The organism is Lysobacter cavernae, assembly GCF_042648505.1.
GTDB lineage: Bacteria > Pseudomonadota > Gammaproteobacteria > Xanthomonadales > Xanthomonadaceae > Lysobacter_L > Lysobacter_L cavernae.
In genome coordinates, this window is the sequence record NZ_JBHRXK010000002.1 from 170087 (window position 1) to 226165 (window position 56079).

General features: G+C 66.7%; 54 protein-coding genes (2 of these 54 only partly in view). 27 read left to right on the forward strand and 27 right to left on the reverse strand.

All coding sequences use genetic code 11. The features are described from left to right. On the reverse strand, positions 1-560 hold the 5' portion of the coding sequence (locus ACFOLC_RS05200) for an ABC transporter ATP-binding protein (protein WP_449284290.1). The gene continues 166 nt to the left of window position 1, outside the view; 560 of the gene's 726 nt are visible here — the first part of the coding sequence; the start codon lies at positions 558-560; its stop codon lies off the left edge, out of view. A 58-nt stretch (positions 561-618) separates the two neighbouring features. On the opposite strand from ACFOLC_RS05200, the gene ACFOLC_RS05205 reads away from it, so the two are divergent. Beyond that, entirely contained in the window at positions 619-1281 is a 663-nt protein-coding gene (locus tag ACFOLC_RS05205) for an arylesterase (RefSeq protein WP_386758537.1), read from the forward strand. Between the two features lie 107 nt (positions 1282-1388). On the opposite strand, the gene ACFOLC_RS05210 is transcribed toward ACFOLC_RS05205, so the two are convergent. Beyond that, the gene (locus tag ACFOLC_RS05210; RefSeq protein WP_386758173.1) at positions 1389-1829 is read right to left on the reverse strand and encodes a hypothetical protein; all 441 of its coding nucleotides are present in this window, start codon (positions 1827-1829) and stop codon (positions 1389-1391) included. After that, entirely contained in the window at positions 1826-2416 is a 591-nt protein-coding gene (locus tag ACFOLC_RS05215; RefSeq protein ID WP_386758174.1) for an RNA polymerase sigma factor, read from the reverse strand. Before ACFOLC_RS05215 ends, ACFOLC_RS05210 begins: the two co-directional genes overlap by 4 nt. A gap of 165 nt (positions 2417-2581) precedes the next feature. Between ACFOLC_RS05215 and ACFOLC_RS05220 the strand changes: the two genes are divergently transcribed. Beyond that, positions 2582-2911 (forward strand): hypothetical protein, encoded by a 330-nt coding sequence (locus ACFOLC_RS05220; protein WP_386758175.1) that lies wholly within the window; start codon positions 2582-2584, stop codon positions 2909-2911. A 75-nt stretch (positions 2912-2986) separates the two neighbouring features. Here ACFOLC_RS05220 and ACFOLC_RS05225 read toward each other — a convergent pair whose 3' ends face one another. Continuing rightward, complete coding sequence (locus ACFOLC_RS05225; protein ID WP_386758176.1) at positions 2987-4654, reverse strand: M28 family metallopeptidase; 1668 nt, start codon at positions 4652-4654, stop codon at positions 2987-2989. Positions 4655-4842: 188 nt separating this feature from the next. Here ACFOLC_RS05225 and ACFOLC_RS05230 point away from each other — a divergent pair, with 188 nt between their 5' ends. Then, the gene (locus ACFOLC_RS05230) at positions 4843-7758 is read left to right on the forward strand and encodes a DUF748 domain-containing protein (protein WP_386758177.1); all 2916 of its coding nucleotides are present in this window, start codon (positions 4843-4845) and stop codon (positions 7756-7758) included. Between the two features lie 285 nt (positions 7759-8043). Here the strand turns inward: ACFOLC_RS05230 and ACFOLC_RS05235 are convergent, their stop codons facing one another. After that, positions 8044-8466, reverse strand: coding sequence for a PepSY domain-containing protein (locus ACFOLC_RS05235; RefSeq protein WP_386758178.1), 423 nt, complete (start codon positions 8464-8466; stop codon positions 8044-8046). Positions 8467-8896: 430 nt separating this feature from the next. Between ACFOLC_RS05235 and ACFOLC_RS05240 the strand changes: the two genes are divergently transcribed. Further along, positions 8897-10174, forward strand: a complete 1278-nt coding sequence (locus ACFOLC_RS05240) for a CynX/NimT family MFS transporter (RefSeq protein ID WP_386758179.1) — start codon at positions 8897-8899, stop codon at positions 10172-10174. Positions 10175-10373: 199 nt separating this feature from the next. Here the strand turns inward: ACFOLC_RS05240 and ACFOLC_RS05245 are convergent, their stop codons facing one another. Continuing rightward, positions 10374-10937: a DUF6630 family protein gene (locus ACFOLC_RS05245; RefSeq protein ID WP_386758180.1), complete on the reverse strand. Its 564-nt coding sequence runs from the start codon at positions 10935-10937 to the stop codon at positions 10374-10376. Between the two features lie 123 nt (positions 10938-11060). Between ACFOLC_RS05245 and ACFOLC_RS05250 the strand changes: the two genes are divergently transcribed. Both ACFOLC_RS05250 and ACFOLC_RS05255 read left to right on the forward strand, forming a co-directional pair. After that, entirely contained in the window at positions 11061-11828 is a 768-nt protein-coding gene (locus ACFOLC_RS05250) for a HipA family kinase (protein WP_386758538.1), read from the forward strand. Continuing rightward, entirely contained in the window at positions 11815-12210 is a 396-nt protein-coding gene (locus ACFOLC_RS05255) for a DUF3037 domain-containing protein (RefSeq protein WP_386758181.1), read from the forward strand. The genes ACFOLC_RS05250 and ACFOLC_RS05255 overlap by 14 nt, the downstream gene beginning before the upstream one ends. A gap of 97 nt (positions 12211-12307) precedes the next feature. On the opposite strand, the gene ACFOLC_RS05260 is transcribed toward ACFOLC_RS05255, so the two are convergent. After that, the gene (locus tag ACFOLC_RS05260; protein WP_386758182.1) at positions 12308-12517 is read right to left on the reverse strand and encodes a cold-shock protein; all 210 of its coding nucleotides are present in this window, start codon (positions 12515-12517) and stop codon (positions 12308-12310) included. A 259-nt stretch (positions 12518-12776) separates the two neighbouring features. Here ACFOLC_RS05260 and ACFOLC_RS05265 point away from each other — a divergent pair, with 259 nt between their 5' ends. The 3 genes from ACFOLC_RS05265 (at position 12777) to ACFOLC_RS05275 (ending at position 13760) form a co-directional block, all read left to right on the forward strand. Beyond that, positions 12777-13061, forward strand: coding sequence for a DUF4031 domain-containing protein (locus ACFOLC_RS05265; RefSeq protein WP_386758183.1), 285 nt, complete (start codon positions 12777-12779; stop codon positions 13059-13061). A 118-nt stretch (positions 13062-13179) separates the two neighbouring features. After that, complete coding sequence (locus ACFOLC_RS05270) at positions 13180-13425, forward strand: DUF3297 family protein (protein WP_386758539.1); 246 nt, start codon at positions 13180-13182, stop codon at positions 13423-13425. Between the two features lie 143 nt (positions 13426-13568). After that, positions 13569-13760 (forward strand): hypothetical protein, encoded by a 192-nt coding sequence (locus ACFOLC_RS05275; RefSeq protein WP_386758184.1) that lies wholly within the window; start codon positions 13569-13571, stop codon positions 13758-13760. Positions 13761-13823: 63 nt separating this feature from the next. Here ACFOLC_RS05275 and ACFOLC_RS05280 read toward each other — a convergent pair whose 3' ends face one another. Further along, the gene (locus tag ACFOLC_RS05280) at positions 13824-14258 is read right to left on the reverse strand and encodes a nuclear transport factor 2 family protein (protein WP_386758185.1); all 435 of its coding nucleotides are present in this window, start codon (positions 14256-14258) and stop codon (positions 13824-13826) included. Positions 14259-14429: 171 nt separating this feature from the next. Between ACFOLC_RS05280 and ACFOLC_RS05285 the strand changes: the two genes are divergently transcribed. Further along, positions 14430-15692, forward strand: coding sequence for a hypothetical protein (locus ACFOLC_RS05285; protein ID WP_386758186.1), 1263 nt, complete (start codon positions 14430-14432; stop codon positions 15690-15692). Here the strand turns inward: ACFOLC_RS05285 and ACFOLC_RS05290 are convergent. From ACFOLC_RS05290 to ACFOLC_RS05300, 3 genes are all read right to left on the reverse strand, one after another. Next, complete coding sequence (locus ACFOLC_RS05290; protein ID WP_386758187.1) at positions 15682-16443, reverse strand: ABC transporter permease; 762 nt, start codon at positions 16441-16443, stop codon at positions 15682-15684. The genes ACFOLC_RS05285 and ACFOLC_RS05290 overlap by 11 nt on opposite strands. Positions 16444-16561: 118 nt before the next feature. Continuing rightward, positions 16562-17512 carry an ABC transporter ATP-binding protein gene (locus ACFOLC_RS05295; protein WP_386758188.1) on the reverse strand — a complete coding sequence of 317 codons (951 nt, stop codon included), beginning with the start codon at positions 17510-17512 and terminating at the stop codon, positions 16562-16564. Positions 17513-17603: 91 nt separating this feature from the next. After that, complete coding sequence (locus tag ACFOLC_RS05300; RefSeq protein WP_386758189.1) at positions 17604-17867, reverse strand: DUF2798 domain-containing protein; 264 nt, start codon at positions 17865-17867, stop codon at positions 17604-17606. 229 nt (positions 17868-18096) lie between these two features. On the opposite strand from ACFOLC_RS05300, the gene ACFOLC_RS05305 reads away from it, so the two are divergent. Beyond that, positions 18097-18471, forward strand: a complete 375-nt coding sequence (locus tag ACFOLC_RS05305) for a YciI family protein (protein ID WP_386758540.1) — start codon at positions 18097-18099, stop codon at positions 18469-18471. Positions 18472-18616: 145 nt separating this feature from the next. On the opposite strand, the gene ACFOLC_RS05310 is transcribed toward ACFOLC_RS05305, so the two are convergent. Next, complete coding sequence (locus tag ACFOLC_RS05310; RefSeq protein WP_386758190.1) at positions 18617-19594, reverse strand: polysaccharide deacetylase family protein; 978 nt, start codon at positions 19592-19594, stop codon at positions 18617-18619. A gap of 191 nt (positions 19595-19785) precedes the next feature. On the opposite strand from ACFOLC_RS05310, the gene ACFOLC_RS05315 reads away from it, so the two are divergent. Next, positions 19786-20142 (forward strand): RcnB family protein, encoded by a 357-nt coding sequence (locus ACFOLC_RS05315; protein WP_386758191.1) that lies wholly within the window; start codon positions 19786-19788, stop codon positions 20140-20142. 251 nt (positions 20143-20393) lie between these two features. Then, on the forward strand, positions 20394-20981 hold the full coding sequence (locus tag ACFOLC_RS05320; protein WP_386758192.1) for a hypothetical protein: 588 nt from the start codon (positions 20394-20396) through the stop codon (positions 20979-20981). A 72-nt stretch (positions 20982-21053) separates the two neighbouring features. On the opposite strand, the gene ACFOLC_RS05325 is transcribed toward ACFOLC_RS05320, so the two are convergent. Beyond that, positions 21054-23198 carry a DUF6311 domain-containing protein gene (locus ACFOLC_RS05325; RefSeq protein WP_386758193.1) on the reverse strand — a complete coding sequence of 715 codons (2145 nt, stop codon included), beginning with the start codon at positions 23196-23198 and terminating at the stop codon, positions 21054-21056. A 295-nt stretch (positions 23199-23493) separates the two neighbouring features. Between ACFOLC_RS05325 and ACFOLC_RS05330 the strand changes: the two genes are divergently transcribed. Both ACFOLC_RS05330 and ACFOLC_RS05335 read left to right on the forward strand, forming a co-directional pair. Continuing rightward, complete coding sequence (locus tag ACFOLC_RS05330; RefSeq protein WP_386758194.1) at positions 23494-24840, forward strand: alpha/beta hydrolase family protein; 1347 nt, start codon at positions 23494-23496, stop codon at positions 24838-24840. Positions 24841-25024: 184 nt separating this feature from the next. Continuing rightward, the gene (locus tag ACFOLC_RS05335; RefSeq protein ID WP_386758195.1) at positions 25025-25435 is read left to right on the forward strand and encodes a GFA family protein; all 411 of its coding nucleotides are present in this window, start codon (positions 25025-25027) and stop codon (positions 25433-25435) included. A 16-nt stretch (positions 25436-25451) separates the two neighbouring features. On the opposite strand, the gene ACFOLC_RS05340 is transcribed toward ACFOLC_RS05335, so the two are convergent. Beyond that, a complete protein-coding gene (locus tag ACFOLC_RS05340) occupies positions 25452-25964 on the reverse strand; it encodes a DUF1697 domain-containing protein (RefSeq protein WP_386758196.1) in 513 nt (170 codons plus the stop codon). Positions 25965-26188: 224 nt separating this feature from the next. Between ACFOLC_RS05340 and ACFOLC_RS05345 the strand changes: the two genes are divergently transcribed. Then, the gene (locus tag ACFOLC_RS05345) at positions 26189-26998 is read left to right on the forward strand and encodes a S1 family peptidase (RefSeq protein ID WP_386758197.1); all 810 of its coding nucleotides are present in this window, start codon (positions 26189-26191) and stop codon (positions 26996-26998) included. Between the two features lie 33 nt (positions 26999-27031). Here the strand turns inward: ACFOLC_RS05345 and ACFOLC_RS05350 are convergent, their stop codons facing one another. Beyond that, positions 27032-27478, reverse strand: coding sequence for an NAD(P)-binding domain-containing protein (locus ACFOLC_RS05350; protein WP_386758198.1), 447 nt, complete (start codon positions 27476-27478; stop codon positions 27032-27034). A gap of 196 nt (positions 27479-27674) precedes the next feature. On the opposite strand from ACFOLC_RS05350, the gene ACFOLC_RS05355 reads away from it, so the two are divergent. Next, positions 27675-28499: a helix-turn-helix domain-containing protein gene (locus ACFOLC_RS05355; RefSeq protein WP_386758199.1), complete on the forward strand. Its 825-nt coding sequence runs from the start codon at positions 27675-27677 to the stop codon at positions 28497-28499. 15 nt (positions 28500-28514) lie between these two features. Here ACFOLC_RS05355 and cycA read toward each other — a convergent pair whose 3' ends face one another. After that, entirely contained in the window at positions 28515-29909 is a 1395-nt protein-coding gene (gene cycA / locus ACFOLC_RS05360; RefSeq protein WP_386758200.1) for a D-serine/D-alanine/glycine transporter, read from the reverse strand. A gap of 100 nt (positions 29910-30009) precedes the next feature. Beyond that, a complete protein-coding gene (locus ACFOLC_RS05365; RefSeq protein WP_386758201.1) occupies positions 30010-30417 on the reverse strand; it encodes an SRPBCC family protein in 408 nt (135 codons plus the stop codon). A gap of 350 nt (positions 30418-30767) precedes the next feature. Here ACFOLC_RS05365 and ACFOLC_RS05370 point away from each other — a divergent pair, with 350 nt between their 5' ends. The 7 genes from ACFOLC_RS05370 to ACFOLC_RS05400 all read left to right on the forward strand — a co-directional run bounded on the left by ACFOLC_RS05370 (position 30768) and on the right by ACFOLC_RS05400 (position 41408). Next, complete coding sequence (locus ACFOLC_RS05370) at positions 30768-31979, forward strand: serine hydrolase domain-containing protein (protein ID WP_386758202.1); 1212 nt, start codon at positions 30768-30770, stop codon at positions 31977-31979. A 252-nt stretch (positions 31980-32231) separates the two neighbouring features. Then, positions 32232-33389 carry a threonine aldolase family protein gene (locus ACFOLC_RS05375; RefSeq protein ID WP_386758203.1) on the forward strand — a complete coding sequence of 386 codons (1158 nt, stop codon included), beginning with the start codon at positions 32232-32234 and terminating at the stop codon, positions 33387-33389. 250 nt (positions 33390-33639) lie between these two features. After that, a complete protein-coding gene (gene acnD, locus ACFOLC_RS05380) occupies positions 33640-36267 on the forward strand; it encodes a Fe/S-dependent 2-methylisocitrate dehydratase AcnD (RefSeq protein ID WP_386758204.1) in 2628 nt (875 codons plus the stop codon). Between the two features lie 102 nt (positions 36268-36369). Beyond that, positions 36370-36819, forward strand: coding sequence for an SRPBCC family protein (locus ACFOLC_RS05385; protein ID WP_386758205.1), 450 nt, complete (start codon positions 36370-36372; stop codon positions 36817-36819). A gap of 108 nt (positions 36820-36927) precedes the next feature. Beyond that, complete coding sequence (prpF, locus tag ACFOLC_RS05390; protein WP_386758206.1) at positions 36928-38130, forward strand: 2-methylaconitate cis-trans isomerase PrpF; 1203 nt, start codon at positions 36928-36930, stop codon at positions 38128-38130. Positions 38131-38519: 389 nt separating this feature from the next. Beyond that, on the forward strand, positions 38520-40673 hold the full coding sequence (locus ACFOLC_RS05395; protein ID WP_386758207.1) for a hypothetical protein: 2154 nt from the start codon (positions 38520-38522) through the stop codon (positions 40671-40673). Positions 40674-40703: 30 nt separating this feature from the next. Then, positions 40704-41408 carry a class I SAM-dependent methyltransferase gene (locus tag ACFOLC_RS05400; protein WP_386758208.1) on the forward strand — a complete coding sequence of 235 codons (705 nt, stop codon included), beginning with the start codon at positions 40704-40706 and terminating at the stop codon, positions 41406-41408. Positions 41409-41416: 8 nt separating this feature from the next. Here the strand turns inward: ACFOLC_RS05400 and ACFOLC_RS05405 are convergent, their stop codons facing one another. From ACFOLC_RS05405 to ACFOLC_RS05420, 4 genes are all read right to left on the reverse strand, one after another. Continuing rightward, entirely contained in the window at positions 41417-41800 is a 384-nt protein-coding gene (locus tag ACFOLC_RS05405) for a GtrA family protein (protein ID WP_386758209.1), read from the reverse strand. A 12-nt stretch (positions 41801-41812) separates the two neighbouring features. Continuing rightward, on the reverse strand, positions 41813-42793 hold the full coding sequence (locus ACFOLC_RS05410; protein WP_386758210.1) for a glycosyltransferase family 2 protein: 981 nt from the start codon (positions 42791-42793) through the stop codon (positions 41813-41815). A 10-nt stretch (positions 42794-42803) separates the two neighbouring features. Continuing rightward, complete coding sequence (locus ACFOLC_RS05415) at positions 42804-43757, reverse strand: NAD-dependent epimerase/dehydratase family protein (RefSeq protein ID WP_386758211.1); 954 nt, start codon at positions 43755-43757, stop codon at positions 42804-42806. A gap of 210 nt (positions 43758-43967) precedes the next feature. After that, the gene (locus ACFOLC_RS05420; protein WP_386758541.1) at positions 43968-45200 is read right to left on the reverse strand and encodes an MFS transporter; all 1233 of its coding nucleotides are present in this window, start codon (positions 45198-45200) and stop codon (positions 43968-43970) included. 137 nt (positions 45201-45337) lie between these two features. Between ACFOLC_RS05420 and ACFOLC_RS05425 the strand changes: the two genes are divergently transcribed. Then, positions 45338-45760: a DUF2784 domain-containing protein gene (locus tag ACFOLC_RS05425; protein WP_386758212.1), complete on the forward strand. Its 423-nt coding sequence runs from the start codon at positions 45338-45340 to the stop codon at positions 45758-45760. A gap of 76 nt (positions 45761-45836) precedes the next feature. On the opposite strand, the gene ACFOLC_RS05430 is transcribed toward ACFOLC_RS05425, so the two are convergent. Continuing rightward, a complete protein-coding gene (locus ACFOLC_RS05430) occupies positions 45837-46958 on the reverse strand; it encodes an alkaline phosphatase family protein (protein WP_386758213.1) in 1122 nt (373 codons plus the stop codon). Between the two features lie 372 nt (positions 46959-47330). Here ACFOLC_RS05430 and ACFOLC_RS05435 point away from each other — a divergent pair, with 372 nt between their 5' ends. Further along, positions 47331-47861: a hypothetical protein gene (locus ACFOLC_RS05435; RefSeq protein ID WP_386758214.1), complete on the forward strand. Its 531-nt coding sequence runs from the start codon at positions 47331-47333 to the stop codon at positions 47859-47861. 94 nt (positions 47862-47955) lie between these two features. On the opposite strand, the gene ACFOLC_RS05440 is transcribed toward ACFOLC_RS05435, so the two are convergent. From ACFOLC_RS05440 to ACFOLC_RS05460, 5 genes are all read right to left on the reverse strand, one after another. Further along, a complete protein-coding gene (locus ACFOLC_RS05440; RefSeq protein ID WP_386758215.1) occupies positions 47956-48786 on the reverse strand; it encodes a ThuA domain-containing protein in 831 nt (276 codons plus the stop codon). A gap of 377 nt (positions 48787-49163) precedes the next feature. Next, the gene (locus tag ACFOLC_RS05445; protein WP_386758216.1) at positions 49164-50297 is read right to left on the reverse strand and encodes a DNA cytosine methyltransferase; all 1134 of its coding nucleotides are present in this window, start codon (positions 50295-50297) and stop codon (positions 49164-49166) included. Then, a complete protein-coding gene (locus ACFOLC_RS05450; RefSeq protein ID WP_386758217.1) occupies positions 50294-51235 on the reverse strand; it encodes a hypothetical protein in 942 nt (313 codons plus the stop codon). The genes ACFOLC_RS05445 and ACFOLC_RS05450 overlap by 4 nt, the downstream gene beginning before the upstream one ends. A gap of 76 nt (positions 51236-51311) precedes the next feature. After that, positions 51312-54014 (reverse strand): pyruvate dehydrogenase (acetyl-transferring), homodimeric type, encoded by a 2703-nt coding sequence (gene aceE, locus ACFOLC_RS05455; RefSeq protein WP_386758218.1) that lies wholly within the window; start codon positions 54012-54014, stop codon positions 51312-51314. Between the two features lie 199 nt (positions 54015-54213). Further along, a complete protein-coding gene (locus ACFOLC_RS05460) occupies positions 54214-54519 on the reverse strand; it encodes a hypothetical protein (RefSeq protein WP_386758219.1) in 306 nt (101 codons plus the stop codon). 124 nt (positions 54520-54643) lie between these two features. Between ACFOLC_RS05460 and ACFOLC_RS05465 the strand changes: the two genes are divergently transcribed. Continuing rightward, positions 54644-56079, forward strand: partial view of a TonB-dependent receptor family protein gene (locus ACFOLC_RS05465; RefSeq protein ID WP_386758220.1) — the 5' portion only. Its footprint extends 670 nt past the window's final position; the window shows 1436 of its 2106 coding nt (coding positions 1-1436); the start codon lies at positions 54644-54646; its stop codon lies off the right edge, out of view.

Here is a 56079-nt window from a genome sequence, read left to right on the forward strand (position 1 = left end):
GTGGGCTCGTCGGCAAACAGCAGCGACGGCCGCGTCACGAACGCGCGCGCCAGCGCCACGCGCTGCTGCTCGCCGCCGGACAGCTGGCGCGGGTAATGGCCCAGGCGCTGGCCCAGCCCAACCTTCTCCAGGATCGTCGTCGCCGGTGACTGGACGTCGCGGTCGCCGCGCAGCTCCAGCGGCAGCATCACGTTTTCCAGTGCGGTCAGCGACGGCAGCAGTTGGAAGCTCTGGAACACGAAGCCGACTTTCTCGCCGCGCACACGCGCGCGGCCATCCTCGTCGAGTGCGGACAAGACCTCGCCGTCGAGCGTGACCGCACCGCTGCTGGGCGTATCGAGCCCGGCCATCAGCGACAGCAGCGTGCTCTTGCCCGAACCGGAGGCCCCGACAATCGCGACCGTGTCGCCCGCGGCGATCGAGAAGCCGACGCCGTCGAGGATGGTCAGCTCGCCGCCCGGCAGCATCACCCGCTTGCCCAGGTCAGCCACGTGCAGCGCCAGCGATGGCTGAACCGCAACGTGCGGCAAGGTGGGGTGTGTTGCGATGGAATCGGCCATGATCGTCCCTATGTATGCCTCACCGATCATCGGGAGACGGTCAATGAGTCTGGATGGATTGCGATATGCGGCATGGCGCCGCCGCGTTCAATGTGCCATCGGTTTACTGGCGCTGTGGATTTCGGCGCTGATGACCGTTCAGGCCGCACCGGTAACGGCCGCGGCCCAGGGCACGCGCACGGTGCTGGTGATGGGCGACTCGCTGTCGGCCGGCTACGGCCTGGCTGCCGCGCAGGGCTGGGTCGCGCTGACCGCCGACCGCGTCGCCAGGACCAAACCCGGCTGGCGCGTGGTCAACGCCAGCATCAGCGGCGAAACCACGGCCGGCGGCGCGGCGCGCATCGCCGGCGAGCTGCAGCGTCACAAGCCCGCCGTGGTGGTGATCGAACTGGGCGCCAACGACGGCCTGCGCGGCCTGCCGCTGGCGCAATCGCGCGCCAACCTCGACCGCATGATCCGCGCGGCCACCGGCGCCGGCGCCAAGGTGCTGCTGATCGGCATGCGCATGCCGCCCAACCTGGGCCGCGAATACACCCAGGGCTTCGCCGACAACTACAGTGCATTGGCGAAGCAGCACGGCACCGCGCTGCTGCCGTTCCTGCTCGAGCCGATCGCCCTCGACCGCAGCGCCTACCAGGCCGACAACCTGCACCCGGTCGCCAGTGCGCAGCCGAAGCTGCGCGATCACGTCTGGACGGCGTTGGCGCCCCTGCTGAAGTGATGCCGCGTCAGGCCGCCTGCATCAGGGGCTGAAACCGCCTTGTTCTGCCCGGAAGACGTCCCGGCAGCGCGGCGTTTCTCGTGTGCTCAAGCCGGATGCATGCCCGCCTAGCGCAGAGAGCGACCACCCCACTGCCATAGCAACGAGACAGCCAGGCAAGCCGCCAGCAGGCCGGTCCAGCCGGTCGTCTGCGCCGAGGCCTGCGGCAGCAATTCGACAAAAGCGGGTACCCAGCTCGCACCGTACCGCGCCATCACGACGGCCGCGCTCAGCGCGAGCGCTGCGGTCAGGATGCGCAGCAGCCAGCGCTCGATGCGCTCGCCCAGCACCTGCGCGTCGTTGACGTGGCGCACGATCCGCGCAGCCAGATCCAGCGGCAGCGGCTCCATCGCCGGGGCGCGCAGCGCGCGGGCGATCAGCCGGTACTCGCTGCTTCGGGCATCGGCGGGATCGAGCGGCAGGCCGCGGCGCTCGTGATCCAGCGCGTGTTCCTGCGCCTGCCATTCGCGCTCGAAGCGGTCGTCGGAATGCGGTGTCGGTGTCTTCATGCGGTCACTCCCATCCGGGCCTGCAGGCGCTCGCGCAGTCGCGCCCGGCTCCGGAACAGATGGCTCTTGATCGTACCCTCGGCCAGGCCGGTGATGCGGGCGATCTCGACGATGGGGACTCCGTCCAGGTGATACAGCGTCAGCAGCGTGCGCTGCAGCGGCGGCAGTGCCTCGATCTCGGCGTGCAGGCCGCGGGCGATCTCCTCGTCGGCGCAGGCCGCCTCCAGGTCGAAGCCATCGCTGACCTGGTCCAGCAGCGACAGCCCGTCCCCGTCGTCGCCGACCGCTGGGTCGACAAGCGTGATACGGCGCTTCTCCAGGTGGCGCTTGGCCACCGAGTAGGCGACCTGGCCGATCCACGACTTCAGCTGGCTCTCGCCGCGGTACTGGTGCAGGCACTGGTGCACGCGCAGGAACGCCTCCTGGCACAGCTCGCGCGTGTCCTCGGGCTGGCGCACCATGCGCGCGATGATGTGCCAGCACAGCCCCTGGTACTGGCGCACGAGCCGCTCGAACGCGCCGGGCACCTGGGCCAGCACGGCCTCCACCAGCTGGCGGTCGTCTTCGCTCACGGGGCTTGCGGTCATCGGGATCGGCCGGTCATGCCACCGTGGATACGCCCGGGGCGCCACCGGTTGCAACGGATTTTTCGTGCCACCGCTGCAACCGGGTTGCTGCCGGGCGTATCTCCTGAGCCGTAAGCCGATCTTCCGCGCCAGACCCTACGAACCAGACCTCACGAGAGCGCCGCCATGCAGAACTTCGAAGTGCTGATCCCGATCACCTTGTTCATCTGTGTCGTCTACGCCATCAAGGTGGTGGTCGACGCCCGCACCCGCGCCAAGATCATCGCCAGCAACGGCTCGGAAGAGCTGATCCGCACGATGGTCCAGGCCGAAGCGCAACAGCGTCGCCACGCGTCGCTGCGCTGGGGCGTGCTGCTGCTGGCGGTCGGGCTGGGCTTTGGCCTGATCGAGGCGTTCGGCTGGCGCGAGGTCACCCCGGGCGTGGTCGCGGTGCTGCTGGGCGTGACCGGTCTGGGCAACCTGCTGGCCTACGCCGCCGCGCGCAAGCTGGGGTGATGTAGCCGGACTACTGAAAACAAAACGGGCGAGACCGTAGCCTCGCCCGCTGCGTGCAACCCGAACGAACCGGACTTACTTGCGCTCGCCGACACTCGCATCGCGCGCGCCGCGGAACTCCGACGCGGCGTCCCAGTTCGGCCAGCGGTCGGAATCGGCGAGGTCGCGGCCGACCGTGTAGAGCAGTTGCAGGTCACGCGCCATACCGGTGAACGACCAGTCGGCTTCCCACTGGTCGGCCGGCTGGTGGTAGCGGTCGGCGACGTAGGCGTCCTGGATCGCCTTGCCCGCGGCCGTGCCGCCGTCGATCAGGTCGTTGCCGGAGCCGAACGACACCGCCGGCACGCCGCGCTTGGCAAACGGGAAGTGATCGGAGCGGAAGAAGTGGCCCGCTTCCGGCTTCGGATCGGTGACGTAATCGAGGTTCCACTGCTTGGCCGTGGTCACCAGCTGATCGAGCAGTTCCTGCTTGGCGCTGCCGGAGGTGGTGAAATTGTGCGCCGGGCCGTGCGGGTCGAGTGCGTCCATGTTGATCACGGCGACGGTCTTGCCGAGCGGGTACAGCGGCTTGGAGGCGTAATACTCCGAGCCGAGCAGGCCCTTCTCTTCGGCGGTGACGGCCAGGAACACCACCGAGCGCGCAGGCTTGGGGGCCTTGGCGTAGGCACGCGCCAGCTCCAGCATCGCCGCGATGCCGGTGGCGTTGTCGACCGCGCCGTTGTAGATGCGGTCGCCCTTGGCATCGGGCTGGCCGACGCCAAGGTGGTCCCAGTGGCCGCTGTAGATCACCGTCTCGTCCGGGCGCTTGGCGCCGTCGATGCGGCCGACAATGTTGTTCGAGGTGATGATCTCGCGTTGCACATCGTACTTGGCGCTGAGCGTGGCGCCCTTGAGTTCAACCGGTTTGAAACCGCGCGTGGCGGCCTGCTGCTTCAGGGAGTCGAAGTCCTGGCCGGCCTGCTTGAACAGGTCGACGGCGAAGTCGCGCTGGATCCAGCCTTCCAGCTTCGGGTGCACCGCGCCGGGCTGGTCGCGCACCACGTCGAACATGGTGTTGGTGTTGGAGTTCTTGACCGTCGCCCAGCCGTACGAGGCCGGCGCGGTCTCGTGCACGATCAACAGGCCGAGCGCACCCTGGCGCGCGGCTTCCTCGTACTTGTAGGTCCAGCGGCCGTAGTAGGTCATCGCCTTGCCGCCGAAGTCGCCTTGGCCCGACTCGAAGTCCGGGTCGTTGATCAGCACCACGGCGATCTTGCCCTTGAGGTCGACGCCCTGGAAGTCGTCCCAGTTGCGCTCCGGCGCCTTGACGCCGTAGCCGAGGAACACCAGCGGCGCGTTGCGGATATCGACCGCGGCTGAGCCGTCCTGCGCGGCGCGCACGGCGATCTGCTCGCCCTGGGTCAGCGCCTGGGCCTTGCCTTTCACGCTGACCGACAGCACCGGCGCGCCGGTGATCTGCGCGCGTGCCAGCGGCACCGCCTGCGTCCACGCGCGCTGGCCGTCCTTGAGGTCGCCGCCCGGCTGCAGACCGGCGGCCTGCATCTGCGCGACGACGAAGTCGACGGTCTTGGTTTCACCGGCGGTGGCCGGGCCGCGGCCTTCGAACTCGTCCGAGGCCAGCGTCTTCACGTCGGCGGACAGCCGCTGCGGATCGAAAGTCGGCACGGACGGTTTGGCCGCGGACGCGGGCTGGACGACCAGCGCGATCGACAACGCCAGCAGGGAAACGGCAGGAAACTTCATGGATGGGCTACCTGATGGAAAAACCGGATGGGAAACCACGAATGCGACCGGCCGATCTTAGGCAGCGCGCGCGGCCACGGCCACATGACCAACGGCCCGGGCCGTCGGCAGGTCGCCTGACGGGCATTCACAGCGCCCGAATCCATCCTGCAGGCATCATGTGAACAGGGATCACGGTGAGAGTGGGAATGGCGAAGTTCGTCCGTAGCAAGCTGTTCGTCATTCCGGCCCTGCTGGTGCTGGCGGTGGGCCTGTACGCGCTCGCCGGCTTCTGGCTGGTGCCCAAGCTGATCCGCTCGCAGGCGACGCAGTTCGTCGCCACCGAGCTGCGCGACAAGTCGCTGGCACTGGGCGAGATCCGCTTCAACCCCTTCAACTTCCAGCTCGACGTGCGCGACATCGCGATCAGCGACCGCGGCAAGCGCATGGTCGCGCTGCAGCGCCTGTTCGCCGACTTCGAGGCGAAGTCGCTGTGGAAGCGCGCCTGGACCTTCGCCCGGGTCGACCTCGACGCGCCCTATGCCGACACGCTGATCCGCCCCGACGGCTCGCTCAACCTGGCCGAGCTGGCGCCCGAGTCCGACACCCCGGACGCACCGCTGCCGCACGTGTGGATCGAGGATCTGGCGGTGCGCCGCGGCCGCGTCGATTTCGCCGACCAAAGTCGCAGCCTGCAGCCGCGCAAGGTGCTGTCGCCGATCGAGTTCAGTCTCAAAAACTTCCACACCACCTCCGGCGGCGGCGGCTTCCGCCTGGCCGCGAGCAGCGACGAAGGCGAACGTTTCAACTGGTCGGGGCGGCTGTCGCTGAAGCCGCTGGCCTCCGACGGCCGTTTCGGGATCGCCGCGCTGAAGGCACGCAGCGTGCACGAGTTCTTCAGCGACGAACTGCCGTTGCAGCTGAGCCAGGGCGCGTTCGACCTGAGCGGCAGTTACCGTTTCGCCATCGTGCCGCAGGCCGGTATGCGCCTGGAGGCGACGCTGCCCCGGATCACCGCCACCGATCTCGGCCTGCGCGCCAGCGGCATCGACCGCGACTGGGTCACGCTGCCCAAGGCCAGCCTCGACAACACCCGCCTGGTGTTGCACGAGCAGCGCCTGACGATCGACGCGCTGCACGTCACCGGCCTCAAGGCGGAGCTCCGGCGCGAGGCCGACGGCAGCCTCAACCTCGACCGCCTGCTGGCGCCGCCGACGACGGCCTCGACGGCGCCGGCCACGGCGACACCGGCCACGACCGGCGCTGGTGACGACTGGCAGTTCGCTCTGGGCAAGGTCGAGCTGGCGCAGGCCGACGTGGCGTTCGAAGACCGCGCCGTGACGCCGGCGGTGAAGTTCCAGCTGGCGCCGCTGGCATTGAGCACCGGCGGCCTGAGCCTGGATTTCAGCAAACCGGTGGCATTCAACCTGCAGACCACCGTCAACGGCGTGGCGCCGCTGACGGTCAGCGGCGAAGTGGTGCCGGACACCGTCGCCGCCAAGCTGCAGGTGGACGTGGCGAAACTGCCGCTGCTGCAGGTCAAGCCGTACCTGCCCGACTATCCCGCGCTGCAGCTCCAGTCCGGCGCCGTCGCCGCCAACGGCACGCTGACGCTGCAGCCCGAGCCGGCGCCGGGACCGGAGCTGCGCTTCGCCGGCACCGCCACAGTCACCGGTTTCGACCTGACCGAAGCCGCCAACCGCCGGCCGTTCCTGTCCTGGGACCGACTGGTGGCCGAAGGCGTCGACTACACGATGGCGCCCGATACGCTGAGCATCGACACAGTGCGCACCACCAAGCCGTTCGCCCGCGTGATCGTCGCGCCGGATCGCAGCGTCAACCTGGTCACGCTGTTCGGCGACGCCGCGCCGACCGGCACACCCGCGCCGCCGGCCATGGCCAGCGCCCCGGAAATGCCGATCAAAATCGGCCGGCTGCTGCTCGACAACGGCGTGATGAGCTTCGCCGACCTGTCGATCGAACCCAATTTCCAGGCCAACATCCAGGCGCTGCGCGGCAGCATCACCGGCGTGTCCACCGTCGGCGGCAAACCGACGAAGATCGACCTCGACGGCCACGTCATCAACCGTTTCTCGCCGGTGGAGATCAACGGCGAGACCAACGTCGCCGCGTACGACCAGCACACCGACGTGCGCATGAAGTTCAGCAACATCGAGTTGCCGATCTTCAATCCGTATTCCGGCCGCTACGCCGGCTACGCGATCGCCAAGGGCAAGCTGACCACCGAACTGCATTACCGGATCGACGACCGCAAGCTCGCCGCCGATCACCACGTCATCATCGACCAGCTCGAATGGGGCCAGGCTATCGACAGCAAGGACAAGGTCTCGCTGCCGATCCGGCTGGCGACCTCGTTGCTGAAGAACCGCAAAGGCGTGATCGACCTCAACCTGCCGGTCACCGGCAGCCTCGACGATCCCACGTTCCGGGTGTGGCCGGTGGTCTGGCAGATCATCAAGAACCTGCTGGTGAAGATCGTCGCCGCGCCGTTCGACTTCATCGGCTCGCTGTTCAAGGGCGCCGAGAACGCGCAGTTCGTCGACTTCGCGCCGGGCTCGGCCGAACTGCCGGAGGCGTCGAAGACGGCATTGGCGGCGCTGGCGCAAGGACTGGCGGACCGGCCGGCACTGAAGCTCGACATCCCCGCCGGCCCGGCCCTTGCCGCCGATGCGGCCGCGCTGACACAGCAGCGCTTCGTCGCCGCACTGGCAACGGTCAACGACGGCGCCGCGCCCGACTACGCCACGCTGGAGCGCAAGGACAAGCTCAACCTGCTGGAAGACCTGTACCGCAAGGAGCTGGGCCACAAACCGCGTCCGCCCGAGACCGCGCAGGTCGCGGCCGAAGCGGGCGAGGACAGCACCCGCAAGGAGCGCAAGGCCGCGCGCCAGTACGGCGAGACCGCCTGGTTGGAGGAGCAACTGCGCCCGCGCTACCAGGTCGATGACAACGAACTGGTGAAGCTGGGCCAGGCACGCGCGACCGCGGTGCAGGAAGCGCTGCTGGCCGGCGACGCGCTCGATCCGGCGCGGGTGTTCCTTGCTGGCAACCAGCAGGCCGAGGTCAAGGACGACAAGGTGCGGGTCAAGCTCGAACTCGAATGAGTATCCCCCGGCAAAGCCGGGGACTTTATAGATGAGTCCCACAAAGGGGCCGATAACACCCGTACCGCGTGAAGGTGGCAGAGCTTGATCCCTTCTCCCTCCGGGAGAAGGTGGCGCGTAGCGCCGGATGAGGGTTCGGCGAAGCCGCGCAAGTCGGAACTATCGCGACTTCGCCATACCCTCACCCACCCCTCTCCCGATGGGAGAGGGGTCATTGAAGCCGACCGCTGCAATAACCCAAGCGATGGCGCTCGCACTGTGGCCAGTCCATCACTTGGCGCGCGATCAGTCCTTCTCCTTGCCGATCACCTTGCCGGTGGCCGGGTCGATCTTCACTTCGACATCGCGTCCAGCCGGGTCGTCAGCCTCGGCATTCCAGAGGCCGTCCTCGTAATCGACGTCGTGGACGTTGCTGTAGCCGGCCGTCGCCAGGCGCGCACGCACGTCGGCCTCGCTGAGGTTGGCGATCTGCTCGTCGGGGTACACGTTGCCGGTCGCCGGGTCGATGCGCACCTCGACGCGGTTGCCCTCGGCGCTGCGTGCATCGGCCTTCCACACGCCGTCGCCGAACTTGAGGTCATTGACCTTGGTGTAGCCCTGTTCGGCGAGCTTGCCGCGCACCTGGTGCTCGGTCAGCGCGTCCTGTGCCAGCGCCGTGCCCGACAGGGCCAACGCCAGCACCATGCTCAATGAGGTGATCTTCTTCATCGTGTCCTCCTTCTTGCAGGGGTTTCGAGTCTTGTGTGCCGCGCACGAACCGGCGGTGAACGCCCGGCCGGTTCAGCAACATGAGGCCCGCTGATGCGACCTTTCTTCACGCCGTCTTGAAGTCGTTTCGACACCCGCTTGGCGATGCCGGCGTTGCACGGCGCTTTGCCGTTGTTGCCGGCTGCGTCGTACCGATGCGGCCAAACCGCGATGGAACTGAGTGTTGCCGGTTCGGCCGCTGGTCTCGCGCGGCGTTGTCGCGCACACTCGCGTCCGACTGCTGCGATGGGCTGTCCGCCCACATCGCAACGCGCCCTGCGCAGATCCCGCCCACCTCCCCCACCTGTCGATGCCGGATTGGATCCGGGATCGCGGCGACCGCACCGTCATCCCGTCCGGCGGCGCGGTCTTGCAAGGAACACGCACACCCATGGATGCGTCCGCCCCCATCCCGCTGCGTCCGCAGCTCCGCTCGCTCTGGCGCGATCGCGCACTGGTGCTGGCCGGCATCGTGCTGTCGGCGTTCAACCTGCGCACCGCGGTCACCTCGCTGACGCCGCTGCTCGACAGCCTCGGCGCGACCTTCGGTTTCGGCTCGACCATGACCGGCGTGTTCGGCATGGTGCCGACCGCGGCCTTCGCCGTGTTCGGCGTGGCCACGCCCGGCATCGCCCACCGCCTCGGCCTGGAGCGCACGGCGTTGCTGGCGATGGTGCTGGCGACGGTTGGCCTGCTCGCGCGCTCGTTCGCCGGCGACACCACGACGCTGCTGGTCGCCTCGGCGGTGGCGCTGTCGGGCATGGGCATGGGCAACGTGGTGCTGCCGCCGCTGGTGAAGCGCTATTTCGCCGATCGCGTCGGCACGGTCAGCACGCTCTACATCACCGTGTTGCAGCTCGGCACGATCCTGCCGGCGCTGCTGGCGGTGCCGCTGGCACAGGCCGCCGGCTGGCAGGTGTCGCTGGGCGCGTGGTCGCTGGTGGCCGCGGCCGCGGCGCTGCCGTGGATCGCGGTGCTGTGGATGGAGCGCCACGGCCACTCGCGCCAGGCACATGCGTTGGCGCGGGCGCACGACCACGCGGTGACCGCCGCTGACGAGGCCCCGGAGCTGGCCGTGCCGGCGCGTGCCGGCAAGGTCTGGCGCTCGCCGGTGGCCTGGGGCCTGGCGTTGATGTTCGGCATGACCTCGCTGACCACCTACTCGATGTTCACCTGGCTGCCGAAGCTGCTGGTCGAGGCCGGCGGCAGCCCCGCGCTGGGCGGCAGCATGGTCGCGCTGTTCTCGACGCTGGGCCTGGTCAGCGCGCTGTTCCTGCCGGCGCTGGCGGTGCGCATCGCCAATCCGTTCCCGATCGTGGTCGCCTGCGCGGTGGCCTACATCGCCGCGTTCGCCGGCCTGCTGCTGGCGCCGATGACGGCGCCGTTGCTGTGGGTGGCCCTGCTCGGCCTGGGGCCGAGCACGTTCCCGCTGTCGCTGACCCTGATCAACCTGCGCACGCGCACCGCCGGCGGCTCGGCGGCGCTGTCGGGTTTCGTGCAGGGGCTGGGCTACAGCCTCAGCTGCCTCGGCCCGCTGCTGTTCGGCTGGCTGCACGACCTCTCGCACGGCTGGCTGTGGCCGTTCGCGTTCCTGGTCGTGTGCCTGGGGGTGCTGCTGGTCGGCGGCTACCTGGCCAGCCAGCCGCGGATGCTTGAGGACACCTGGTGAGGCCGGGCGGCGGCTATTGGTCCGGCCCGAATTCTGTTTCATGCAGGAGCGGCCTCAGCCGCGAGCTGTTCACGTGTCTATCGGGCAATCCACCCAAGGCTCGCGGCTGAAGCCGCTCCTACGACGATCCATTTGCGGGCCGGATCAATAGCGAACCACAACTCGGCGCTTGATCCGCGCCGTGGTTGCCGCCAGCGCGTCAGAACGCGTCGCTGCCCGGTCGCAGCTCGATGCCCAGCGCGGCCGCCACCGCCTGCATCGCCTCGTCATCGCGCTGCAGGGCGATCCAGCCGGCGTGGACCTCGCCACCAGTATTCCAGGTCCACAGCGTGTAGCCGTGCTCGCGCAGGCGGTCGTAGGCGTTGGCCATCAGCGCCGGCACGTCGGTGCTGTCGAGGAAGTCGTCGTCGCCGGCATCGTCCACGCCCCAGTCGATGCGCAGGTTCCAGCGCGCGGCCAGCTCGGCGACGGCGTCGATGAAGGACCCGGCGTCACCGGCGTCGACATGGAACCCCGACACCCAGTCAATCGCGTCCTTGAGCAGCCATACCGGCTCGCTGTCGTCGGCATCGCCCTCGGCCAGCGCGTCGCGGTAGGCGCTGAACTGCTGCAGCGCCGTCTCCTCGTCGCCGGGATTGATCAGCAGCAGCAGCTGCCAGACCAGCGCCTCGGTGGTGGCCTCGTCATCGTCGGTGGCGCGGTCGGGGTCGAAACCGTCGGCGAAGTTGTCGTCGGGGTCGAATTCGTGGTCGGGCAGGTTCATCGCAGGGGCCGGCAGTCGCGGGGGCGACGACCATGGTGCCGCGTGATCGCAGCGCGGGAAAGGCAAATGCACAATTCGCCTGTCCTCACCCGCGGCGCGCCGCTATTCTTGCCGCCGATGAGCCTGCGCACCGTTGCCGCCACCCGTTATGTCACCCCGCTGCGCGAAGGCGGCTCGCTGCCGGCGGTGATCGAGGCCGACGACGACGGACTGTACGTGCTCAAGTTCCGTGGCGCCGGGCAAGGCGCCAAGGCGCTGGTCGCCGAGCTGGTGGCCGGCGAGCTCGCGCGCGCACTGGACCTGCCCATCCCCGAGATCGTGCTGGCCGAGCTCGACCCCGAACTCGCCCGCACCGAGCCCGACCCCGAGATCCAGGACCTGATCCGCGCCAGCGCCGGCCTCAACCTCGCCCTCGACTACCTGCCCGGCGCGGTCAACTACGACCCGGTCGCCGAGCAGCCCGATGCCGGCCTCGCCTCGCGCGTGGTCTGGTTCGACGCCTTCGTCAGCAACGTCGACCGCAGCTTCCGCAACACCAACCTGCTGGTCTGGCACCGGCGGCTGTGGCTGATCGACCACGGCGCCGCGCTGTACTTCCACCACGGCTGGGACGGCACGCCCGCGCATGCCGACAGCGCCTTCCCGCTGATCAAGGACCACGTCCTGCTGCCGCTGGCCGACGCCCTCGTCGAAGCCGATGCCGAGCTGGCGCCGCGCCTCGACCGCGCGCTGTTCGAGTCGATCCTGGCGCAGGTGCCCGAGTCGTGGCTGGATGGCGAGGGCGCACTGGCCGACCCGGCCGCGCACCGCGCCGCCTACGTCGAGCATTTCGTGCAACGGCTGGCGCACCGCCAGCGCTTCGTCGAGGAGGCCATCCGTGCGCGCGCCTGACACCTACGACTACGCGGTGATCCGCGTCGTCCCGCGCGTGGAGCGCGAGGAATTCATCAACGTCGGCATCATCGTGTCGTGCGCCGGCGCCAAGTACCTGGAGGCGCGCATCGAGCTCGACGAGGCGCGCCTGCTCGCACTCGACCCGCAGGTCGACCTCGACACCGTGCGCCGCCACCTGGCGACGATCCCGGCGATCTGCGCCGGCGGTCCCGGCAGCGGCCCGATCGGCCTGCTGCCGCAGCGCGCGCGCTTCCATTGGCTCACCGCCAAGCGCAGCTCGATCATCCAGACCTCGCCGGTGCACCTCGGCCGCTGCACCGATGCGGTCGCGGCGATCGAGCACCTGCTGCAGCGCATGGTGCGGGTGGCGCGCGACTGAGCCGCTGAATCACGCCCTGAACCGCGCCCACGAAAAAGCCCGGCCGAAGCCGGGCTTTTCTATTCAACATCGCCGCAAGGCGACGTCGAAGGATGGTTCAGAGCGGCTGGACAGCGTCAGCCTGCAGGCCCTTCTGGCCCTGGGTGACGGTGAAGCTGACCTTCTGGCCTTCCTGCAGGCTCTTGAAGCCCGAGCCCTGGATAGCGCGGAAGTGCACGAACACGTCCTCGCCATTCTCACGGCTGATGAAGCCGAAGCCCTTGGCATCGTTGAACCACTTGACGGTACCGGTTTCACGGTTCGACATAACTTACTCCTTGGAACGTAGTTGAGAGGCCGCTTTCGCGGCATTGAGCTGGTTGCAAGGAGAAAGCGAGGTGCAACGATGGAGTGAATCGTGATCTACATCGGGTCACGGTCACAGTGACCCTTGACTAACACAGCCAGCGCACGGTAGTCGCTATGGCGCCCAAACGCAATGCATTCCGGGAATATTTGTTCAGAAACCTTGCCCACCACCCCGCCCCGAAGGAGCCTCTGCCCCTCATGCCCCCCTCGATTGCGCCATGACGGTCTACGTCGACGACGCCGTCCACCTCTGGCGCGACCAGCGCTGGGCGCACCTGATGGCCGACCGCCTGGACGAGCTGCACGCCATGGCCGAGCGGCTTGGCCTGCCGCGCCGCGCCTTCCAGAACAAGACCAGCGGCGCCCACTACGACGTCCCGGCGCAGCTACGCGAGCGGGCGCTGGCGCTGGGCGCGGTCGCGATCTCGCGCCACCGCGACCGTGCCCAGGTCCGCGCGGTGATCGCCAACGCCCGTCGCCAGGGGCGCGGCGAACAGCCCTGAGCCGCGCCGCCGGGCTCCAGGTGGACGCTGACCCGGCCCCGGCGCGGTGCGAAAAGTGGTCGCCGCACTTATCCTGTGCGCCCGCACGCGGCCACCGGTCGCCCGACTCCAGCGCACGATGACCACCGACACGCCCCCCGACCGCCTCTCCAACGACCCGCGCAGCCCGTTCTATGACGAAACCGTGCTCGAACGCGGCATCGGCATCCGCTTCAACGGCGAGGAAAAGACCAACATCGAGGAATACTGCGTCAGCGAAGGCTGGGTGCGCCTGCCGATCGGCAAGTCACTCGACCGGCGCGGCAATCCAATGACCATGAAGGTCAAGGGCGCGGTCGAGCCGTACTTCCTCGACCCGAAGTAAGTCGCGCCAGCATGCCGCCCACGGTGGCAATCCTGCGTTTTCCACCCTTTTGTGCCGTTATGCGCGCATAGTGGCCACAGGCCGCCGCGCCCTGCGACGTCCGTGCGCAGACGAGGCGCGTTCGTCCTCGCAGGAGCGATTCGATGACTGGCACCAAGAAAAGCGGCAGCAAGGTAGCGCCGCGCAAGCCTCCCACCGGCAGCGACGGCAACCTGCACAAACGCTTCGAGAGCGAGCGTATTTCCGAAGACATCGCCAAGTTCGAGAAATCCGGTGGCCGCGTCGAGAAACTCGGCGTGACCTGGGTGCTCAAGAAGATCACGCCGACCCCCTGACCGGTCCGGCTGCCGCACGCCCGGTCCGCCTCACGACCGGCCGCCCGGCCCGCAGCGCCGCCCTCAGGGGGCGTCTGCGATGCGCGAGGAGTGCGAGGCGACCATGCGCCATTGCCCATCGCGCTGCACCCAAACGCGGGTAAAGCGGAAGCGCCCGCTCCACGGTTGTCCCTTGCTGACCCCGGACTGCACGCTGGTCCCGGTCACCACCGCGGTGTCGCCGTAGCGGCGCAGCACCACGTCCTCGTTGCCGATCGCCTGGTTGCTGCGGCTGCGGGTACGCAGTTCCTCCAGATAATCCGGCTTGGTCTGGGTGCGCCCATCGGAATGCGTGAGCAACCAGTCGTCGGCGATCAGCCGGTCCAGGCCGGCGGTGTCGGACTTCAGCCGCAGCTCGTTCCAGGACGCATCGATCGCCAGCAGTTCGGCCGGGGCGGCGTCGCCGGCCATTGCCGGCGCGGACAGCAGCAAACTCAGGGCCAGCAGCAAAGGACGCATGGGAGGCTCGTCAGCGGAAACCGGCGCCTATCTTGACCGCAACGGTTCCTGATCGGGAGCCCCGGCACGATCGGCCGGTGGTCTTCATCGCGCGCCGTCACCGGACTGTGCAAGATCGCTGTGTACGGATCACGACCGCAGGCGATGAACCCGGCCCCCGTCCTGTTGCACATGTCGTTTTGGTTTTTGCTCGCCGTCAGCGGCGCATCGGCGGCGCAGACCGACCCCGTGCCGACGCACTGCGCCACGCAAGTGCTGGCCGGACTGGGCTGGCGCTTCCTGGCCAGCACAGGCGACACGTTCACGGTGGCGGCCGGCACGCCGTGCCAGCGCGCCAGCCTCGCCGAGGCCCACGCCGCCGGCGATCTGGTCGTCCACATGCCAGCCGCTGCGACGACCTCGCCGCAGTTTCAAGGCGGGCTCACCGCGCTGCTGCAGCATCCGGCCACGGTGTGCGCGTACGCCTTCGACCTCGGCGACGCCACGCGCCGCGCCGTCGACCGGTTGGTGGCCAATCCCGGCTTCCGTTTCTCCGCACTGCAGCTGGGCTGGATCGGTTTTGGCGCCGGCGGGGCGGCGCGCGACGGCTGGGAGCGGATCTATTCGTTCGGCCGCGGGTACCGGCCGATCGGCCGTAACTCGGCGGCGATCGCCGGCTTCTACCGCGGGCACGTCCGCGCCGAATGCGGAGTCGGCCGACAGATCGCGCAGTACGCCACCCAGGCCGAGTTGTACGGGCCGGCCGCGTTCGATGCCGAGTTCGATGCCGACGAGATCGTGATCGGCACCTTCAACAAGCTGCGCCGCACCCGCAGCATCCTGATCGGCTCGCAGGCCGGCGCGATGACCGCCGACGGCCGGGCGCGCAAGACCGCGGCGCAGGGCCGGCAGGCGTTTGCCGGCCTGCCCGGCTTCATCTATCACGTGTTCGACCGCAGCACGCTGGACGACATCAACAACCAGGCCGAGAACTTCGTCGTCTACGACGTCAGCGCCGCCGCGGCCGACGCGCTGCGCACGCACGACGGCTTCGAGTATTACAACGAGCGCAGTCGCGAGCTCTGGGCGCTGGCGCGCACTCTGGCGATGGACGGCCACCGCGTCCACGAGAAACTGCTGTACGAGCGCGACCCGGCATTGCGCCGGTCGCTGTCGCCGGCCGCACAGGCCACGGTGGCACGTCTGGACACACTGCTGGCGGACCCGTTCTTCCGCGAGTTCCGCATCTACGTGCACCGCCAGGGCATCCGGCCCGTCGGCTTCCACATCGTGCGCCTGCTCGATCGCAATCCGCGTACGCCGTTCCGCATCGAGCTGGCACTGCACAACCTGCACACCACGCTGTTCGAACGCTACCTCGCCCATCGTCTGGCCGAGTGCGAACGCGGCACCGCGACGACTACGGCACCGGACGCCATCCGGCTCAGGCCTTGAGTTTCCAGCCGGTGCGGAAGATCCACCAGACGATCGTCAGGCACAGCAGCAGGAAACCGAGGACCGCCGCCGCGCTAACGCCGACGTTGACGTCGGCGATGCCGTAGAAGCTCCAGCGGAAGCCGCTGATCAGGTACACGACCGGATTGAACAGCGCGATCTTCTGCCACAGCGGCGGCAGCATGCCGATCGAGTAGAACGCGCCGCCGAGGAAGGTCAATGGCGTGACGATCATCAGCGGCACCACCTGCAACCGCTGGAAGCTGTCCGCCCACAGGCCGATGATGAAACCGAACAGGCTGAAGGTCAGCGCCGTCAACACCAGGAAGCACAGCATCCAGAACGGATGCGCGATTTCATAGGGGACGAAGAAGCGCGCGGTGACCAGGATCAGTGCACCCAGCATCAGCGACTTGGTCGCCGCCGCGCCGACGTAGCCGATCACGATCTCGAAAGCGTTGACCGGTGCCGACAACAGCTCGTAGATCGTGCCGGACCACTTGGGCATGTAGATGCCGAACGAGGCGTTGGAGACGCTTTCGCTCAACAGCGACAGCATGATCAGGCCGGGGATGATGAAGGCGCCGTAGCTGACGCCGTCGACCTCGCCCATGCGCGAGCCGATCGCCGCGCCGAAAACGATGAAGTACAGCGACGTCGACAGCACCGGCGAGACCATGCTCTCCATCAGCGTGCGGAAGGTGCGCGCCATCTCGAACTTGTAGATCGCGCGGATCGCGTGGAGGTTCATGCCGCACCTGCCGGCGTTGTGGCCCGTGCAAGGCCGAAGGCCACACCCGGGACTCGCCACCTCGCCCCCCCGGGTGCGCTGCGCTTACCCGGGCTACGTCCTGTGTCGATGAACCGGCTCATGCCCGCGCCTCCCGTCCCTGCCGCACCAGGCTGACAAAAATCTCCTCCAGCGAGCTCTCGCTGGAGTGCAGGTCCTTGAAATCGATGCCGTGCTCGTTGAGGCGTCGCAGCAGCGCGGCGATGCCGGTGTCATCGGCCTGCACGTCGAAGGTGTAGACCAGGGCGTGGCCGTCTTCAGCCAGTTCCAGGCGGTCGCCAAAGCCGTCGGGAATGCGTTGCAGCGGTGCCTGCAGGTGCAGGGTCAGCTGCTTCTTGCCGAGCTTGCGCATCAGCGTGGCCTTGTCCTCGACCAGCACCAGCTCACCGTGGTTGATCACGCCGATGCGGTCGGCCATGTCCTCGGCCTCTTCGATGTAGTGCGTGGTCAGGATGATGGTCACGCCGTTCTCGCGAAGGCGCCGCACCATCTGCCACATGTCGTGACGCAGCTCGACGTCGACGCCGGCGGTGGGCTCGTCGAGAAACAGTATCTGCGGCTCGTGCGCCAGCGCCTTGGCGATCAGCACGCGCCGTTTCATGCCGCCCGACAGCGCCATGATCTTGCTGTCCTTCTTGTCCCACAACGACAGGTCACGCAGCACCTTTTCCAGGTGCGCCGGGTTCGGCGGCTTGCCGAACAGGCCGCGACTGAAGTTGACCGTGGCCCATACGCTCTCGAACGCATCGGTCGACAGTTCCTGCGGCACCAGCCCGATCTTGCTGCGCGCGGCGCGGAAGTCGCGGACGATGTCGTGGCCATCGGCCAGCACGCTGCCGCTGCTGGCGTTGACGATGCCGCAGACGATGCTGATCAGCGTGGTCTTGCCGGCGCCGTTGGGCCCGAGCAGGGCGAAGATCTCGCCACGGCGGATCTGCAGATCGACGCCCTTGAGCGCCTGGAACCCCGACGCATAGGTCTTTGTCAGGCCTCGGATGTCGATGATGGACGTATCGGTAACTGGCGGCATGCCGCGTTCCTTTTGCAGCGACAACTCGGGCGCATCGTACCGGAGCACGGCGGAAGGACGTGGCATCGTGTTCATGCCGGCGATTGCACGCTCAACCCAACTCGCCGGACGAGCGGCCTGATGCAGCGGTGGCCGTCCGCGTCAGCCGGGCCAGCAGCGCGCGCACGGCGGGCACGACCACCCAGGCCGTGGGCAGCGCCACGACGAAGGCCACCGGCCAATGCTGCAACCAGACCTGCACCAGGCCCGGGGCCGCGCCGTGATGCATGGCGGTCATGGCGAAGCTGATCACCGCCGACATCGCGGTCACCATGAGTGGAACAAAAGCGAATTGCGCTTGGCGGGGAGTCAGCATGGCGTCCGGCCGGTGTATGGGGGAGCGACATAGCCTAGGCAGCGCCGCCCGCATCGATAAGCCGGTAATACGGGGAAGAATCATCCCATCAACGGGCCAATGCGCGCTGTCACGATGGTTGCGTTCGATCGACAATGAAGTGCCGCGCTGCATTGCGCCACGCGCGGCGCGCTCAGGCACTCTAGTGGCCTCCCTGCCCCACCTGTTCCGACTCACTGCCGAGGACGTGATGAAGTATCTGCTGATGGTCTACACCGATGACACCCTGCTCGACGCACTGCCCGCGGGCCAGTACGAGACGATGATGCGCGGCTGCCTCGCCCATGCCGACGAGCTGCAGGAGAGCGGTTGCCTGCTCGACTTCCAGCAGCTCGAAGCGCCCGTCACCGCCAAGTCGGTGCGTGTGCGCGGCGCTCGCGTGAGCATCACCGACGGCCCGTTTGCCGAGGCCAAGGAAGTCCTCGCCGGCTTCAACCTGATCGAGGCGGAAAGCATGGAAGAAGCCGTGCGCATCGCCCAGGAGTTCCCGTGGACGCGCACCGGCTGCATCGAGGTGCGACCGGTGCGCGACATCGCCGCGGTGCGGCGCCAGGTGGGCGCCTGACGCCCCGTCTCGCTGCGTGCGACAGGCGGCCACCACACTGGCCGCCTCCTCGTCAGGGAGACCCCGGGGCGGCGCACGGACTGGGACCGTTGCGTCGCCCCGGCTTCCGGCCCCCGTTTCGATTTCCGGTGGTGACCGCTCCGGTTCATTCCGAAGTCTCGCCGGCCAGCTCCAGCACCCACTTCGGCACCACCGGCTCGCCGGCGTAGAAGTCCTTGGGCTTGTTCTCAGCCATCGCCCAGCGGTGCAGCCAGCTCGGCCCGAAACGGCCGCGGTAACCGTCCGCACGCGCGTAGGCCGGGTCGGCCAGCGCCTGTTCCAGCGTCACCACGCGGTAGCCGCGACGGCGCACTCCGGCGACCAGGTCGACCAAGGCCGCGGCATTGAGTTCGTTGGCGTGCATCAACCAGACCTGCGGCAGCGTGTAACCGAGTAGCGCCTGCGACTGGCGCTCGAAGTAGTCGACCTTGTTGAGCATGTACGGCACGTAGCCACGGCGCAGGCGCTGCAGCGTGGCGGCGCGCGCGGGCGTGTCGGGCTGGCCGTCGAGCACGTTGGCGTAGGCGAACGCCCACACCCATTCGCCGTTGTCGACCGTGACCGGCGCGATGCGGTAGCCGCGCGCGTCGAGGAAAGTCGCCAGCGCGGCCCGGTCCTCGGGCGTGCGACCGGCGCGCAGGTAAGGATGGCGGAACCAGCGCGGCACCTGTCCGCGCTGCGCCAGCAACGGCCGCAGTTGGCGTTCGCCACGCGCGATGTCGGCCTGGTAGGCCGGCAGGCCGACCGCATGCAGGTCAAGATGGCCGTAGGTGTGGTTGCCGAGCTCGTAACCCGCATCGAGCCAGTCGCGCAGCATCGCCACGCGCTCGGGCTGCAGCTGGCCGTCGACCTCGAGCTTGCCCTCGTTGACGAAGCCGGTGCCCGGGGCATCGGCCTGCTTCAGCGCCGCCATCAGTTGTGCGTGGCGCACCGGCAGTTGTGCCGCCGGCGTGCGCTCGATGCGTTGCCACGGCAGGTCGTCGATGGTGATGGCGATACGACGGTCGGGCGCGGGCCCGGCCGCGAAGACCGTGGCCGAGGACAGCAGCGCGCACAGCCACAGCGCGCGGATCGGGTTTCGCATCGGGCGCTCACATCTTGGAAGGGGCGAAGTGTAGCCAAGGCGCTGGCACCGCTGAAAACGCTTTATCTAAAGGCCCGATGAAGCACGGCAGCGACGAATGGCGACCGCCGTCAAGGTTCTTCAATGGCGCGCCTTCGCGGCGCAAGCGGCGACGTAGGATCGCAGCGCCAATCAATTGCTCAGGGGGATCCATGAAACGCCTGCTGTCCGCTGTTCTGCTCGGCTTCGTGTTCCTGTCGCCCGTGACCGTCCTCGCCAAGGGCAAGGGCAAGCACCACGACGACAGCCACCACCATGACGATCGCCACGACGACGACCATGACGACGACGAGCGCGGCCACCCGCGCGGCAAGCACAAGGGCTGGCACAAGCAGGAGTACCGTCGCGGCGTGGTATACGAGGAGCGTCGCTATTACGTCGACGATTACCGTCACTACCACCTGAATCCGCCGCCGCGTGGACACCGCTGGGTGCGCAGCAACGACGGCAAGTACATCCTGATCGCCGTGGCCACCGGCATCATCGCCGACATCCTGCTCCACCACTGAGCGTCGCAACATTGCCCAGCGCGAGCCCCGCATCACGCGGGGCTCGTCGTTTCCGCATCCGCGCTGCGTCATGAGTACCGCCTGCCCCTCCTGCGGCCCGGCGGCTTGGCAGCGGTAGCAAGCGTCGCTTGTCGCTTTCCGACCCCGCCTGCATTATCACGCTGCGCTCAGGCAGATGAGCGCCCGCTGGTTCGCGGACGCGCCGTGTCGGCTGCGGACCGCTTTTGTTCACGGCATTCATGGAGGTTGCAGTGAAGAAATCCCCCTTGTTCCGCGTACTTCCGCTGGCTTTGACGCTGGCGCTGGCCACCGCATGCTCGACCGCGCCCGCCGACGACGGCCCGCGCGAGGTCACGGCCGTCGAGGTCAGCGTCAATGGCACGGTCACCGCCATCGACACGCCGCTGCGCCTGGTCACCATCCGCGACGACGGCGGCGCGCAGTTGCAGGTGCATGCCGACGAGGACGTGCGCAACTTCGAGCAGATCCGCGTCGGCGACACGGTCAGCGTCGATTACCTGCGTGCGGTCGCGATCGACATCCAACCGGCCGGTAGCGCCAAGCCCGGCGCCTACATCAAGCAGGACCACGACGTTGCCAAGCTCGGCGACAAGCCCGGCGCCAGCGCCTCGGAAACCGTGACGGTACTGGCACCGATCCAGGCGATCGACACCGCCAACAACACCGTCACCGTGCAGGGCCCGCGCGGCAACGTCGTCACCCTCGACGTGGTCGAGCCCGAGCACCGTGCCCGCCTGGGCCAACTCAAGGTCGGCGACATGCTGCGCGTGGCGTTCACCGAAGCCGCCGCGGTGGAGATCCGCCCGAAGGGCCGGTAAGTGCGTCGCCAGAGAAGGCATGCCACGCGCCGGTCTGATCCGGCGCGTGGCCGTTTTCGGCCGCGCTGTTGATCAGTCGCCGGCCAGACTCACCTCGAGCGCGGTGAGCCCGACCTTCCACTTCCTCATCTGCTTCTTCGACACTGACGGCGACGCGAACTGCAGATCGAGCTTGCGGAAATGGACCCGCCCCGACCCGGGCGGCACGCGCAGCGACACGCGGTAACGGCCGTGCCCGTCCGGCGACACCTGCGCCAGGGCCTGCCCGTCCATGAGCACGCGCAGCGTTGCGCGCGTCGGCACCTTGGTGAGGTCCTGCAACTCGAACTGCGCCTGCAAGGCAGCCGCAGCATGCCCGCCGGTCGGCAGGTACACGCTGGCACCGGTCATCGGGATCTGGATCTGCTCGGCGTCGATGCGTTCGCCGTCGGCGCCCAGCAGGGCGCGCGCCTGACTGCCCTGGGACAAGTCGGCGTGGAAGGGCAGGCGGTAGTACGGGCCGGCATCGGCGATCGCCTCGGCACTGCGCAGGTTGGTCGCGCCCGGTGGCAGCGCGGTGCCCCAATCGGGGGCGAGCACGATGCGATCCTGCAACCGGAACAGCGCATCGCGAGGACGCACCAGGGCGGCACGCACGGTGTCGACCATGCTGTCGTTCACCAGGTACAGCGAATCGGGTTCGGGCGCACCGGCAAAAAGCTGCGCCCGCTTGCGCTGGTCCAGTGCCCAGAACGGCTTCACGTCGAGGCGCGCCACCTGCACGATTTCCGTGGCCATGCCGTGCCGCTGCGCATAGAAGGCGGCCGCTTCCCAGCCCGGACCGGCGAACGTGGTCGGCATCCGGCGAAGGTTCTGGTACTTGCCCCCCGCGTCATCCCAGAACGCGGAACGCAGATCCCCTGGCAAGGTCATGGCGGCGCGGGCGTGGTTGTTGGCGCGCACTTGCGACCAGCCCGGATACAGGTCGACCGCCTGCAACACCAGCACCGCCACCAGGACGGCGCGCAACCATACGCGCGGCAGCGCGCGCGCCACGACGAACAACGCAGCCACCACGACCAGGTAGTAGACCACCCAGAACAGACGGCCCGTCGCCTGCACCGGCAGTGCCTGCAATTTTTCCACCAGTCGCGCAGGCAGCGGCAGCGGCCACTGCACACCGCCCAGGCCGATGACGTGGGTCGTTGCCAACGCAGTGAGCACCACCGCCATCAATGCCAGCCCGGTGTGCCGCGGTTTCCACTGCGCACGCACGCCTTTGCCCAGGGTCAGCGCCAGCGCGACCAGCACGATCGCGCCGGCGCCGAGGTAGTTGAAGCCTTCGTACTCGCCCGCCGCCGTGCGCGCATGCAGGCCGAATGCCGACCAGCCGGCGCCGTCGAACGGCGCCAGCAGGTTCATCTTGTAATGACCGAACCCGGTGGCGCGCATGCCGCGCCCGGACACGGTGAACAAACCCGACAGCCAGCCCGATAGCAGCGCCGCACCCACCACCAGGCCGCCTTCCTTGAGCAGCATGGCCTTGCGGGCAGGCAGCGCGGCATCCTCGCGGTAGCGGCGGATCAGGTCGGTGACCCACAGCACGCCCACCAGGACGAACAGGTAGGCGTGGATCGCCATGGCGCAGGCAACCAGCAACGCCCACCACGAGGCCTGGCGCTGACGGTCCGTGCGCAGGCACAGGTAGAGTCCGGCCAGCAGCGGCCAATGCCCGACCAGCGCCAGGTGCCCGCTCAGGCGGTTGAGCATCGGCGGCGCCGTCACCAGCAAAAGCACGACGACGCTGCGGAACACCAGGTCGCGCGACGCCAGCCCGGCCAGTTTCCAGGCAAACCACGCCTGCAGCACCAGGCACATCAGCACCCACAGGCCAAAGTACTGGAACGGGGCCGGCAACAGTGGCGCCAGTAATTTGAAAAACACCGCCAGCAACGGGATCGAGTCGGAGTAATAGACCGACGAGGCGATCTCGAGGCCGTAAGCTGGATTGGCGCCCGGCGGCCACTGCCACGGCGAATCGCGATAAAACGCCCAGCCCAGGTAGCTCTGCGCCAGATCGCCGTGGCTCAACCAGGCGACATGGCCCGGCACCAGGATCGCGCCCCCGCCCAGCGCGAAGAACACGAGCGTGCCGAGCAGCATGGGCCACAGGAACGCCGCGCGCGGATCACGCGGCAGCAGGGAGGCAAACGCAGGGTGCTCGCGATCGGGCTGCAAGGTCAGGGCTCAGTTGGTGGTGGCGGTTCGATGCGACGCCGGCAAGCGATCCCCGTCCGTGGCGTCGCAACGAGGCAGGAGTCGGATGGTACCGGAGAAGGCTTGCTTTCGATCGCGGTGTGCGGTCTGCGTCATTTGACTTTTGCAGCACCCAGCACCGCGACGAGACCGCGTGGTGCATTGGCCCATGACATCCGCTCGTGACGACCGGCACTTGGGAGATGCAACCCCGCGGTGCGTCCATGCATCCCAGACCATGACCCATCGTTACCACGCGCGCCGCCTCGGAGCTTCCATGACGCTTGTCCGTACCCTGCCTGTCCTGCTCGCGACCTTGCTCGCCAGCCACATCGCTTCGGCCGCCGACGTGAATTGCCACGCCGGGGCGTATCGCCTCGACGACGGTGCACTCGTCGACGTCGCACCGGTCAGCGAACCCAACCAGTTGCGCTGGCGCCTGATCGACGGCCGCACCGGCCTGCTCACCGCCGACGCCGACGGCCAATGGAGCAGCACGCTGGGCTGGACCGGACGCCCCGACGGTGTGCGCGTGCGGTTCGGCGATTGCACCAGCGGACGCATCAGCTTCGATGGACACAACGGCAGCAAGCTCGTGTTCGACATCGTGCCGACCACGTTCCAGGGCAACGGTGTCACCCTGCGCGGACGCCTGGTGCTGCCGCAGGGATCAGGGCCGGTCCCGGTGACGGTGGCGGTGCACGGCTCGGAGCACTATTCGGGTGTCGACCGCTACCACCTGCAGAACCTGTTGCCGGCCAACGGCATCGGTGTGTTCGTCTACGACAAGCGCGGCACCGGCGGCTCCAGCGGTAAGTACACGCAGGATTTCGCCTTGCTGTCCGATGACGCCAAGGCCGCGCTCGACGAAGCGCGTCGCCTGGCCGGCAAGCGCGCCGGCCGCATGGGGTTCTTCGGCGGCAGTCAGGGCGGTTGGGTCGCGCCGCTGGCGGCGAGCAAGGCGTCCGGCGTCGACTTCGTCGCCGTCGGTTACGGCCTGGCCGAAAGCCCGCTGGCCGAGGACCGTGAGCAGGTCATGCTCGATCTGCGCACCGCCGGCTACGGCGACGACGTGCTGAGCAAGGCGCGCGAGGTGACCGACGCCACCGGCGTGATCGTGGCCACGCGCGGCGCACGTGGCTGGGAGCAGATGGACGTGGTACGGGCCAAGTACGGCCGCGAGCCGTGGTGGACCGCGATGAAGGGCGAATTCACCGGTTTGGTGGCGCAGCACACCCGCGTGGAACTGGCGAAGCTGCAGCAGGAGATGGAACTAGGCACCAGTTGGGACTACGACCCGATGCCCGTGCTGCGCAGCCTGAGCACGCCGCAACTGTGGATGCTCGGCGCGGACGATCGCGAAGCGCCGCCGGAGGAAACCCGCAAGCGGCTGGTCGCGCTGGCCGGCGAAGGCCGCCCGATCAGTGCCGTCGTGTTTCCCGGGACCGACCACGGCATCATCGAGTTCGATACCGACGCCCAGGGCGAGCGCCACTCGACACGCATCGCCGACGGCTACTTCCGCATGCAGATCGAATGGATCAAGACCGGTCGCCTCGCGCACGCGCCCTACGGCAATGCGCAGATTCTGGCAACGCCGAAGGCGCCCGTCGCCGCAAGGTGATCGGCCGGGGCGGTCAGCCGTTCAACGCTGGCCGCCCATGTCCTGCGGACCCGTGAGCGTTTCGCCCAACCCGCACGTTCATGACGTGCACCGGCACACCCTCCGGCAGAAGATCGCAACCTCGATCAATCGACCGCGGCCACCATGGGCGCAACGGACATCCCCGGCCTCCAGGAGCCTCGACATGCCGACTGCCTCACTGGAAGGCGGCTGCCAATGTGGCGCGATCCGCTACCGGATCAGCGGTGCCCCGGTCATGACCGCGCTGTGCCATTGCCGTATGTGCCGCCGCGCCAACGCCGCGCCCGCCGTTGCCTGGGCGATGGTCGAACAATCACAGCTCGCCTACCTAACCGATGCGCCGGCGACCCACGAATCCTCACCGGGTGCGCATCGCGGTTTCTGCCCGCGTTGCGGCACGCCGATCAGCTTCACCGCCGACTATCTGCCGGGACTGATCGACATCACCATCGGCAGCCTCGACGAACCGGCCCGGGTGCCGCCCGCGTTCCACTATTGGGAATCCGAACGCCTGCCCTGGCTGCAGCTGGGCGACGCACTGCCGCGTCACCGCGAATTTCCGCCGATGGCGTAACCCCCCGCGCCCACCGTCAGGCGGTGCCAGCCATCTCGACGAGTTTGGCGATGGTGTTGAGGTTGCGCGCGGTGCCGGCCTTGGCCGCCGGGATCACCAGCTTGGAGTCGGCCATGCCGTCGCCGTAATGCACGTAGATCTCGCGCTTGCCCAGCGCGATCTCCTCGCCTTTGCGGTGCTTGACCGTGTCCAACGCATCGGCCGGTGGTGCCTCGTCTAGAAAGATCGCCACCACACGGTTGGGCGCCGCTTGTGGGAACGGATGGTCGGCCAACACCTGCGCCAACTCGGTGGCGCTGCGCACCAGCACGCCGACCGGCTTGCCGGCATAGCCCGCCAGTTGCGCCTCCAGTGCCGCCTTGACCTGTGCGGCCGTCGCGGTCGAGGTCAGCACCACGTTGCCGCTGGCGATGTAGGTGCGCACTTGCGCGAAACCGGCGGCCTCGCACAACGCACGCAGTTCGGCCATCGGCAGCTTGCCGGTGCCGCCGACGTTCACGGCGCGCAGCAGGGCGATGTAGGTCGTCATGCTGGACAGGATAGGGCACTCGCAAAGCGGACGGCGTCGCGCTTCGTTCGCAAGCAGCACATGCATGCCCCCGGCGCGCAACGGGCCACGGTACGGCCGCGGTTGCCACTGCCGACCAACGGCCATGACGTTTCCACCAACCGCCAACCCCACCACAAATCGCTGCCACGCGCCTGCCTATGCTCGGCCGGCCAATGGGCACCCATACGAACAAGGAGATGCGTATGCACCGGTTGATGGAAACGACACTCGTGCTGTTACTGGCCGCCGTCAGCGGCAGCGCTTTGGCCCAGTCGGGGCCGGAGATATCCCCGCAGATCGTCGACGGCGAGCCGGCCCCCACCGGCCTGTACCCGGCCTATGTCGGCCTGAGCGTTCAGGGCGCCAACGGCGTGCGGCACCTGTGCGGCGGCTCGCTGATCGCATCGCGCTGGGTGCTGACGGCCGCGCACTGCTTCCGCGTCAATCCGGACCCGCCAGGTCTGCAGGCCAACATCGGCATGACCCGCTTCCGCCCGCAGATCGAGGCCACCGACCAGGTGGCGGTCAAGCGCATCCTGATCCACCCGGGCTACAACCCGGCGGTGTACGAAACCCGGTTCTGGCACGATCTGGCCCTGATCGAGCTGGAACGGCCGGCGCAGATCAACCCGAGCCGATTCATGCGCCTGTCCAAGCGCGCATGGCACGACCCGGACCTGCAAACCGAACTGTGGGTGGCCGGTTTCGGCGTCATTGGCGGTCGGACTCCCGACGCGCTGATGCACACCACCAGCCATCGTCTGGAAGACGCGTACTGCGCGCAGGTGCCGCCGGGTTACCCGACCACCACCTACACCCCCGACCTGCACCTGTGCATCGACAAGGCCGTGACCGGCGGCGATTCCGGCGGCCCGGTGATGCAACGCCATCCGGGCGGACACTGGGTGCAGGTCGGCCTGGTCGCCAACTCGCTGTACCCGCCGGCGGAAATGCACACACGCATTTCCGCGCATTACGACTGGATCCACGAGCAGATCCGCGGCCAGCACTGAGGTTTACGCAAGGCGGCGGCGACCACAGCACGTTTACGCGGCCTGCGCAGTGGCCGTGCCCGCACCGGCCTCGCCGCGCAGCAGCTTGATCATCGCGGCCAGTTCCTGGTCGGCGTAGCCGGCGCGCTGGAACAGGTCGGCGGCGAAAACCGGGAACTCGTCGTTGATGCCGCTCTCGCGGGCGGCGCGGGCGATGCACTCGGTCGCCTCGACCGAGATCGACAGCGGGCTTTCGCCGACCGTGAAGTCGCCGGACTGGATCACCTCGCCCTCGTACTTGAGGAAATCGGCGAAGGTCGGGCCGATGCCGGCGACCAGCGCGTCGGCCTTCGCCTCCGTGCGGTTCCACACTGTCACGCGGTAGCCGCTGTCCAGCAGCAGTTGCGCCAGCGTGCTGCCCATTTGCCCGAGTCCGATCACCGTCACCTGCTTTACCGTCACCTGTTCCGTCGTCACTTGTTCCGTCGTTATCTGTGTCATTGCCTGCTCCGTGGTGATCGCGCCGGCCTTCGTCTTGAAGGCCTTGCAGCGCGGTGTCGCCATGGTGCGCAGGCCCGGCGCGGCGGTCGCGCCGGAACGGACGGTGTTCGAGCACGTTCGGACGACGGGATGCTGTGTCCACGGCGTTGGGCCAACCGCTGCCGATAATCGCGGCAACGTCGACCCGGAACGCACCATGCAGCTGCCACTACGCGCCACCGCGCCAGCGCCGTTGACCTATCCCGGCGACCTGCACGTCGCGCATTACGTCACCCGGCCAGGCACGGTGACGCTGTCGGCCGTGGCCGAGCACCGCATCAAGATCCACCGTGGCACGCCGGTCACCGGCAGCTGCGGCATCAGCCGCTTCCGCTACGCGCACGGCGATGTCGACCTGTTGCCCGCCGGCAGTGCCGACAGTTGGCAAGAGGATCACACCAGCACCTCGGTGATGCTGCACTTCGCGCCGTCGCTGCTGGCACGCACCGCCGACGAGCTGGGCCTGGACGGCGCCCGCATCGGGCTGGCCGCGCAGCACCAGCTGCGCGACCCGCAGATCGAGCACATTGCCTGGGCGCTGGACGCCGACCGCGAAGCCGGGCGACCTGGCGGCCGTCTCTATACCGACAGCCTGACCACGGCACTGCTCAGCCATCTGCTCGCCCGCCACCGCACGGCGCAGGCGCCGCGGCACGGGCTGTCGAAGCCGCAGCTGCAACGCGTCACCGAGCACATCGACGCGCACCTCGACGAGGACCTGTCATTGGCGCGGCTGGCGCATGTCGCCGGCCTCAGCGCCTCGCACCTGAAGACCCAGTTCAAGCGCTCGACCGGCCTGCCGCTGCACGCTTACGTGGTGCAGCGCCGGGTCGAGCGCGCCCGCACCCTGTTGCTGCGCCGCGAGCTGCCGGCCAGCCGGATCGCGCTCGACGTTGGTTTCGCCCACCAGAGCCATATGGTGCGCTGTCTGCGCCGCGTGCTCGGCGCGGACGCCGCGCCGCTGTTGCGGCGCGCGGCGTGAACGAGGTCGCTGCGCCTACGCCGATTCGGCCTGCAGCTGCGCGCCGCGGCGGCCCTTCCAGAAGTAGCCCGCGGCCAACAGCGCGAACCACACCGGGCTGGCCAGCAGTGCCTGGCGCGTGTCGACCTGCTGCCACAGCAGCACCAGCACGAAGGCGAAGAACACCAGGCAGACGTAGCACATGGCCACGCCGCCGGGCATCTTGAACGCCGAGGCCGCATGCAGCTCGGGCCGGCGGCGGCGGTAGACGATGTACGCGCTCAGGATCAGCGACCACACGAACATGAACAGCACCGCCGACAACGTCGTGATCAGGGTGAACGCCGTCACCAGGTTCGGAATCAGGTAAATCAGCATGGCCCCGCCGAGCAGGCACAGGCACGAGAACAGCAACCCGCGCGACGGCACCGCCGCCTTCGACAGGCGCGCGAACGCCTTCGGCGCGTGATTTTCCTGGGCCAGGCCAAACAGCATGCGGCTGGTCGAGAAGATGCCGCTGTTGGCCGAGGACGTAGCCGAGGTCAGCACGACGAAGTTGATCAGGCTGGCCGCGGCCGGAATGCCGGCGAGCACGAACAGCTCGACGAACGGGCTCTTGCCCGGAACCACCTGCCGCCACGGCGTCACCGCCATGATCGCCACCAGCGCCAACACGTAGAACACCATGATCCGCACCGGGATCGAGTTGATCGCCTTGGGCAGGTTGCGACGCGGGTCGGCGGTCTCGGCGGCGGTGGTGCCGACCAGCTCGATGCCAACGAAGGCAAACACCGCGATCTGGAAGCCGGCGAAGAAACCGGTCAGCCCGTGCGGGAACATCCCTCCGTCGTTCCACAGGTTGGCCAGCGAGGCCACGTTGCCCGACGGTGACTTGAAGCCCCACGCCACCAGGCCCAGGCCGGTGACGATCAGCGCGCAGATCGCGACGATCTTGATCAGCGCGAACCAGAATTCCATCTCGCCGAACAGCTTCACCGTCACCAGGTTCAACGACAGCAGCAACAGCACGCACAACACCGCCGGGATCCACGGCGCCAGTTCCGGGAACCAGTACTGCGTGTAGGCGGCAATCGCGATCACGTCGGCCACCGCGGTGATCACCCACGAGAACCAGTAGGTCCAGCCGCAGAAAAACCCGGCCCACGGGCCGAGCAGGTCGGTGGAGAAGTCGATGAACGACTTGTACTGCAGGTTGGACAGCAGCAGCTCGCCCATCGCCCGCATCACGAAGAACAACATGCTGCCGATGATCAGGTAGACCAGCAGGATCGACGGCCCGGCCAGGCTGATCGTCTTGCCCGAACCCATGAACAGGCCAGTACCGATGGCACCGCCGATGGCGATCAGCTGCAGGTGGCGGTTGGAGAGACTGCGCTTGAGGTGATCCGGGTGCACGGCTGAATCGGACATGGAGCGCGGCCATCGGCGGTGGGAAGCCGACAACATAGAAGATGCGGGACGCGCCTGCCAGCACCCGCGACCGCCACCGGCCCGGGCGTGCCGGGCGGGATCAGCCGCGCGGGTCGTCCTGTTCCAGCGTCTGCTTCATCGCGGCCAGGCCCTGATCGATCATCGGGCCGATCTGCGGCACCAGTGCATCGGGCAGCAAGTCGGCAATCCAGACCAGGCGGGTGCGGCCGCCGCCGTCGGCGAACGCCTGCACCGAGGCGTTGTGGTGACTGAAGGGCTCGCCCATCGCCGACCACACCACGCGGCGCCGGGCATCGTCGACGTCGACGATGCGTTCGCGCACCGTCATGCCGCTGCCGAAGGTGACGACCCGCACATCGCCGTCAAGCCGGCAGTCGCTGACGAAGCCGCGCACCAGCCGCTGGTGGATCCGGCCAACATCGCGCAGTGCGTCCCACACCCGCTCGGGGGCGGTAGCCACGTGGATTTCCCGGTGAATCGATGCCATGGGAGTCTCCTCGGCCGGTCGGCGGATCGGCCCTGATCGGTGGAGGCCCCAGTGTGGACCCGCTGCACGCGGCGAGATAGTCCAATCGCACGCAATTCGACCCGGCTCGCGCCTGCGACATTGTCCGTTGCACGTGCCGCGTCGAATCGCGTCCCAGGGCAACACTGAATAAGCGTCGTCATTCCCGCGAAGGCGGGAATCCATGGACGTTAAATCCTTTAGCAACAATGTCCTTGGATTCCCGCCTTCGCGGGAATGACGAGCAAAAGCGACTTGATCAGCGTTGCCCTAGCTTCAGCCGAGCACCGGCCAGGTGCTAAAAAGACCCGTCCCCTCGAGTGAGCACCACGATGCCCCGACTGCCCACATGCCTGCTGGCGACGCTGCTGGTCATTGCAAGCAACAGCACCTACGCCGCCGAACCGGTGGCCAGCGTGCGCGTGGCCTTCGACCGCGCGGGCATCACCACGACCCGCGTCGACGGCCTGGCCGACATCGCTGCCGGGCGCAAAGTCAGCGCCGACGACCCGGTGCGGATCGCTTCGATCTCCAAGCTGGTCACCGCGATCGGCGTCATGCGCCTGGTCGAGGACGGCAAGCTGGACCTGGACGCGGACGTGTCCGACCTGCTGGGTTGGCGGCTGCGTCACCCCACCTACCCGGACCGGCCGATCACGCTGCGCCTGCTGCTGTCGCACCGCGCCGGCCTGACCGATGCCGCCGGCTACTACGCGGTGCCACTGGACGGGCAGCTGCAGGACGTCCTCGATGACCCGCGCGCGTGGGATGCCGCGCATGCGCCGGGCGGTTATTTCCGCTACGCCAACCTCAACTACCCGCTGGTTGCGGCGATCATGGAAAAAGCCACGGGGCAACGCTTCGACAAGCTGATGGACGCGCTGGTGCTGCATCCGCTCGGCATCGCCGCCTGCTTCAACTGGGAGCGGTGCGACGACGCCGTCGCCACACGCGCCGTGGTGCTGTACGACGCCCAGCGCGCGCCGGTGCGCGACGACCACCGCGGCCGCAAGCCGGCGTGTTCGGTCAACCCGGCCCGCAACGGCGACTGCGACCTGTCGCGTTGGCGGCCCGGTGCCAACGGCGCGCTGTTCTCGCCGCAGGGCGGCTTGCGCATCTCCGCGAATGGTCTTGCCAAAATCGGCCGGCTGCTGCTCGGCGACGGCCGCGTCGACGGCGTGCGTGTGCTCACCGGCGCTTCGCTGCGCACCCTGACGCAACCCGCGTGGACCTACGCCCCTGGCACCGGCATGACCGTCGAGGAGGACGACAGCAGCCAATCGCAGCGCGGTTTCTATTGCCGCTACGGCCTGGCCGTGCAGACCCTGGCGACCCGACGCGACGGCTGCCGCGACGACCCGTTCGGCGACGGCATCGCCCGCATCGGCCACGCCGGCGCCGCCTACGGCCTGCTGTCGGGCCTGTGGGTCGACCGCAAGGCCGGCACCGGCGTCGCCTATTTCGTCACCGGCATGCCCGACGCAGCGCCGGGCGAACACTCGGCGTTCCGCGCGATCGAAGAGGCGATGGCGCGCGGGCCGTGAGTGGCGCGGTCTGACCGTCGGACCACGGAAGACTCCGGCTAGGGCAGCGCTGATTAAGCGTCGTCATTCCCGCGAAGGCGGGTTGCCTTATCGTACCGTCGAAGGCGGCTATCCATGGACGTTAAACCCTTGAGCAACAACACCCTTGGATTCTCGCCTTCGCGGGAATAGAAACGACCAAAAGCGACTCGATCAGGGTTGCCATAGACTCGAAACGCACACCGCCTCCACCGATCACCACAAGGAGTACGCATGGATCGCCGTCAGTTCCTGGCCAGCAGTGGATGGGCGGCCGCGACGCCTTTACTCGCCCAGTCGATTGCAACAGGCACAAGAGCTGACGCTGCACCGGGGTTGTTCGAGCACGTCGATTTCGTCTCCGATGGCCTGGGACTGCGGCCGCTCGAGTACGCCAGTTTGCTGCACGAAACGACGGCGGCACGGACATTCGAGGCCGACAACTACTCCAACGGCGGGCTCATCACGCAGTTGGAGCAGAAGTTTGCGCAGTTGCTTGGCAAGGATGCCGCGATGTTCGTGCCGACCGGCACACTGGCCAACCATCTCGCCATCAGAAAGCTCGCGGGCCTTGACCGTCGCGTGCTGGTCCAGGCCGAGAGCCACTACTACAACGACAGCGGCGACTGCGCCGCGACGTTGAGCGGCCTGAATCTGATTCCGCTGGCCAGCGGCCGCAGCACGATCGAGCTCGCCGAGGTCAAGCGCTGGGTCGAGCGCTCGGCTGGCGGACGCGTCGAAACCCAGGTCGGTGCCATCGCCATCGAGAGCCCGGTGCGGCGCAAGGACCACGAGATGGTCGACTTTGGCGAGCTGCAACGTGTTTGCCACTATGCTCGCGAACAGGGCATCCGCCTGCACCTGGATGGCGCGCGCATGTTCAATCTGCCGCTTCATTCCGGCAAGAGCGTGCGCGAACACGCCGCGCTGTTCGATACCGTGTTCGTGTCGCTGTGGAAGCACTTCAACGGGGCTTGCGGCGCCATCCTCGCTGGCGACGCCGGCTTCATCGAGGGGCTGTTCCACATGCGCCGTATGTTCGGTGGATCGTTGCCGCAGGCCTGGCCCGGCGCCGCAGTGGCCCTGCAGTACGCGGACCGCTACGAGGACGATTACGCCAAGGCCTGGCGGGCGACCGACCAGCTGACCGCGCTGCTCCAGGCGGACGGCCGCTTCAGGGTGGAGAAGATCGCCCATGGCACCAGCCGGTTCCTGTTGACGGTGTCCGGCGTGGCGCCGGAGGTGTTGAACGAGCGCCTGGGCCGGCAAGGCATCGTCCTGCCTTATGCCAGACCCGGCACCGGAACGTTTCCGATGCAGGTGAACCCCACCATCCTGCGCACGCCGCCCGAGGCGCTGGCGCAAGCCTTCATCAGCGCGATGAACGGTTGACGTTTCCGCCGATTGCAATCGGCTTCCTTCCCGCCAGCCGGCGCAAACGCCCGCCATGCGCCTCCATCCGGCACGTAGCGCACGATCCGGGCGCGGCGATGACGCGGCGATTGCGGGATAATGGCGCACCGCTCGACCGCCCCGACCGCCGCACGGATTGCGTCCGGGATGTGCACTCACCTGTGCCACGGCCGCCTCGCGCCGCCTGCGGCGTGTCCCCTGTCCAACCAGCCAGCTGCCAGTTGCCCTCATGAACACCTCATACCGCAAACCACTCCCGGGCACCGCGCTCGACTACTTCGACGCGCGCGCCGCCATCGAGGCGATCACGCCCGGTGCGTACGACACGCTGCCCTACACCGCGCGCGTGCATGCCGAGAACCTGGTGCGCCGCGCGCAGCCGGACAAGCTCAATGATTATTTGACCCAGCTGATCGAGCGTCGCCGCGACCTGGATTTCCCGTGGTTCCCGGTGCGGGTGGTGTGCCACGACATCCTCGGCCAGACCGCGCTGGTCGACCTGGCCGGCCTGCGCGACGCGATTGCCGAACGCGGCGGTGACCCGGCGCAGATCAATCCGGTGGTGCCGACGCAGCTGATCGTCGACCACTCGCTCGCCGTGGAATCACCCGGTTTCGACCCGAAGGCGTTCGCGAAGAACCGCGCGATCGAGGACCGCCGCAACGAGGACCGTTTCCACTTCATCAACTGGACCAAGCGCGCGTTCAAGAACGTCGACGTGATCCCGCCGGGCAACGGGATCATGCACCAGATCAATCTGGAGAAAATGTCGCCGGTGATCTACGTCGACGCCAGTGGTAGCGGCCGCGGCGTCGCCTTCCCCGACACCTGCGTCGGCACCGACAGCCACACCCCGCACGTCGATGCGCTGGGCGTGATCGCGATCGGCGTCGGCGGCCTGGAAGCCGAGAGCGTGATGCTCGGCCGCGCCTCGTGGATGCGCCTGCCTGACATCATCGGTGTCGAGCTGACCGGCAAGCCTGCGCCGGGCATCACCGCCACCGACATCGTGCTGGCGCTGACCGAATTCCTGCGCCAGCAGAAGGTCGTCGGTGCGTATCTCGAATTCCATGGCGAAGGCGCTGCCGCGCTGACGCTGGGCGACCGCGCCACCATTTCCAACATGGCGCCCGAGTACGGCGCGACCGCGGCGATGTTCTTCATCGACGACAACACCCTCGATTACCTGCGCCTGACCGGCCGCGAAGACGCGCAGGTCAAGCTGGTGGAAACCTACGCCAAGCACACCGGCCTGTGGGCTGACGCGCTCAAGACCGCACAGTACGAGCGCACGCTGGCGTTCGACCTGTCGAGCGTGGTGCGCAACATGGCTGGCCCATCCAGCCCGCACAAGCGCCTGCCGACCTCGGCGCTGGCGCAGCGCGGCATCGCCGGCCACCTCGACGATGCGCTGGTGCAGGAAGCCGAAGGCCTGATGCCCGACGGCGCGGTCATCATCGCCGCCATCACCAGCTGCACCAACACCAGCAACCCGCGCAACGTCATCGCTGCCGCGCTGCTGGCGCGCAATGCCAACGCGCGCGGGCTGACCCGCAAGCCGTGGGTGAAGACTTCGCTGGCACCCGGCTCCAAAGCCGTGCAGCTGTACCTGGAAGAAGCCAAGCTGCTGTCGGAGCTGGAGCAGCTCGGCTTTGGCATCGTCGGTTTCGCCTGCACCACCTGCAACGGCATGAGCGGCGCGCTCGATCCGCAGATCCAGCGCGAAGTGATCGAACGCGACCTGTATGCGACGGCGGTGCTGTCGGGCAACCGCAACTTCGATGGCCGCATCCATCCGTATGCGAAGCAGGCGTTCCTCGCTTCGCCGCCACTGGTGGTCGCCTACGCGATCGCCGGCACGGTGCGCTTCGACATCGAGAAGGACGCGCTAGGCATCGACGCCGATGGCAACGCGGTCACGCTCAAGGACATCTGGCCGTCTGATGAGGAGATCGATGCGGTTGTTGCCGCCAGCGTCAAGCCCGAGCACTTCCGCAGCGTCTACGAACCGATGTTCAAGTTCGCGGTCGAACACGGCGCCAAGGCCAGCCCGCTGTACGACTGGCGCCCGCAGAGCACCTACATCCGCCGCCCGCCGTACTGGGAAGGCGCGCTGGCCGGCGAACGCACGTTGACCGGCATGCGTCCGCTGGCGGTGCTCGGCGACAACATCACCACCGACCACCTGTCCCCAAGCAACGCGATCCTGCTCGACAGCGCCGCCGGCGAGTACCTGGCGAAGATGGGCCTGCCGGAAGAGGACTTCAATTCCTACGCGACGCATCGCGGCGACCACCTCACCGCGCAACGCGCGACGTTCGCCAATCCCAAGCTGCTCAACGAGATGGTGCGCGATGACGCCGGCAACGTGCAGCAAGGCTCGCTGGCGCGCATCGAACCGGAGGGCCAGGTCGCGCGCATGTGGGAAACCATCGAAACCTACATGGGGCGCCAGCAGCCGCTGATCATCATCGCCGGCGCCGACTACGGACAGGGCAGCTCGCGTGACTGGGCCGCCAAGGGCGTGCGACTTGCGGGCGTCGAGGCGATCGCGGCCGAAGGCTTCGAACGCATCCACCGCACCAATCTGATCGGCATGGGCGTGCTGCCGCTGGAGTTCCAGCCGGGTACCGACCGCAACACGCTGGCCATCGACGGCACCGAAACCTATGACGTGGTCGGCGCGCGCACACCGCGCGCGACGTTGACGCTGGTGATCCACCGCCGCAGCGGCGAACGCGTCGAAGTCCCGGCGACCTGCCGCCTCGACACCGCCGAGGAAGTGTCGATCTACGAAGCCGGCGGCGTGCTGCAGCGCTTCGCCAACGATTTCCTCGAATCGTCGAAAGTCGCCTGATATCGATGCCGGCCGGCGGCTGCTGGCCGATGTCGAAAACCGCGATCTTCGATCGTCGTGTCTGGGTAAGGCCCCGATCCCACTTCAAAAAGGAATGACAACATGCCCGGCACCGTCACCCTGCACCGCGTACTCAAGGCCCCGGCCGACCGCGTCTACCGCGCCTTCCTCGATCCCGATGCGATGGCCAAGTGGCTGCCGCCGCACGGCTTCACCGGCAAGGTGCACGAAATGGACGCCCGCGTCGGCGGCGGCTACCGCATGTCGTTCACCAACTTCGGCACCGGCAGCAGCCATTCGTTCGGCGGCACGTATCTGGAACTCGTGCCGGGCAAGAAGCTGCGCTACAACGACCAGTTCGACAACCCGGGCCTGCCCGGAGTGATGGAAGTTACGGTGACGCTGAAGACGGTGATGTGCGGTACCGAGCTGCACATCGTCCAGCAGGGCATCCCCGACGCGATCCCGGTCGAGTTCTGCTACCTGGGCTGGCAGGAATCGCTGGCCCTGCTCGCGCAGCTGGTCGAGGCCGATATCCCGGACGAGCCCTGATGTAGGGCGGGTTTTCAACCCGCCGGCTCTTCGAGCCACGACACCACCACGGAAGGCGGGTTGAAAACCCGCCCTACGACTGTTTCCAGACACGTTTCCGAGCACGCCATGACCTACGCCCCCCAGATCCGCATCCCCGCCACCTACATGCGCGGCGGCACCAGCAAGGGCGTGTTCTTCCGCCTGCAGGACCTGCCTGACGCCGCGCAGGTGCCGGGCACAGCGCGCGATGCCCTGCTGATGCGCGTGATCGGCTCGCCCGACGCCTACGGCAAGCACACCGATGGCATGGGCGGGGCGACCTCGAGCACCAGCAAATGCGTGATCATCGCCAGGTCCGACGTGCCCGATCACGACGTCGATTACCTCTACGGCCAGGTGGCCATCGACACCGCCTTCGTCGACTGGAGCGGCAACTGCGGCAACCTGTCGTCCGCGGTCGGCCCGTTCGCGATCGCCAACGGCCTGGTCGATACCGGCCGCATTCCGGTTGATGGCATCGCCACCGTGCGCATCTGGCAAGCCAACATCGGCAAGACCATTGTCGCGCATGTGCCGATCACGAATGGCGAGGTGCAGGAAACCGGCGAGTTCGAACTCGACGGCGTGCCCTTCCCGGCTGCAGAAATCCAACTGGAATTCCTCGATCCTGCCGATGAGGGCGAAGGCGGCGGCGCGCGACCTCTCAGCGGTTTGTTCCCGACCGGAAACCTGGTCGATGAGCTCGAGGTGCCGGGCGTGGGTACGTTCAAGGTCACGATGATCAATGCCGGCATCCCGACCATTTTTCTCAATGCCGCCGACATCGGCTACACCGGCACCGAGCTGCAGGGTGCGATCAATGAAGACAAGCAGGCACTGGCCAGGTTTGAGGCCATCCGCGCACACGGCGCCGTGCGCATGGGCCTGGTCGACAACATCGACCAGATCGCCACGCGCCAGCATTCGCCCAAGGTCGCCTTCGTCGCACCGCCGGCGGACTACACCTCGTCCAGCGGCAAGCGCATCGCCGCCGGCGACATCGACCTGCAGGCACGCGCGCTGTCGATGGGCAAGCTGCACCACGCGATGATGGGCACCGCGGCGGTCGCCATCGGCACCGCCGCGTCGATCCCGGGCACGCTGGTCAACCTCGCCGCCGGCGGCGGTGAGCGCGACGCGGTGCGCTTCGGCCACCCCTCCGGCACGCTGCGCGTAGGCGCGCAGGCGCGCCAGGTCGACGGCACATGGACCGTCACCAAAGCCGTGATGAGCCGCAGCGCGCGCGTGCTGATGGAAGGCGCGGTGCGCGTGCCGGCCGACACGTTCTGAGCGCGGCCGCGTCTTGACCTGACGCTTCAGCGCAGGCCTAGTCGGCACCCGGGCGAGGCCGAAGCGGGGCAGGTTCTTCGATAGGCCCGAACTTTCCGCCCTACGGATTGGCGATCCGGGTGGTCGTGCTTGCGAACAACTGTCATTGCCCGTGCGCGCACCACATTACATCTGACACATCGCGTCACGCTGACTTCCGGGGCCACTAACTCGATACAGCAAGCACTATCGTACTCGAACACCTGCCAACCATTATTGCTTGCTTGGCTGGCATCGCCCGGGGAGCGTCAATCCGCATCGGTTTCTCCCAAGCTGGGCCAGCCGTGGAGAATCACACAATATAATTACTGGGTTCAAGCACCAGTCTTGCACAGACACCACAATATTTTTTGACACTCGCCACCAAACTCTGGAGCACTGAAATGGGGGCAGTTCCTTCGCGGGGCAAGTCACAACTCATCACCGGGGTGGCTGCGGCATGTGCACGTGACATGCTACGCGCGCTGCTTGCAATTCCTTTATTGCTGTTACTTTCATTGGTATTGATCCAGTACGGAGGGCAGGTGCTGGATGCAGTGGCCGTTGGCGGCATACATACGATGTATTCCGTAGCCGGTGCATTAGTGGCTGGGGTTGCCCTCCTGTTTGCTTTTATAGTCAGACGCAAGGAGCCGTTCGATGCGAGGTGGTTCCTTCCCTGCTCGCTGCTGGCTGCAGCGCTGCTCTATTACACCTACATTTCATCGATCCAGGTCGCGTGGGTCGATGACTTCAGTACGATGTGGCAGTTCGCGCTTCGCATGGTATCCAGTGCTGACTACACCGCTGCATCGATATACAGCGAACGCGCATTGCCGGTCCTGGTCCCGACTGTGTTGTTGTTCGGGCCGAATCCCGCGGTAGTTCCTTGCCTCAATCTGGTCTTCCTGCTCGTCATACAGTTGGCCGGATACGACTTGGCGCGGCGCGTGGCAGGGCACCGGGCCGCCCAAGGCTTCGTCGTCCTGTGGCTCGCGGCGATGGAACCGATTTTTGCCCTGCCAATCACCAGTCATGACATCTGGGGACTGCTGTTTCTGGTTCTGTTTCTGTGGAGTACACGCATCATCGCGGATCGTCTGGCGCAGGGCCGGCTATCGACTCCAGGGGATAGAACGCTCCTGGCGACGAGCGCCATCGTGATGGCCGGACTGCTGGTGCTGCTTGACCTTCAGCGCGAACTCACGCCCCTGGTTATTCTCGGCAGTGGCCTGGCTGCAATCGCACTGCTCCTTCGCAAAGAGATTATCGCGGTCAAATATCGCCCGCTGCTGATCTTCCTTGCGGCAGTTTTTGTTCTCTATGCCGGCATTTCTGTCGCGTTGAAACATGGCGGCTACAAGCTGGATGAGGAGCAAAGGGATAGTCGATACCTTGCCCAGATCCGCACGGGGGCTTACGGGTCGTCGCTGTCAAACGGCTCGTATTATCAGGGACAGGCTTTTCGAAAGGCTTTTTTTGATCAGATAGACGAGAAAAAGCGTGACGATCTGGCGCACGCGATTCCATTGTCAGATTTCGTGCTGCAGCCGATCGCCCGGATCGGGAATATCGTCCACCGCGCCCGCGGTCAGGCGATGCTGGGCTCGCAGACATACTTCTACCAGGCGGAAGCCAAGCCACGATGGCCATGGCTGGTACCACTGACACGGGCTTATAACGTGTGCTATTCGATCATGCTCGCAGCTCTGGGGCTGTGGCTGATCGTGCCGCTGTTGCGGCGCATGGATTCGTTTGATGGCCTGCTGCAACTCAGCCTGTTGAGCACTCTGGTGGGTGTGCTGCTGTTGGTTGGCGAGAGCCAGCCGCGTTACGTCTTCCCGGTGTGGTTCATCCTGCCGCAACTGGTGTCGTTTGCCATTGCCAGTCGCCCAGTGCTGGCTGGTGATTGCCTGCCTGTCCGGTCGATATGGGGATGGGACATGACACGTGGCGCACTGATGCTGCTTGTTGGCTTCATCACCCTTGCGCTGGCCTTGCGACCGGTTTACAGCGAGGCCAGAGGCCGGGTCCTGTCCGGCTGGACTCCGATGCTGTCGGGCGTTGTCGGCGAGCCGCCGGGAGACTGGTTCGGCGCCAACCAGCAGCTATCCGCCAGCACGATCAAGCGGGAATCCAGCGATGGCCGATCGATGGGCTTCGGCGATCTGGCCCTGGTATTGCGGCCTCCCGCCAACATTGGCACTGGAGGCTGGGTAGGCGCAAGGAAGAAGCTTTGTGTGGGCCAGGATCGGCGCGCACTGGAGTTCTTCTACTACATAGCTCCCGTTGCCGGATCAATGGCGGAACGTGGCACACTTGAGTTACTGGTGAATGATCACATTCTCGGACGCAAGCAAGCAGCCTCCGGGGGCAGCATCGGGCACGCCAATTTTGCCGATATTCTTCCGGCCGGCACATGTGGAACTGTCGAGCTCCGCCTTCATTTCGATCAGGGGGCTGATATCACCGCGGTGAATAACGTGCCTCAGGCAGATGTTTATCTGGCACGGCTTGCTCACTGACTGACGCTACCCCATCGCAGGATTGCTGATATGCCTGAATCAAATCGCTGGGCCAGGGAGAGTTACCCGGACTACAGAAACGACGTGAATGACGCGATCGGTTTCTCGGGCCTGGGGGTCGACTACTTTCTCAAGGGGAAGGCTGACCATGCCATCAGGCTTCTCGATCGATACGCGGAAAGCGGTGCAGTCGGGGCGTCGTGTCTAGATATCGGCTGTGGGATCGGCGCCATGCATCCGGCCTTGGCCGGCAGGCTGAATCGATTGAGCGGAGTGGACGTCTCGACCGATGCGATCGATACAGCGAGGTTGGCCAATCCTTGGGCGGAGTACCACACCTCGGGAGATGGCCGGCTTCCCTATCCGGACGGCAGCTTCGACATGACGATGACGGTGTGCGTCATGCATCACGTCCCACCTAGCGATTGGGCGGCATTCGTGGCCGAAGCCTGGCGAGTGACACGCCCGGGGGGGCTGTTCGCGGTGTTTGAGCATAATCCGCTCAACCCCCTCACCCGCCTGGCCGTGATGCGTTGTCCATTTGACCACGACGCAGTTCTGCTTCGGTCAGGCAAGGTCAGGCAATTGCTGCAGGATCAGGGGTTCGCTTTGCTGGGCTGCGACTACCTGTTCTACGTTCCACTCAAGTCCGGCTGGGCGAAGCGGCTGGATCGGGCGTTGTCATGGCTACCGATAGGCGCCCAGTACGCGGTGTGCGGTCGCAAACCGCGCTGACCTGTTGCTCAGGAAGGGGCTCCTGCAGCCCGCCGGCCCATGCTGCGCCGAACGAGCAGAAAGGTGGGGAGCAAGGTGACGCCAATGGCGATCAGTGCGGCGAGCCAGTGCGGCAGACCGAGGACATCAAGCGCAATTTTCAGCAGCAACAGATTGACCAGGTACTGCACAAGATAGATGCAGAGAAATGCCAGCGCCGATCCACGCTGCAATGTTTTCTTGAAGACGAGCAGGGCATTGGCGACGTAGCCGGAACCTATACCTGTCAGGTACGCGATACCCCATGCCGCCGGGTAAGGAAGCCAGCGCACCAGCAGGAGGTAGGAACCATAGGCCACGAGGGTGTTGCACGCGCCGACCAACAGGAATCGTACGAATTCGCGAGTGATCACGGTGATTCCGTTTTATCGGTCAGCTGAATGAAGCGCACCAGTTGACTCGTCGTTACAGCTGATGCGCTCAACAGCATAGACCGGGCGCCTGTACACAGCACCCATGAGTCGCCCAAGGTACTCGCCAATTGTTCCAAGGATGAGGAGTTGGATACCGCACGCCAGCAGAACGACTGACATCAACGATGCGTAACCCGGGTCGGTTATTTGACCCGTGAGCCGGCCATAGATCACATACAGCAGGTACAGAAAGCTCAGCCCGGAGAGCAAGGCTCCACCAAAAGTCACCAGGCGCAGTGGAAGGTGCGAATAGGTCACCATGATATTGGTGGCGTGCGACAGCAGCTTGCGCAGGGTGTAGGTGCTCTCGCCGTGCTCGCGCACCCCATGCGTGACCGCCACTGTCCGCACACTTGAAGTCAGCCACGACAGCATGCCGTCGACATAGGGACGATTGAGATCGAATCGCGCCAATTGCTCTGCAAGACGGGCATGAATCAGCCGGAACGAGGTGTAGTCCTCGTTCATGTCGGGGAAGGCCCGCTTGAGGCAGGACCGCATCAACTCCGAAGTGATGTTCCGATAGCTTGCGTGCGTGCGCTTTGAAAACACCCCATACACAAGAGGATGGTCTCCATCTGCGGCAGCAAGCAGATCGCCAATGGCTTCGGGCGGATGCTCGAGATCATCGTCCATCGTGACGATCCATTCACCGCGCGCCTTGCCAATACCGCAAAGCGTCGCAGCATGCTGGCCGAAGTTACGACTCAAACGTATGCCAATCACTTCCGGATAAGACCGGCTAAGTGACTCGATCGTCGGCCAGGCATTGTTCTGCCCCCGATCGTCGACGAGGATCAGCTCGTAGCGCTTTTCAAGTTGGCGCATGGCTGCGTCCAACCGTGCGTGCAGCTCAACCAGGGCATCCGCGCCTCCGTAAACGGGGACTACGACTGAGATATCTGCGGAGTGGCGTGAGGACATGTTTCCCATAGTCGCAGATTCAATTGGTTGTCTGTTCGAGAACCCGCAACCCTTGGAACCACTCCCAAGTCATGTCGAGCCCCTCATTCAACGAAATACGAGCCTCCCAGTCGTAGGCTGAGCGCGCAGCCTTTGTGTCCAGCGAGACGTGGGGAACATCCACGCTGCGCGACGGCAGGAACTTGACGTTGATCTTGCGCCCAGTGCTGCGCTCGCAGGCTGAGATAAGTTCCACGATGGACACAGCCTCGCCGGAGGCTGCGTTGTAGATTGCGGACTTTGGACCGCCATCAAACCCTACCGCCCTCACAGCCAGGTCGACAAGATCAGAGACGTGGCAGTAGTCGCGCACATTGCCACCGTCGCCCCAGATGTTGAAAGTAGTGTTGTCGGCCGCACAGGTGAATAACGTGGGAACGATGGCGAAGCCCTTGCCTGGAGACTGGCCTGGGCCATAGATGTTGCTCGGCCGCAGAACGACGCACTGCCAGCTGGTGGTGGAAGAACAGGCGTGGATGAAAGCCTCGGCGGCAGCTTTACCCGCTCCATAATATGAACGTGGCCGAAGTAACGCACCTTCATCGATATTGATCGAGTGATCACCGTAGACGGCACCGGCCGATGACATGTAGACGAGGCGGCGATCTGGAAACTCATTCGCGAATGACAGCAACCGGGCCAGAGCTCCAAGATTTCCTGAAATCTCAACGGCTGGTGCGGTGGCTGAGGTGGAAGGTGTAGTCAAACCCGCGACATGGACGATATGCCTGCACCGAGAGATGAGGCCGCGCAGCAGTTCTGCATCGTCCATTGAGCCAGAAACGTGTCGTATTCGACCGCGCGTGATGTTCTGCTCCGAGCGCGCCAAGGCATAAACGGTATAACCATGCCGATCGAGTCGCTCGACGAGATGCGCCCCGATGAAGCCAGTCGAGCCAAGCACGAGCACGCCATCGCGAAGGTTGCTATCCATTTTCCGCGGGGCCATCACTGGACTAGATTAAGCCCAATTCTATCCATTCCAGGATGGAACTGAGCAAGTGTGCTCCGCCCGGGATCGGCTTCGACCATACGCCCTGATCCATCTCCGCCCACCCACCATGGCTGCTTGTGCTTGGGCGCACACGGTGTCCATCAGGTCAATTGCGCCATCGCCTTTGGAAGCGGTGCCGTCGCGCCGCGCTCAACCGCCCTCGCCTTCCAGCGCCAGTCCGGCCGAACGCTGCGCGTCGCGGCGCGCCCAAAGGTAGACGAGCAGGCCGATCACGGCCGTGGCGGCGCCGACGACGCCGGTCGACGTCCAGCCGTAGCCGGCGGTGATCGCCATGCCGCCCAGCCACGGGCCCAGCGCGTTGGCCATGTTGAACGCGGAGTGGTTGGAGGCCGCGGCCAGCGTCTGCGCGGAGCGGGCGACGTCCATCAGGTGCGCCTGCAGTACGGTGGCCAGGGCGCCCATCGTGCCGACGGCGAACACCGCCGGCAGCACCGTCCACGACGAACGCGCGGCCAGCGGGAACAGCAGCAGCACTACGATCGACCACAGCAGCACGACGGCGGCACCGCGGAACTGCAGGCGGTCGTACAGCCAGCCGCCGCCAAGCGTGCCGACGATGCCGCCCAAGCCGAAGGCGACCAGCCCGAGCGGAATGAACGACTGGCGCACGCCGGTGACGTGCACCAGCGTCGGTGCCAGGTAGCTGAAAACGCAGAACATGCCGGCGAAACCAATCGCGCCGATGCCCAGCGCCAGCCACACCGGCTTGCGGTTGAAGTCGCGCAGCTCGCGCAATGCATCCGGGCGCGGTGCGTTCATGCCGCGCGGCAGCACGCGCATGGTCATGGCCACGGTCGCCAGTGCGATCACCGACACCAGCGCGAACGCCCAGCGCCAGCCGAACGCCTGCCCCAGCCACGTCGCCAGCGGATTACCAACCAGCAAGGCGATCGACAGCCCCAGCATCACCCGGCCCACCGCGGTGCCGCGCTGCTCCGGCGGGCTGATCCGCGCGGCGACCAGCGCGGCGATGCCGAAGTAGGCGCCGTGCGGCAGCCCGGCGACGAAGCGCGCCAGCATCAACGTGACGTAATCGGGCGCCAGCGCGCTGGCAAGGTTGCCGACGGCATAGAAGCCCATCAACGCCAGCAGCAGGCTGCGCCGCGACAGTTTCGCGCCCAGGATCGCCAGCGTTGGCGCACCGACCACCACGCCGAGTGCGTAGGCGCTGATGACATGGCCGACCTGCGGCTCGCTCACGTCCATGGCGCGGGCGATCTCGGTGATCAGCCCCATCACCACGAACTCGCTGGTGCCGATGGCGAAGCCGCCCATCGCCAGCGCAAACACGATCCACTTGACCTGGCGCGGCGACAGCACGGGCGGGGACAAGGCGGCGATGGCAGGCGTGGCGGCGGTCATGCCGCCATTATTGTGCATTGCAGCATGTCCGAGGGTGACATGGATGGGCGGATAGCGTTCCGCGGGCGTGGCAGCCGACCCGCATTGGCGTATCCACGGGCACGCCACCCCCGCCGAACCTGGGTAGAGTCCTGGCCATGCTTGCGCTATCGCCCACGAACGCGGCCCGGGCGGCCGACGCCCTCCTGGCCCTGCATGTCGGCACCGTCGCCTTCGTCGTGCTCGGCGCGGTGGCGATCCTGGTCGGCGGCTGGCGCCGCTGGCGCTGGGTGCGCGGCTTCCGCTGGCGCCTGGTGCACCTGCTGCTGATGGCCTTTATCGCCGTGCAGGCCTGGCTGGGTGCATTGTGTCCGCTGACGGTGTGGGAACAGGCCCTGCGAAGCCGCGCCGGCCAGGCGGCGTACCAGACGTCCTTCATCGAGCACTGGCTTTCGCGGCTGATCTTCTTCGAGGCGCCCTGGTGGGTGTTTGTCGCGGCCTACACCGGCTTTGCCGCGCTGGTGCTGTTGGCGTGGTTTCGGGTGCCGCCGCAGCGGGCGCGTCGTGGCGGCCACGGGTGAATGCGCCGCCGGCTCGCCGTGGTTGAACGCATCGGGCCGATCGACAAAGAGCGCGTGGCCGGCGTCGGCGCCGCGATCAGCGACTCGGCGGCTGCAGCGCAATGGGCTGGCCCGCTGCCGGGTCCTGCCGTGCGTAGTCGAGCCCAAGCGCCGCCGCGACCGTGGCCGCGACCTGGTTCTGCTGCAGGGTCGGGGCAGCGTGCCACTCGCCGCGCCGGGCATCGTCCGGGCTGACGATCGCCAGCCAGATGTTCTGCGCGCCTTCGACGTCGTGATTGTGATTGGCCCACTCCGCGGGCGTGTTGCCGCGGCCGTGGTCGGTGGTGATCACCAGCGTGGTGCGATCGCGGTACTGCGGCTGCGACTGCAGCCAGGTCCACAGCTCCTGCAGGTACCCGTCGACCAGCGCCAGCGCTTGCAAGGTGGCGGGGTAATCACCCGCGTGCGCCCACTCATCGGTATTGCCATAGGCGATATGCAGGTAGCGTGGCCGGTGCCGTTGCAGGTGCGCCAGTGCAAAACGCTGCGTGAAGACATCGAAACGCTCGCCGGGCCACGCCCGGGCCTGCAGTTGCAGGGCATCGAGCTGTCGGATCAACGGGTCGTTGCCCGGGTACGGCGCGAAGCCGGCGTTGACGTAGGTGTTGCCGTCGGTGTGCTCGGCGATCCAGTCGAAGGTCTCCCAGGAAGCGAAGGTCGCCACCTGCGCGGGCTGCAGTGCCAGTTCGCGGCGGACGAACTCGGCCACGGTCGGGAACGGAATGCGCAGCTTGCGGTTGCTGGTGACGTCCGCATCACGCGCCTGGCCAGTGAGCAACTCGGCATAACCGGGATAGGAAATCCGCATCCGGTTGCTGACCTGCACGCGGCTGCCGCGCGCCGGGTTGCCCGCGATCGACCCGGATTGCTGCATCAGCGTGTTCCAGAAGAACGGCATCAGCTTGGCGCGTCGCGCTTCCGGCGTGGCGGCCCAGTAACGCCGATACAGATCGTGGTCTTCGACCCGGCGGTCTTTGCCCAGCGCCGATTGCAGCACGGCGACGTCCAGGCCACCGAACATTTCCTGCACGCGCACGCCATCGAGGGTGACCAGGACGACGTTGCGCGGTTCAGGCTTGACGGCGGCGGTGGCGAGCGAAGAAACGGCGAGCAGACAGATCGCGATCCAGGAGCGAGACAGGAGCTTGCAAGCGGCCATGGTGGTTGCCTTGTCGGTCTGCGCCGATTGTATTCATGCAGGGCGTCGGTCAGAACTGCGGCCGCAAAAAACGTAGGATGGGTTGAGCGCAGCGATACCCATCGCCCCAGCACTGACCGCTCCTCATCGCTGCTGACCACGCGCATCGACGACCTCCGTAACGCCGTGCGCTATACGCGTGCTCGCCATCCCTTCCCTATCGACACAATGATGGTGTTGCCCGAACAGCGCCATGCCGTGTGGAAACCGACCCCATAGTTGGAAGCATCGCCGTTCACGTCCTGTCCGCAGTGCTGTCGGCACAATGTGGACTCCCCCACTTGCGTAGGCACGGATGCCGATCACCGGGCCAAGGTCAGGCCCGTTCCCGGCATGCACCCGACCAATCCCAGCCCCTCGCTGCACCTAGTCCGCCGGCAACGCCTGGCCTCACTGCAACGCCGCTTCGACCAGCATCGCCAGAGCTTCCCCGACGCCTGGTGCGATTACGGCAGTGAAGACCCGATCCACGACACGCCCGCGCGCTGCAACGCCTGCGCCAACTGCGGGCGGTACCCGGAGCTGGTCGGCAACGGCAGCACCTGGACCGCGACCTGCGCTTGCGGTGCGCAGGCCCCGTCCGCGCGCATGCGCTGGCAGGCGCTGCTGCAGTGGAACCGCAGCCCGTCCTCGGTCGATCCGGACTGGCAGGAACTGCCGTTCTTCTTCCTCGACGAACTCGACGCCAACGAAGCGCGGCGAAAACTGGCGCACCTGCGCGAACACCTGGAGCTGCGCTCACACCTGGAAGGCGCGCGCCGCGTCTGCGGCGAGCGCGTCGGCGCGTCCTACCTGCAACGGCTCAAGGCCTACCACGGCTGGTGCTGCTACGCGCAGGAGCTGCTGAAGCGGCAGAACTCGTAGGGCGAATTCAAAAGGCGTCCCATGGGGACTTCCTTTGGTCGTAATGCGCCGGATGTCGACCGCTTCGGATCCCATACGGCGCAATGCCCTTCGGTTACGCACCGGAGGAAGTCCCCTTGGGGCATTGACCCCTCCGCGGGCTGCGTAGCTTGGGCGCCGCGGCGTCGATGCCCTTGCCGGTTGCGGCCCACCACAGGCCGCCGTACAGGTGCTCCAGGTACAGCCGGTCCTCGTACAGCGCCGGCGTATGCCCAAGCGCCGTGACGAAGACCCGACCACCGTCGTAGGCGTGGTACCACGCCACCGGGTGCACCGCGCCCATGCCGCGCGCGGTCTGTCCGGGCCAGATACGGGCCGGGTCGTAGCTGCGCTCATCCACCGACAGTACCGTGCGCAGGCTGGGCACCAGCGGTTCGCCGAACTCGTACCACTCGTCGGTCCACACCCAGCGCGCGGGCAGGCCGAAAGTCGCGGGGAAAGCCGGATCTTCCACCCGCACGGTTGCGGTCTGCACCATCGGATGGATCCGGAACGCGCGTCCGATCAGCTTTTCAAACCACGGCCAGTCGCCCGGGGGATTGAAGATCAGCGCACGATGCACCGCGACCACGCCGCCACCGGCACGCACGTAGGCTTCCAGCGCGGCGCGCTGCGCGCCCTTGAGCTCGTCGCCGGGCGTGTTGAGCAGGACGATGGCCGCGTAGCCCGACAGGTCGCCGTCGAAAGGCGTAGTGTTCCAGCGCCAGTCCAGGTCGAAGGCGTGCGCCTGCGCCATCCGCTCGAACTGCGGCTTGGCTACCACCGCGTAGTCGTGGTGGTAGCGGTTGGGAATGGCCACCACCAGCACCTTGAACTGGCCTTGGGCGAAGGCGGGCGCGGTGAGGACCGCGGCGAGCAACAGGCAGGCAACCAATAAGCGCTTCATCCCGCGATCGTAGCTGTCACCGGGCCGCAGCGGGCGATGGCACCTGTTCTGTTTGTTCCGGTGGCTGCATCTTTCCGCAAGGAAAGGGACCACTCCTTTCCGTAGCCAATGGCAAGGGCCAAGTTCACATCTCCTGGCCATGGCTTCCAGCAAGAACTCGTACGGCGCATTAGCCGAAGGCGTCCCACGGGGACTTCCTTTGGTCGTAATGCGCCGGATGCTGACCGTTTCGGAATCCCATGCGGCGCAATGCCCTTCGGTTATTGCGCCCTACGCGGGCTAATAGATTTCGCTAGCAAGTAGGGCCTGAACCAGAGAACAGAGAACAGAGAACAGAGAAAGTCGACTCTGACCCCTGTTTCGGACTCTATCTCATATCAGCCCTTGGCCAGCGCAACCTTGCCTAGCGAGGCACCGCGCGTCCTTACGACCCGTAGCGCCTTCCGTTCCGCATCTGTGAGCGTGTAGGCAGGTTCGCGCACCGAGGGATCTCCCACGAATGCCGCCGGGTCTAGCTTCCAACCCAATTGTTCGGCGAGACATTCGGCAAACGCCCTTGCCATTAGCGGCGGCACGGCGTTCCCGACTTGGCGATATTGCTGTAAGCGGGGGATACGATCGGGCCAACGAAAATCGTCTGAAAAGCCTTGCAAGCGCGCGCTTTCGCGCACCGTGATTACGCGGTTATACCTGTAATGAACCGGACGAAGCGGGCTGAAATTGCCTGATCCGGCGCGCAGCGTGTACGACGGGCGTTGTGGATGCAAACGATCGTGGAACGATCCCCGCTCACGCTTGCCGGGCTGCAACTTGCTCAGACGTTCGACCATATCGGCCGAATGCACTGTGGGCTCATGATTGTAGACACCGTGTTCGCCAAACTCGCCGGCGTCCGGCAAATCGTCGATTGCATCCGATGCGGACATGTACTGGCGCTCGACCGTGCCATGCGTCGGCATCGGGAAGCGAACCTCCTTGTTTCCTTTCACACCGAGCACGACAAGGCGCTTTCGATTTTGCGGCACGCCATAGTCGGCAGCTGACACGACGGCGTGTCCGACCGAATAACCAAGCGCCCGCAATTCGGACTTCACTTCGTCAAGAATTTCGCCGCCAGATATCGTCGCCAGATTTGGCACGTTCTCGAGCATGAATGCGGAAGGCTTGAGCTCATCAACGATGCGAATGAAGTGCCCGATAAGATTGGCGCGAGTGTCGCGCTTGCCCTGCCGCTTTCCGGCAATCGAAAATGGCTGGCACGGCGGTCCCCCGATTACGAAGTCGGCACGATTGACCTTCGCATGACTAAGCAGTTCAGCACCTGCCGCAACGTTAAGGTCCGAGATGAAACCACGACTTCCCCGGTAAGCATGGTTGTAGTTGTACGCGTCAACGGCACGAGCATCGAGTTCAAACCCGGCCGCGACGTTTAGTCCGGCGTCGAGGAACCCTGTCGAAATCCCGCCACAACCAGCGAACAACTCGATTCCTGTTGGCACATGCTTCGTCATTGTTTCGGCACATTAGTTGTGCGGATCATTGCGATTTGAGCCTCCGACGTGTTGATAACGTAACTAGCGCTACGAACGATGCGCAGTTCGCCGGGGCGAGACGCTATGTTGAACTCAACAAGATGCACGGCCGATTGATAATCGACCTTCAATGCGAGCGGCCGGACTTTTAATCCGGGGAAGTAGTGCGCCGCGTACTGGATCATGTTGAAAACCTGTGCGCGATTGAGCTCATCCGATACGGCCTTGGCTTCGATCGGAAATACGACCGGCACGTCGTCATCGCCGGATGCAATGCCTACGTCGATCGCGTCGAGTTCGGCTTGCCCGATTCCGGGCACGCTCTTGCGAACGTGCGAGCGCAGCCGGTAAACCTTCATGCCGGTAAAGTGGTCGAGAAGCTGGCAATACCCGACGACAGACAGCAATGCTTGTTCGTCCATTTCGGCCATTGTCTCAGGCAAGAGCCGTCGCACCGGCATCGGCGTTTGGTCGATCGCGAGCGTAAGTTCACAAACCGGCACCTCCATGATGCCGCTCGACGCCTTTTCGAACTGATACCGGCCACGCCCAACGGCACGCAAGACGTGAAAGCCCTTCGCCAAAATTTCGTCGGGCAGCTTCGTACGCGAGCGCATGCGATAGATCACGTCGGCCGGGTTGCGGGACGATATTGCATCTGGGTTGTCGGACACTGCGCGCACAGCCTCCACCGCAGTACGCACGTCATCGAGCGAAAACACTACGGTCGAGGCGCCCGGCCGCCAACGATCCTGAAACAACTTAAGAATGACGGGAACGTAAACCTTGGAATTCTTACCGTGGGATTGAAGGCTTTTGCGGCCGCTCTTCTTCGCGACAGTTGACGTAACGTTGTCGGCCCTGGTCGCACGGCGACGCTTTGGCGCTGTCGCGTCAAGGTCCGTTTCGTCTGCCATAAATACGAGCTTCCTTTGCAGTTGCCGTCATGTTAGCCAGCTTCGTCTCAACGATTGCGACGCTACAGAACCTGGCTCAAACCCCAATCGGATTCGGCTTCTCAATATCAATCTTGTACTGCTTGATCGCCCGCGCCACGTCCTTCGCCGTCATCTTCCCTTCCGCCGCAAGCGCCGCGATGGCGGCGTGGGCGATGTGGAAGCGGTCCACCTCGAAATGCCGGCGCAGGTTGGCGCGGGTGTCCGAGCGGCCGAAGCCGTCGGTGCCGAGCACGGTGTAGCGCATCGGCACGAACTCGCGAATCTGGTCGGCGTAGACGCGGATGTAGTCGGTGGCGGCGATGGCCGGGCCCTGGCGGCCTTCCAGCAGCTGCGTGACGTACGGCTTGCGCGGCGCCTTGGCTTCCGGGTCGAGGCGGTTGGCTCGGATGACGTCGACGCCGTCGCGGGCGAGCTCGTTGAAGCTCGGGCAGCTCCAGATGTCGGCGCTGACGCCGAAGTCCTTGTCGAGCAGTTCGGCCGCGGCGATGGCTTCGCGCAGGATGGTGCCGCTGCCGAGCAACTGCACGCGCAGCTCGCCCTTCTTGGCCTTGCCGGCGTCCTTCAGCAAATACATACCCTTGATGATCCCCTCGGCGCTGCCCTCGGGCATGTCCGGGTGGGTGTAGTTCTCGTTCATCAGGGTGACGTAGTAGTACTCGTCTTGCTGCTCGGCGAGCATGCGCTGCATGCCGTGCTGGATGATCGTGACGACTTCGAAACTGAAGGTCGGGTCGTAGCTGCGGCAGTTGGGGATCAGGCCGGCTTGGACCATGCCGTGGCCGTCCTCGTGCTGCAGGCCTTCGCCGTTGAGCGTGGTGCGGCCCGCGGTGGCACCCAGCAGGAAGCCGCGTGCACGCATGTCCGCCGCCTGCCAGGCGCTGTCGCCGATGCGCTGGAAGCCGAACATCGAGTAGTAGATGTAGAACGGCAGCATCTGCAGGTCGTTGGTGCTGTAGCTGGTCGCAGCAGCGAGCCACGACGAGAACGCGCCGGCTTCGGTGATGCCTTCTTCCAGCACCTGGCCCGCGGTGTCCTCGCGGTAGTACATGAGCTGGTCGCGGTCGACCGGCTTGTACTTCTGGCCGTGCGGCGAGTAGATGCCGATCTGGCGGAACAGGCCTTCCATGCCGAAGGTTCGCGCTTCGTCGGCAACGATCGGCACGCAGCGCGGGCCGACCTGCTTGTCGCGCAGGGTGATGTTGAGCATCTGCACGAACGCCATGGTCGTGCTGATCTCGCGCTCGCCGGTGGTCTTGAGCAGGCGCTCGTAGGTTTCCAGCGCCGGCACGTCCAGCGACGCGGTGGACTTGCGGCGGCGCTGCGGCAGAAAGCCGCCGAGGGCCTTGCGGCGCTCGTGCATGTATTCCACTTCCGGCGAGTTCGCGCCCGGGTGGTAGAACGGCACCGCGCTGTCGGCCAGCTGGGCGTCGGTCACCGGAATGTTGAAGCGGTCGCGGAACGTGCGCACGTCGGCGTCGTCCATCTTCTTGGTGCCGTGGGTCGGGTTGAGCGCCTCGCCCGCCGCGCCCATGCCGTAGCCCTTGACCGTCTTGGCCAGGATCACGGTCGGCACGCCCTTGGTCTGGCTGGCCTCGTGGTAGGCGGCGTAGACCTTGTGCGGGTCGTGGCCGCCGCGGTTGAGGCGCCAGATGTCGTCGTCGGACAGGTTGGCGACCAGCTGCGCGGTTTCCGGGTACTTGCCGAAGAAATTGTCGCGCGTGTACTTGCCGCCGAACGCCTTGCAGTTCTGGTACTCGCCGTCGACGGTTTCCATCATCAGCTCGCGCAGCTTGCCGGTGGTGTCGCGCGCCAGTAGCGGGTCCCAGTAGCTGCCCCAGATGGTCTTGATGACGTTCCAGCCGGCGCCGCGGAACTGGCCTTCCAGCTCCTGGATGATCTTGCCGTTGCCGCGCACCGGGCCGTCGAGGCGCTGCAGGTTGCAGTTGACGACGAACACCAGGTTGTCGAGGCCTTCACGGCCGGCGACCGAAATCGCGCCCAGGCTCTCGGGCTCGTCGGTCTCGCCGTCGCCGAGGAAGGCCCAGACCTTGCGGTCGGACTTCGGCATCAGGCCGCGGCCTTCCAGGTACTTCCAGTTGCGCGCCTGGTAGATCGCGGCGAGCGGTCCCAGGCCCATCGACACGGTCGGTACCTGCCAGTAATCCGGCATCAGCCACGGGTGCGGGTAGGAGCTGACGCCGCGGCCGTCGACTTCCATGCGGAAGTTCTCGAGCTGGTCTTCGCTGATGCGGCCTTCGAGGAAGCTGCGCGCGTAGATGCCCGGCGAGCTGTGGCCCTGTATGCCGATCAGGTCGCCGGGGTGGTCGCCCTCGGGGCCGCGCCAGAAATGGTTGAAGCCGACGTCATAGAGGGTCGCCGCCGAGGCGAAGCTGGCGATGTGGCCGCCGAGGTCGCCGGGCTTGCGGTTGGCGCGCACCACCATCGCCATCGCGTTCCAGCGGATGATCGAGCGGATGCGCCATTCCATCGCGGCGTCGCCGGGGCTCTTGGCCTCCAGGTGCGCGGGAATGGTGTTGATGTAGTCGGTGGTCGACTGGAACGGCAGGTGCGCGCCGGCGCGACGGGTGACCTCGACCATGCCTTCCAGCAACTGGTGGGCGCGCTGCGCGCCTTCGCGCTCGATGACAGCCTGGACCGATTCGATCCACTCGCGGGTTTCAGTCGGGTCCGGGTCGTTCTGCAGCAGGTCGTTGATCACAGCGTGGAGAGACGTCATGCGTATCGCGGCCCCTTGGCCGCGCCTCGTGTGGGGACGGGGATTAGAGCCCGGATTCTAGCAGGGCCATCCAACCGCAACCCGGGTCGAGTGCGTACGACCAAAGATGCAGGGCCGCTTAGTGCCGCCCTACGTTGGCGCATGGTGAGGCGCGCGGTGCCGGCGCCGCATGATGGCGGACAACGTGAGCGCGCTGCGGCTACTTCTGCGGCGGCGCGGCGGCGGCCGGCGGTCGCGGTGCCGCCGCCTGCGAGGCGCGGATGATCGCCTGCTGGAAAGCGATCATTTCCTCGCGCGTGGCCTTGCCGTCGTGGTTGGCATCCATGCGTTCGAACACCTGGCGCGCAGCCGCGGCGTGCTCGTCAGCGGTCACGGCACCGTCGTTGTTGAGGTCCATCGGCAGGCGCTGGGCAGCGGCGGGCGGCGGCGACTGCTGGGCCAACGCAGTGCTGCTTGCAGCGGCGACAATGGCCCAGATGAACAGCGAACGGACTGTGGTTTTCATGATCGATTCCTCTCCAGGCGACGCCGGTGCCACGCTCCCTGCCCGCCCCGGCGCGAACCGGGGGGCGCGGTGGTTGTTACGGCGCCGGTCGCGGCGAGCGGCCACACTCGGCCACTGGGCGGACGTGGCGCCGATCGCGCTGGCCATCGCGCTGGCGCCGACCGGGCTGCACGCGCAGACGCGCGCCGAGACCGCGGCGGCGACCCTGGACACGGTGGAGGTGCTCGGCGGACGCCGTGCGCTGGCCGATTTTCCCGGCGCGGTGACCGTGCTCGACGGCGCCACGCTGCGCGCCGGCCAGCGCCAGGTCTCGTTGTCCGAAGCGCTGGTGCGGGCACCGGGCATCACCGTGCTGGACCGGCAGAACTACGCGCAGGACCTGCAGATCCAGAGCCGCGGCTTCGGCGCGCGCTCCACTTTCGGCATCCGCGGCATCAAGCTGGTCGTCGACGGCATCCCGTCGTCGGCACTGGACGGCCAGGGCCAGGCGGCGGGTTTTCCGCTCGGCGCGCTCGACCGCATCGAGGTGCTGCGCGGGCCGCTGGCGCTGCAGTACGGCAACGCCGCCGGCGGCACGATCGTCGGCCACATCGCGCTTGACGGCGAACCCGGCGCCGGCGTCGACGGCTGGGTCGGCGAGCACGACAGCCACCGCCTCGCGGCCGGACTCGCCGGCGGCAGCACGGACGATGCGTGGCGCTGGCGGGTGCTCGGCAGCCACTTCGCCAGCGCCGGCGAGCGCCCGCACAGTGCCGCCGAACGCGCGCAACTGGACGCGGTCGCGCAATGGTCGCCGACCGCCGATCGCCGCCTGCGACTGGTGCTGGGCGGGTTGTCGCAACCGGACACCGACGACCCGCTCGGGCTGACCCGCGCGCAATGGCAGCGCGAGCCGCACGGCACTGACCCGGCGGCGCTGCTGTTCGACACGCGCAAACGCATCGACAACCGCCAGCTCGGACTGCGCTGGGAGGACGCGTATGCACCCGGCCGCGAGCTCTGGCTGGGCGGCTACGGCATCCGTCGCGACGTGGTGCAGTACCTGGCGCTGCCGGTCGTGGCACAGCGCGCGCCGAGCAGCGCCGGCGGCGTGATCGACCTGGGCCGTCGCTCGGCCGGACTCGACCTGGGCCACCGCTGGAGCGGCACGCACGGCGCGCTCGCGATCGGCGTGGAAGCCGGGCAACTGGACGAGGCGCGGCGTGGTTACGAGAACTTCGTCGCCGATGCCGACGGCGTGCAACTGGGCGTGCGCGGTCGCCTGCGCCGCGACGAGGACAACCGCATCCGCAGCCGCGAGGCCTACGTGATCGGCGACGTGCGACCGGCCGAGCACTGGAACCTGCTCGGCGCGGTGCGCCATTCGCGCCTGGCGTTCGCCTCCGACGACCACTACCAGGCGCCGGGCAACGGCGACGACAGCGGCCGCCTGGACTACGACGAGACAGCGGCGTCGCTGGGCGTGGCGCGCGCGTTCACGCAGGGCGAAGTGTTCGCCAGCCTCGGCCGCGGCTTCGAGACGCCGACGGTGACCGAGCTGGCCTACCGCCCCGACGGCGG

What these genes read in the sequence shown, in the direction of transcription:
- ACFOLC_RS05355 (WP_386758199.1), top strand. Translation starts at nt 27,675, where the DNA reads ATGCAGCTGCCACTACGCGCCACCGCGCCAGCGCCGTTGACCTATCCC.
- ACFOLC_RS05235 (WP_386758178.1), bottom strand. Translation starts at nt 8,466, where the DNA reads ATGAAGAAGATCACCTCATTGAGCATGGTGCTGGCGTTGGCCCTGTCG.
- ACFOLC_RS05440 (WP_386758215.1), bottom strand. Translation starts at nt 48,786, where the DNA reads ATGAAGCGCTTATTGGTTGCCTGCCTGTTGCTCGCCGCGGTCCTCACC.
- ACFOLC_RS05225 (WP_386758176.1), bottom strand. Translation starts at nt 4,654, where the DNA reads ATGAAGTTTCCTGCCGTTTCCCTGCTGGCGTTGTCGATCGCGCTGGTC.
- ACFOLC_RS05310 (WP_386758190.1), bottom strand. Translation starts at nt 19,594, where the DNA reads ATGCGAAACCCGATCCGCGCGCTGTGGCTGTGCGCGCTGCTGTCCTCG.
- ACFOLC_RS05445 (WP_386758216.1), bottom strand. Translation starts at nt 50,297, where the DNA reads ATGACGAAGCATGTGCCAACAGGAATCGAGTTGTTCGCTGGTTGTGGC.
- ACFOLC_RS05450 (WP_386758217.1), bottom strand. Translation starts at nt 51,235, where the DNA reads ATGGCAGACGAAACGGACCTTGACGCGACAGCGCCAAAGCGTCGCCGT.
- ACFOLC_RS05400 (WP_386758208.1), top strand. Translation starts at nt 40,704, where the DNA reads ATGCCTGAATCAAATCGCTGGGCCAGGGAGAGTTACCCGGACTACAGA.
- ACFOLC_RS05350 (WP_386758198.1), bottom strand. Translation starts at nt 27,478, where the DNA reads ATGACACAGATAACGACGGAACAAGTGACGACGGAACAGGTGACGGTA.
- ACFOLC_RS05410 (WP_386758210.1), bottom strand. Translation starts at nt 42,793, where the DNA reads ATGGGAAACATGTCCTCACGCCACTCCGCAGATATCTCAGTCGTAGTC.
- aceE (WP_386758218.1), bottom strand. Translation starts at nt 54,014, where the DNA reads ATGACGTCTCTCCACGCTGTGATCAACGACCTGCTGCAGAACGACCCG.
- ACFOLC_RS05290 (WP_386758187.1), bottom strand. Translation starts at nt 16,443, where the DNA reads ATGAACCTCCACGCGATCCGCGCGATCTACAAGTTCGAGATGGCGCGC.
- ACFOLC_RS05300 (WP_386758189.1), bottom strand. Translation starts at nt 17,867, where the DNA reads ATGCTGACTCCCCGCCAAGCGCAATTCGCTTTTGTTCCACTCATGGTG.
- ACFOLC_RS05280 (WP_386758185.1), bottom strand. Translation starts at nt 14,258, where the DNA reads ATGCGTCCTTTGCTGCTGGCCCTGAGTTTGCTGCTGTCCGCGCCGGCA.
- prpF (WP_386758206.1), top strand. Translation starts at nt 36,928, where the DNA reads ATGACCTACGCCCCCCAGATCCGCATCCCCGCCACCTACATGCGCGGC.
- ACFOLC_RS05220 (WP_386758175.1), top strand. Translation starts at nt 2,582, where the DNA reads ATGCAGAACTTCGAAGTGCTGATCCCGATCACCTTGTTCATCTGTGTC.
- ACFOLC_RS05415 (WP_386758211.1), bottom strand. Translation starts at nt 43,757, where the DNA reads ATGGATAGCAACCTTCGCGATGGCGTGCTCGTGCTTGGCTCGACTGGC.
- ACFOLC_RS05260 (WP_386758182.1), bottom strand. Translation starts at nt 12,517, where the DNA reads ATGTCGAACCGTGAAACCGGTACCGTCAAGTGGTTCAACGATGCCAAG.
- ACFOLC_RS05295 (WP_386758188.1), bottom strand. Translation starts at nt 17,512, where the DNA reads ATGCCGCCAGTTACCGATACGTCCATCATCGACATCCGAGGCCTGACA.
- ACFOLC_RS05435 (WP_386758214.1), top strand. Translation starts at nt 47,331, where the DNA reads ATGCACCCGACCAATCCCAGCCCCTCGCTGCACCTAGTCCGCCGGCAA.
- ACFOLC_RS05240 (WP_386758179.1), top strand. Translation starts at nt 8,897, where the DNA reads ATGGATGCGTCCGCCCCCATCCCGCTGCGTCCGCAGCTCCGCTCGCTC.
- ACFOLC_RS05305 (WP_386758540.1), top strand. Translation starts at nt 18,097, where the DNA reads ATGAAGTATCTGCTGATGGTCTACACCGATGACACCCTGCTCGACGCA.
- ACFOLC_RS05345 (WP_386758197.1), top strand. Translation starts at nt 26,189, where the DNA reads ATGCACCGGTTGATGGAAACGACACTCGTGCTGTTACTGGCCGCCGTC.
- ACFOLC_RS05385 (WP_386758205.1), top strand. Translation starts at nt 36,370, where the DNA reads ATGCCCGGCACCGTCACCCTGCACCGCGTACTCAAGGCCCCGGCCGAC.
- ACFOLC_RS05330 (WP_386758194.1), top strand. Translation starts at nt 23,494, where the DNA reads ATGACGCTTGTCCGTACCCTGCCTGTCCTGCTCGCGACCTTGCTCGCC.
- acnD (WP_386758204.1), top strand. Translation starts at nt 33,640, where the DNA reads ATGAACACCTCATACCGCAAACCACTCCCGGGCACCGCGCTCGACTAC.
- ACFOLC_RS05245 (WP_386758180.1), bottom strand. Translation starts at nt 10,937, where the DNA reads ATGAACCTGCCCGACCACGAATTCGACCCCGACGACAACTTCGCCGAC.
- ACFOLC_RS05285 (WP_386758186.1), top strand. Translation starts at nt 14,430, where the DNA reads ATGTCGTTTTGGTTTTTGCTCGCCGTCAGCGGCGCATCGGCGGCGCAG.
- ACFOLC_RS05420 (WP_386758541.1), bottom strand. Translation starts at nt 45,200, where the DNA reads ATGACCGCCGCCACGCCTGCCATCGCCGCCTTGTCCCCGCCCGTGCTG.
- ACFOLC_RS05370 (WP_386758202.1), top strand. Translation starts at nt 30,768, where the DNA reads ATGCCCCGACTGCCCACATGCCTGCTGGCGACGCTGCTGGTCATTGCA.
- ACFOLC_RS05265 (WP_386758183.1), top strand. Translation starts at nt 12,777, where the DNA reads ATGACGGTCTACGTCGACGACGCCGTCCACCTCTGGCGCGACCAGCGC.
- ACFOLC_RS05210 (WP_386758173.1), bottom strand. Translation starts at nt 1,829, where the DNA reads ATGAAGACACCGACACCGCATTCCGACGACCGCTTCGAGCGCGAATGG.
- ACFOLC_RS05315 (WP_386758191.1), top strand. Translation starts at nt 19,786, where the DNA reads ATGAAACGCCTGCTGTCCGCTGTTCTGCTCGGCTTCGTGTTCCTGTCG.
- ACFOLC_RS05430 (WP_386758213.1), bottom strand. Translation starts at nt 46,958, where the DNA reads ATGGCCGCTTGCAAGCTCCTGTCTCGCTCCTGGATCGCGATCTGTCTG.
- ACFOLC_RS05270 (WP_386758539.1), top strand. Translation starts at nt 13,180, where the DNA reads ATGACCACCGACACGCCCCCCGACCGCCTCTCCAACGACCCGCGCAGC.
- ACFOLC_RS05375 (WP_386758203.1), top strand. Translation starts at nt 32,232, where the DNA reads ATGGATCGCCGTCAGTTCCTGGCCAGCAGTGGATGGGCGGCCGCGACG.
- cycA (WP_386758200.1), bottom strand. Translation starts at nt 29,909, where the DNA reads ATGTCCGATTCAGCCGTGCACCCGGATCACCTCAAGCGCAGTCTCTCC.
- ACFOLC_RS05340 (WP_386758196.1), bottom strand. Translation starts at nt 25,964, where the DNA reads ATGACGACCTACATCGCCCTGCTGCGCGCCGTGAACGTCGGCGGCACC.
- ACFOLC_RS05365 (WP_386758201.1), bottom strand. Translation starts at nt 30,417, where the DNA reads ATGGCATCGATTCACCGGGAAATCCACGTGGCTACCGCCCCCGAGCGG.
- ACFOLC_RS05215 (WP_386758174.1), bottom strand. Translation starts at nt 2,416, where the DNA reads ATGACCGCAAGCCCCGTGAGCGAAGACGACCGCCAGCTGGTGGAGGCC.
- ACFOLC_RS05230 (WP_386758177.1), top strand. Translation starts at nt 4,843, where the DNA reads ATGGCGAAGTTCGTCCGTAGCAAGCTGTTCGTCATTCCGGCCCTGCTG.
- ACFOLC_RS05335 (WP_386758195.1), top strand. Translation starts at nt 25,025, where the DNA reads ATGCCGACTGCCTCACTGGAAGGCGGCTGCCAATGTGGCGCGATCCGC.
- ACFOLC_RS05425 (WP_386758212.1), top strand. Translation starts at nt 45,338, where the DNA reads ATGCTTGCGCTATCGCCCACGAACGCGGCCCGGGCGGCCGACGCCCTC.
- ACFOLC_RS05460 (WP_386758219.1), bottom strand. Translation starts at nt 54,519, where the DNA reads ATGAAAACCACAGTCCGTTCGCTGTTCATCTGGGCCATTGTCGCCGCT.
- ACFOLC_RS05275 (WP_386758184.1), top strand. Translation starts at nt 13,569, where the DNA reads ATGACTGGCACCAAGAAAAGCGGCAGCAAGGTAGCGCCGCGCAAGCCT.